Consider the following 53,597-nt stretch of genomic DNA (forward strand, 5'->3'; position numbering starts at 1 on the left):
GGCTCTCCGATCTTACGAATGACCGGATCAAACCCGCACCTAAGAAAGTAGGACAGAACATGCCTTCCATCACTCCCTGTTTGTGGTTCGACAACCAAGCAGAAGAAGCAGCGAACTTCTACATCTCGGTGTTCGGTTCCGGGCAGATCCTGGGAATCGAAAGATACGTCGAGGGATCGCCTTCCGGAATGCCGGCGGGATCGGTGATGACCGTCAGCTTCGAGCTCGGCGGTCAGCGATTCACCGGATTGAACGGCGGACCGATGTTCACGTTCTCGGAAGCAGTGTCATTCGAGATTCCGTGCGTCGATCAGGCTGAGGTCGATCACTACTGGTCCAGGCTGACCGAAGGTGGGGAAGAGGGCCCGTGCGGATGGGCCAAGGACAAGTTCGGATTGTCCTGGCAGGTAGTCCCGAATCGTCTTCTCGAACTGATGAAGGATCCGGATCGGGCCAAGGCACAACGCGCCACGGACGCGATGATGAAGATGAAGAAGATCGACATCGCGGAGCTCGAACGGGCCGCAGACGCATCCTGAATACGATCTGGCCGATGGGCGACAGTCTTCGTTAGCTGATGCTAGCCTTCCCTAATTCTCGCTGGAGCGTTGGAGGAGTGCTGGTAACCATGCGAATCAAAGTCTCTCGAATGAAGATTGCAGTCACCGCCTTGGCGGCCTCGCTCGCCGTCGCCGGGCTTGCCGGCTGCAGCAGCGACAGCGCTGACGCACCCGCGGAGGCGGGAGCAACCGTCTCGACCATGTTCGGCGACGTCGAGGTCCCGGCCAACCCGCAGCGCGTCGTCGCGCTCGGTTGGTCGGACGCCGAGACGGCACTTGCCCTCGGAACACAGCCGGTCGGTGTCGCGGACTGGATGGCGTTCGGTGGCAAGGGTGTCGGACCCTGGATTGCGGACGAGTTCACCACGGACCCGAAGATCCTCGGAACCATGGACCTGAGCATCGAGGACGTCATTGCTCTCGACCCGGACCTGATTTTGTGGACGAGAAGCGACAACACGCAGGCCACCTACGACAAGCTCAGCGCCATCGCGCCGACGGTCGGGCCGCCGCCGGGTCTGGCCACTGCGTACGGGACGACGGTCGAGCAGCAGACCGAACTCGTCGCGAAGGCTCTCGGCAAGGAAGCAGAAGGAAAGGCGCTACTGTCCGGCCTCGACGCCAAGTTCGACGCTGCAATTGCCGCCAATCCGAGCTTTGCGGGTAAGACAGCGGCCGTCGGCGCCTACAGTTCCGATGGTTACGGCGCGTACGTACCCGGCGACGCACGCGCAGACTTCATGACGCGCCTCGGCTTCACGATCCCGACGGCGATCACCGAAAAAGCCACCGGAAACTTCTACATCCCGGTCGCCAACGAGAACCTGAACTTGTTCGACGCGGATCTCACGGTTCTGTTTCCGATCTTCCTCGACAGCAGTGCGTTTGCGAACGATCCGCTGCTGCGCGCAATCCCGTCGGCCCAGGAGGGACATCTGTTGATCCTCGATGACCCGGCACTCGTCAATGCGTTCTCGAGTGGCTCGGTACCGGGGTTGACCTACGCAATCGACAACGCCGTTCCGAAGTTTGCGAGCACGCTCGGCGCCTGATCAGAGGTGTTTCGGGACCTGCCCGTCACTGTGAGCGTGTTCGCAAACAGTGGCGGGCAGTTCTCGTGCGTCAGTACACTGGAAAAAGTGAACTTTCAGCTAACGAGCGGCGGCCCAGTGGAGATCGCTCCAGTGGAGATCGAAGCGACCGCTCCTCGTTTTCCGCGGATGCATGCATACGTGGATATCGCTGTTGTGATCGTGGTGCTGGTGGGAACCAATCTGATCGCGCATTTCACCACCGCCTGGGCAAGCATCGCGACGGTACCCATCTCTGCTCTCGTCCTGTTGGCGCTCACCAAGCGCCGGGGAATGGGTTGGGCGGAATTGGGGCTGTCCCCTCGTGACCTGCGGCGAGGTTCGAAGTACGCGCTTGCTGCCGTCGGCCTGGTCCTGACCGTTGTCGCCGTCGGCGCTCTGCTTCCGCTCACACGTCCTTTCTTCATGGCGGATCGCTACGCCACTATTTCCGGCGCGATCATCGCGTCGATGATCGTGATCCCGCTGCAGACCGTCATTCCCGAAGAGTTGGCTTTCCGTGGCGTCCTGCACGGCACGTTGAACCGGGTCAGTGGATTCCGCGGCGTCGCCGCTGCCGGTTCTCTGATGTTCGGACTGTGGCATATCGCGTCGTCGATGGGTTTGACCAGTGGTAACGAAGGGCTGTCCGGCTTTCTCGGTACCGGAGTCGTCGGCCAGGTCGCCGGCATCCTCGGAGCTGTTCTCGCCACCGCTGCGGCCGGTCTCGTATTCACCTGGCTTCGTCATCGCAGCGGCAGCCTGATTGCGCCGATTGCTCTGCATTGGTCGTTGAATGGTGCAGGTGCACTGGCTGCGGCTCTTGTTTGGCATGCAACTCTTGCTTGATCCCAATATCTGACAAAAAGGACAGCATTCGCCGCGCGGCGCCGGGTAGTTTTGTGCTTTGCTCAGTAAGTGACGCACCTTCATCGAGGCCATGTCTTCCACATTTCCGGTCGTCCGACGGTTGAGGATGCGGCGCAGTCGCTCGTCTCGATCCCCGACGGCGTCTTGGCGATCGACGATGCCGGAACGATCGTCTACTGCGGAGAATTCGAATCGCTCCCCGGAGACCTCGCGGGCGGCGAAATTCACGATCATCGACCGGGTTTCCTGCTGCCCGGATTCGTCGATGCCCACATTCATTTCCCGCAGACCTACGCCGGCGATGCGTACGGCGGCGGCCAACTCCTCGAGTGGCTCGACCTGTGCGTCTTTCCCTCCGAATCGAGATTCGCTGATCCGGAGTTCGCCCAGCACGCTGCCGAGGCCTTCTGCGCTCGCCGAATCGCCACGGGAACGACGGCCGCGATGGTGTTCGGATCGGCCTTCCCGCACGCACAGGACGCATTGTTCAGTGAAACTCTGAATCGCGGCCTTCGAGTGGTCAGCGGCCGCGGGATTCAGACCACCGGCCCGGCGTCCGCTGCCGCGCTGATCACCTCGGAAGAGGACGCGATCAGACTCACCCGCGAGGAGATCGACAAGTGGCACGCGGCCGACACCGGCGACGTGAACACCGCACTCATTCACGTTGCAGTGGTTCCTCGCTTCTCCCTCGCGGTGACAACACGGACGCTGAAAGACTTGGGGGAGTTGTACGACTCGGTCCGTGACCGAGGCGTCTACTTCCACAGTCACCTCAATGAGAACAATCGGCCGGGAACCGGCGAGGTGGCAACCACACTCGCCGAGTACGAGGTCGAGACCTATCTCGACACGTACGACGGCAAGTTCCTCCCCGGCTCACAGGTCGGCGGAAAGAGCTTTCTGGGTCCGCGCGCGATACTCGCGCACTCGGTGCACTGCCAGGACTCCGAACTCGCACGCATGGCCGAGACCGGAACCTCGATCGCACATTGCCCGACGTCCCAGCAGTTTCTCGGCTCAGGCACCATGCCGTGGAAACGAACCGTTGCGTCAGGGGTCAACATCGCGATCGGATCGGACTTCGGCGGCGGCGACGAGTGCCTGCTCACCCGAGTCCTCGGCGACGCCTTCAAGGTTCATATCTCCGAAGCCGGCGACGACGGAGTGTCGATGCACCCCGCCGAACTGCTGTTCACCGGAACACTCGCCGGTGCTCGCGCGCTGGACATGGAGAACCGGATCGGCAACTTCGATGAGGGCAAAGAGGCCGACTTCCTGGTGATCGATCCCTCCGGGTGGCCGCCGCTCGCCGGGCTCGTCAACCACGGAACACGTTCGGATGATCCGATACTCGCCCGCGACCAGACGCTCTTCGGCCTCCTGATGGCGATGCGCGAGCCCGCGATTGCGCACGTATACGTGCAAGGGCGCCGGGTGTCGGGCTGACGTGTCCGCAACCGCCATCACCGGGTATCACCGAACGAGTTCGGGATTCCGGGCGTGGGTCGAGCGTGCGGCCGAGACCGCCGGTCGATTCGACGGCTACCTGAGCTGTGGCATCAGTGATCAACCGGAACCGGTGTCGCACGGCATGTCTGTCACATTCGACAGTGCCGACGATCTTCACCGTTGGCTGGAGTCGAGTGATCGCCGCGATCTCGAAAGAGCTGCTGCGGCAACGGGAATTCTGGCACAGACGAGTGATCTGGTCCTCGTCGACGGAGTTCTGCCGCCGCCCGGTATCGGCGTGTACGACCACGTCGTCGTCATGGGTAAGGAGAACGAGTTTCTGCGAACGCAACGCCATCTCATCGATCTCAGTTCGCGATTTTCCGGCTACGAGTCGGTGATGTTGTTGCGGTCGGTCACCGACTCCACCCAGTGGAAGTCCGTCCTTCGGTTTCGGACCGAGCAGCAATTGGCGGAGTGGATGGCGTCGCCCGAAAGGGCCGCGGCACTGCCGAAACTGCGAGCCGAGTTGGCCGAGGACTTCACCGAGACCACGCGGTCGACACCGTTCGGTACGATTCTGCGCACGGAGAACGGGCAGACCCGTGCGACGCCGAATTGGAAAACGGCGATGATCATCCTGCTCGTTCTCTATCCGACAGTGATGACGCTGTCACGATTTCTCGGTCCGCTGCTCGACGGGATCGGAGCGCCGCCGTGGCTGTCGATGTGGTTGAGCCAGATAGTCAGCGTCGGCGCCATGACGTGGTTCCTGATGCCGACGGTCACCAGGTGGTTCCGCCACTGGCTCGACCCGGTCGACGGCGCCGTTCCCCGCACCAACTGGCGCGGTGTCGCAGCGGTAATTGCGGTGTACGTCGTGACTCTGACGCTCTTCGCCTCCGTGAAGTGGCTGCAGTTCTGGGACTACTTCGACTGAATCCGGCCTCGGCGGAAGTAGGTGAGCGGCCCGAAGAAGTTGACGAAGATGATCGCCGCCCACTTCTTCTTGCTGCCGTTGACCGTATCGGCAGGGCGTCGCGCCAGGTCTGTCCACGCGGCGATCGCCAACAGGGACTGAATCGTTGCGAGCAGGGCGGCGACGCGGCGCTGCGCGGGTGACAGCTCACTCCAGGATTTCTTTTTTGTGAGGTTCATGAACTCCACTGTGCCCTCGAACGTCCGATTGGTGTCGAGATAGGGCTGCTATCGGTGCCTGGAGTTCCGCAAATCGGTGTGAATAGCGTCACCATGATGACCGCTAGGTACGGTCCCGCGGTCAGTCGGGATGGTCGTTTTCGGCGTAAAGATCTCGCTAACTCGAACTGTGGCTGAATGTTTGCGCCCGGACTAAGCTCGCGTGGCCACATTGCCGCGAGGGATTTGGCCAATCTGCTGGTACGCGCTCTAGCGGGAGCAACGCCCCCTCTGTTAAGTAAGGCTTGCCAATCTTGTGGTCCGCCTACAGGTTTGATGCTGAGAGATAGCTGTTATCGGGAACGATGTTCGGAATACGTCAATAAATCGTCCGTAGGTGACAGTTTGATCACTGCCGGTGGGCGTCACCTGTGTGTATGTCCGTGTCCCGAAGGGGTCGAAATGTAACGTCCCGGACACATTTGGTGTCGCGGAAGTAACGGAAGACCTCTACTCTTATCGCCAGCAGCCACTCACGTGGCGGCAATCCTCTGGACCGTATCTTCGACAGGAGCACATCGCATGAGCAGCGCAGAATTCTCGGATGCCTTCACCTTCCTCAACGACTTCTTCAGCAACGCGTCTGATCTCTTCAGCGCTCTGAGCTTCTTCACCTCGCTCAGCTGATAGCTTCCGGCCGCTAGGCCGACTCAGTGGCCCCCGAAGACGATGTCTTCGGGGGCCACTGTTGTCTGTCTGACTATCTGTCTAGCGTCCAATTTGGTGACAATGTGAGCATTGTTGGCCAAGTGCATGGCGGGGTTGATGTGACTGTGGTGGAATGCGAGCGAAAGAAGATAGCTTGCCTGCCCGCCACTTCCAGCGGGACACGCCGATGATCGGAGCTTTGTGCACGTCTCGCGAAGAAACCTCTTCAAGTACGCAGCGGCTGGATCGGCAGCTGCCGGACTCGCTGCATTGAGCGGTACGACGTCGGTGGCCAATGCCGGTTCGCTGGGGACCCTGCTCGATTACGCCGCCGGTGTGCCGTCCGCTCAGGCAATCAAGGCCGCCGGGTATGCAGGCGCCATTCGATATGTCTCGGATAGGCGCCCGGGAGCCGATTGGATGGTCGGCAAGCCCGTACTGGCGCGGGAAACCGACGCGTTGACGGCGGCCGGACTCCAAGTCGTTTCCTGCTATCAATTCGGCAAGGGCGGAACGGCGGACTGGCGCGGGGCTCGCGAGGCAGGCAAGCGTCATGCTTCCCGTGGCCTCGAACTACACGCTGCGGCTGGTGGGCCGTCCGGTCGGCCGATTTACGCGTCGATCGACGACAACCCGACCAGTACCGAAATCACTACACTGATCTCGCCGTACCTCGAGGGGTGGGCCTCGGTCGTCGGCAACGGAGCACTCGGTATCTACGGAAACACGCGCGTGATCGACGCAATGATCAGCGCCGGCGTCGGAACCTGGTTCTGGCAGCACAATTGGGGTTCACCCGCAGGATATGTGCACCCGAGGGCAAACCTGCACCAGTTCGAGATCGACAAGCGCAAGGTCGACGGCGTCGGCGTGGATCTGAACTCGATCCTCACTCGCGACTACGGGCAGTGGTCGTTGGCCGGCTCGGTCGGGCCGGCCCAACCGGTTGGTTCCTCGTTACCGACAGGATCTATCGCACCATAGCGCCGAATTTGGCGAGCCAGGCCTTGGCGTCATCGGGGAGGGTGCCCGCCGCTTCGGCGGCGAGGCACCATGCTTTTGCCATCGACAGGAAGTTCATCGGGTTGTAGGCGTCTTCTTCGCGAGACCACAATCCGTTGCCGGCGTAATGCAGGATCGTGATGTTGGCGGCTCCGTGCTTGGATCCGTCGCCCGGATCCTCCATCGGGTTGTCGATCTCGCACACGATCCATCCGCGCTGCTCGTCGACGACGAACCAGTTGGCCGGGAATTCGGTCATGCGGTGCCCCGGGAACTCTGTCATCGTGCGAGTGACCCACTTGCGTACAGCTTCTCGGCCATTGAGGGTTCCGAAAGCGTGTTCCACGTAGACGACGTCCTCGGTGAACATGTCCGCGAAGGCGTTCCAATCGCCGGAACGAGTGCACTCGACAACGGTGTTCTGGTACCCCGCGAAGGCGTCTTCGAGTTCGGTACGCGTCCAGGTCATGAAGGGCTCCTCGGTTTGTCGTCGCTTCAGATTAGAACACGTTGCAGAATTGATTGTCGGTGATTCGATGCAGAAGAGTTCTGCGGTACCGTCGTTGACGGGTCGGGGACCCATTATGTGAGAGGGCACCACGTGGAGATCATCATCAATTTCATCTACACACTTTTGTCGAAGTTGCAGACTGGCAGCATCGAAGGCTCTTCGGAGAAGTGAGTCCTCTGCCGGGTTGATTCCCTTACGTGACTTTCTGTTTGGGAATCAACCCGGCGAACACCATCGTCACAGCGGCGGCGGCGATGGAAATCAGGAACGTGGCACGAAACGCCTCGAACGAGGGGATCACTGCGGTGCCGACGGTGATGGTCATTCCGGCCAGAACGACGCTCACGATCGCGGCAGACGTCGACGTGCCGATCGATCGCATCAAAGAGTTCAGTCCGTTCGCGGCTGCAGATTCCGTGATGGGGACTGCTCCCATGATCAGGGCGGGCATGGCCGAGTAAGAGAGCCCGACGCCCGCGCCGATGAACATTCCGGCCACGGCGACCTGCCAGACGCTCGACACCGTGAAATATGCAAAGGCATAACCCAATCCGATGACGAGGGCGCCGAGCATCAGCGTGATTCGTGGGCCACGCCACGCCGAAATGCGAGCGGAGACGGGTGAGAGCGCCATCATGACGAGTCCACCGGGGGCCAGTGCGAGTCCCGCTGCGACCATGGACAGTCCGAGTCCGTAGCCGGTGGACGTCGGTGCCATGAGGAGTTGGGGGAGCGTCAAGGAATTGCCGTACATGGCAAAACCGACGGCGATCGAGGCGAAGTTGGTGAAGAGAACCTGAGGCCGGGCCGATACGCGGAGGTCTACCAGCGGTGCGCTGCGTCGAAGTTCCCACCATCCCCAGACGAGGAAACTGAGAGCGGAAACTGCCAGGAGGCCCAGGGTTTTCGGGTCGCCCCATCCCCAGGTTCCGCCTTTGGTGATGGGGAGTAACAGAGTTATCAGACCAACGGTGAGGCCGAACGCTCCGACGAAGTCGAAGCGTCCCGGGCGTCGTACCGTCGATTCGGGAATCACGAACGCAACCAGTGCGATGCAGATCAGCCCGAACGCTGCCGAAGTGACGAAGAGGAAGTGCCAGTTGGCATTCTGAGCGATCACCGCAGCGATCGGCAGTCCGATCGCACCGCCGACGCCGAGGGTGGCGCTCATGACCGCCATGGCTCCGGCCACTTTCTTCGGTGGAAGAACATCACGAATGATGGCTATGCCCAATGGAATTGCCCCGACCGATGCTCCTTGAAGAGCGCGGCCGACAACGAGCACGATCAGTGAAGGTGCGATCGCACAGATGGCCGAGCCCAAAACGACCATCCCGAGACTGACGAGCAGCATTCGTTTCTTGCCGAACATGTCGCCGAGGCGCCCGCTGATCGGCGTGATCACCGCGGCGGCGAGGAGCGTTGCGGTGACCGCCCACGAGGTGTCGGCGGGAGTGGAGTTCAGCAGGTGAGGCAACTGCGGAATGATGGGGACTACCAGCGTCTGCATCAAGGCGACGACGATTCCGCACAGCCCGAGGACAGTGAGTACGGGACCAGAAGGGGCGTAGTTCGTGGCCGTGGTTTTCTTGTCCGGGGATTTCTCGTCGACGCTCGACGAATCTGCGTGAACGGACATTCGGCTCCCGCCATGGCGTGTTCGGTTTCGGTGCGTTCGCCCCAGTGTGCACGCTACACATCGTGTGTAGTCTGCACAATATGAGGATGGACCGGGACCCTGATCTGGTGAATATCGAGTACGAGTTGACTCTGCTCTCGCGTTACCACGCGCTCGCACAACGGGCCGAACTTCATCTGGACCGGTCGGCGTATCTACTGCTCGGTCGACTGGAATTGCAACATCCCATGAGCCTCAAGGAACTCTCCTGCGCTTTCTCGCTCGACATCTCCACCATCAACCGGCAGATCGGCGCGCTGAGGCGTCAGGGCTTGGTGGAGCGAGTGGAGGATCCGGACGGAGGGCTCGCGCGAAAGGTCCGGCCGACGGCGCAGGGGCTGTCGAAACTTCGTGCTGATCGCGAACATTCGACAGCCGGTGTCGAAAAGGTCCTCCGCGAGTGGACGCCGGAGCAGCGTCTCGCGCTCGGTGACCTACTGCGGCAATTCAATACCTCGGTCGAAGCGCTGGAAGGCCGCGAATGGCCGCGACCGAATCAGGTCTGAGAGTGCGAGACGGATCGTAGTGAGCGGTCCGGATCGCTCGAATCCGATTCCGGCGCAATGACAACAAGTTTCGGGTGTTCTTCGGGGGCTGCATGATTTCCACGCCAGGAGAGCAGTGACCAACGTGAGAGACCGGACAGCGCGGACCCGAGACTGGCGAACGAGCCCGAACTCAGGACCGACGCCGTAGACCCGATGCTTCCGATCGAAAGAAAAGAGCCGACGCTACCGATCGACAGGATCGAGTACGCCGATCCGATCGAGAGAATGGACCCCTCGGATCGGATGGACAGTATCGATCGCGTCGACTTGTGTGACCGTATCGACTGGTCTGGGCCGGATTTCTTCTCTGGACGACCGTGCGTGATGTCCACTCGTAGATGTCCCATCTATCGGGTCTATCACGGTGATCGGAGATGCAAAAGGGACCCACCGAAATTCGGTGGGTCCCTTTCACAAGACTTCGATCAAGCTACCGCGAACATGCCCACGGTCGGAAGGAAGCTGCAGGTGATGCGATCTGCGCCTTCCGGCTGGGTGGTCAGCGAACCGCTGATCACCGAGAGAACGCGTCCGGGGCCGGTATCGGCGATAGCCGACAGAGTGGCTGGGCCGTCCGGGTTGATGCGTGCGGCGTTGGTCAAGTTCTGGGTGGCGCTGCGCTGGTTGTCGATGTTGACCCAGGTGACGGTCATCGGCACCGGCTGGTCGTCGACGGCGGGAGCCGTACCGAGAGCGGTGAAGACGAATCCGGCCTGACCGGCAGCGGGACCGGGAGGAGGCAGGTGAGCCGGGCCGGGAACGGCAAGTGCGGTTCCGACCGAATCGGCGGTGGCCGAGATGCAGCCCTTGCCAAGCGTCGGGTAGAGGAACTGCGCGATGACGGGGGCGTTCTCGTCCGGGATCGCCGGTCCGCCGCCGCCGCTGCCGTCGAGGAAGGTGATGACCTTCTCGAGGGTGGCCTTGATCTCGGGCGGAATGCCTGGGGAGTTCAGGATCGCGCGAGCCTGGTCGAGCAACGCTTGCTGCGGTCCGCCTGCAACATCGGCCGGACCTGCGGCGGCGCCGATGATGGCGGGCGCAAACGATGCGAGGAACTCGATCGGCACACTTTCGGGTGCGGGCGGTGCTGCCGGATCGGCCATTGCCTGTGCCGGCAATGCCAGTCCTGCTACTGCGGCAATAGCGACGGCGGTGAACGCCTTTCGCATACCTCGGGTTCGAAGCACTGTTTCCCCATCCTTAGTCATACCGCGCGGGCGCCTAGGCGAGCTCCGCGTTTGACGGCTCGAGGGGTCACTCTATGTACAGAGCCCCCGGGTTGTACAGCTGTTCAGTTGCTGAGCAGCTACGCACCGGGGGGAGTCTATGGCATGACCGGCCTCGATCGTGATTTACGGCGACCATACCTGTGACTGAAGTGATCTATGTGAAAGTTGATGCAACTGTTACGTCAGATTGCGAGGTTTGTTCACTCGAAGATCAGTCGAAACGGACCGAATCGTCGACGAGTACGTCAATTCGACGGGCAAGGTCGAAGTCCAGTTCCGTGAGACCGCCCGCCGAGTGTGTCGAAAGCGTGTACGTGACCTTTCGCCAGCGAACGTCGATGTCGGGATGATGATCCGCGGCCTCGGCGACTGCCGCGATGCGTTGAAGAAGCGCGATGGCGTCCGGGAATGTCGCGGAGTCGACCGTGCGAGTGATCGACCCGGGCGACAGTTGCCAGGCGGGCAGTTCGTCGAGAGCGTTTTGGATCGCGGAGTCGGACAACAAAGTGGCCATACTCCATCATGGTGCGATGAGTGATGCACCTGCAAGGGATCGGGAAGTTGTCGCCGGTGCGATCTTCCGCGAGGGAAGGCTGCTCCTCGCGCAGCGGACGAGTCCGCCGGCTTTGGCCGGTCGTTGGGAGCTGCCGGGCGGGAAGGTCGAAGAATTCGAATCGCCACAGAACGCGTTGGCGCGGGAGCTGCTCGAGGAACTGGCGGTCGAGGTGAGATGCGGCGCCAGAATCGGCGTCGACGTGCCACTGTCGCCTGGGTTGGTCCTGCGGGCCTACCGGGCGGAGTTGGTGTCGGGAGAACCGGTCGCGCTCGACCATGCTCAATTGACATGGGTCGACGCCGAAGAACTGTTGTCGATGGATCTGGTGGACAACGATCGAGCCTGGATCCCCGAGTTACTCGCGGAATTGAGCGCGCTTACGCCGCACGAGCCTTCTTGAGACCCGCTTTCAGTTCCTTCTTGGATGCGCCCTCGTTCTCGAGCTTCTTCATCCGCATGATGACGACGGGACACTTGATGCACCGCGTCTTCTTGCGGCAGCACTTCTTCTTCGGCTTGAGCTGCGAGACCTTGCTTGCCTTGACTTTTCCCATGTGACGCTGCGGCTTTCCTGTTTCACTACGGCGGAGAGCCCGCTCTTGGAACGAGGTTAGCGTACCCTTAAATGACCTGTTTCTCCAGGTCGTAATCCTACGCGCATCGGCGTGGTGCAGATCACTATTCGCTGGTGGGGGCGGTGATAGAGGCCGCACAATGCAGGAGTATCAGCCCGGAGCGAGTAGTATTTACTAGGCCGCGGTGCCTTCTCAGGCGATTCGTGCCCTGATTCGGATCACACACTCGTGCAGCGGCCACCAGAAGAGCCGTGCGACTTGACTTTCGCGTGGCCGAATCAACTCAGCCAGGAGAGCCATCGCGTGACCATCACCAGCTTCCGTAACGTTGCCATCGTCGCACACGTCGACCACGGCAAGACCACCCTCGTCGACGCCATGCTTCGTCAGTCCGGCGCGTTCGAGGAGCGCGCCGAGCTGGTCGATCGCGTTATGGACTCCGGCGACCTCGAACGCGAGAAGGGCATCACCATTCTCGCGAAGAACACCGCAGTACATAAGGTCAACGAAGACGGTTCCATCACCGTCATCAACGTCATCGACACCCCCGGCCACGCCGACTTCGGTGGCGAGGTCGAGCGCGGCCTGTCCATGGTCGACGGCGTCGTCCTGCTCGTCGATGCTTCCGAGGGACCCCTGCCGCAGACGCGTTTCGTGCTGCGCAAGGCACTCGCCGCTTCGCTGCCCGTCATCCTGGTCGTCAACAAGACGGACCGCCCCGACGCCCGCATCGAAGAGGTTGTCACCGAGGCTCAGGACCTGCTCCTCGACCTCGCATCGGACCTGTCCGACGAGGCCGCCGAAGCCGCTGAGCTCGCACTCGAACTTCCCGTCCTCTACGCGTCCGGTCGCGAAGGCAAGGCATCGACCGTGCAGCCCGAGAACGGCAAGGCTCCCGACGCCGAGGACCTCACCGCACTCTTCCAGGTGCTGATGGAGTACGTCCCCGCGCCGAAGGGCTCGGTCGACGCACCGCTGCAGGCTCACGTCACCAACCTCGACGCATCCGCATTCCTCGGTCGCCTCGCACTCGTTCGCATCCACAACGGCGAGCTGCGCAAGGGCCAGACCGTGTCCTGGTGCCGCGAGGTCGACGGCGAGCCCGTCGTCACGAAGACCAAGATCACCGAACTCCTCACGACCATCGGTGTCGAGCGCGTTCCCGGTGAGGTCGCCGTCGCCGGTGACATCTGCGCCGTCGCAGGATTCCCGGACATCATGATCGGCGACACCCTCGCCGATCTGGAGAACCCGGTCGCACTGCCCCGCATCACCGTCGACCAGCCGGCAATCTCGGTCACGATCGGCACCAACACGTCACCGCTCGTCGGTCGCGTCAAGGGTCACAAGCTGACTGCACGCATGGTCAAGTCCCGCCTGGACCAGGAGCTCGTCGGTAACGTCTCGCTCAAGGTCCTCGACATCGGTCGCCCCGATGCGTGGGAGGTCCAGGGTCGTGGAGAGCTCGCGCTCGCCATCCTCGTCGAGCAGATGCGTCGTGAGGGCTTCGAACTCACCGTCGGTAAGCCGCAGGTTGTCACGCAGCTCGTCGACGGCAAGGTTCACGAGCCTTTCGAAGAGCTGACCATCGACAGCCCCGAGGAGTACCTCGGCGCCATCACGCAGCTCCTGGCCAACCGCAAGGGCAAGATGGTCCAGATGTCGAACCACGGCGCAGGCTGGGTTCGCATGGAGTTCATCGTTCCTTCGCGTGGCCTCATCGGCTTCCGCACGGACTTCCTCACGGAAACCCGCGGAACCGGTATCGCCAACGCCGTGTTCGACGGATACGGTCCGTGGGCCGGCGAGATCCGTGCGCGCCACACCGGCTCGCTCGTCTCGGACCGCTCCGGCACGGTGACGCCGTTCGCCATGATCCAGTTGGCCGACCGTGGAACCTTCTTCGTCGAGCCCGGCGCAGACACCTACGAGGGACACGTCGTCGGTATCAACCCGCGTCAGGAAGACCTCGACATCAACGTCACTCGCGAGAAGAAGCTGACCAACATGCGTCAGTCGTCCGCAGACGTGATGGAGACCCTCGCAAAGCCGATCAAGCTCGAACTCGAAGCAGCGATGGAGTTCTGCTCCAGCGACGAGTGCGTCGAGGTCACCCCGGAGGACGTCCGCGTCCGCAAGGTGCACCTCAACGCAACCGAGCGCGCTCGCGAGCGTTCACGTAGCAAGGCACGCGACAAGGCTGCTCTGTAGTCTTTCGTCGGTTGCAACCTGACAGGCGGATGTGCCTTTCAGCCGAGTTTTCGGCGGAAAGGTACATTCGCCTTCATGGTTTCCAGGCGAAAGATCTGCCAGGGAATCGAGTGCAAAGGGGCGACGCGGCCCCGTACGGAAGGAATTGTCTGTGGCCTCAGGACGTCGCTACCTGGCGTTGGCAGTGGCAGTGACGGCGTTGTCACTGACTGCATGTACAGCCGATCCGCCGCCTCCGGTCGAGAGCACCGAAACCGTCAAGCCCACACCGACTCCGGTCGTTCCGGCGATGAAGCAGGTCACTGTGGCAATCGACGAGGTGGGAGGCGGATTCAACCCGCACCTGCTCGCGGATCAGTCGCCGGTCAACTCCGCAGTCGGCAACCTCGTACTGCCCAGTGCGTTTCGCCCGATCAATTCGCCCACACAACCTGGCGCGACGGAGTGGGCGATCGACGATTCTTTCCTCGTTTCCGCTGAAGTGACGTCGGAGGCCCCGTTCACGATTCGCTACCAACTGCGCAACGAAGCCCAATGGTCGGACGGCGCTCCCATTGCGGCAGAAGACTTTCGCTACCTGTGGCAGCAGATGATCTCGGTTCCCGGTGTGGTCAATCCCGCGGGCTATCAGATGATCGACGACGTGAACTCGTCCGGCGGCGGCAAAACGGTCAACGTCGTGATGCGTGCGCCGTATCCGGCATGGCGAGAGTTGTTCACCGATATTCTTCCGTCCCACCTGATCAAGGACACTCCCGGCGGTTTCAGCACCGGCCTGAGTGAGGGGATTCCGGTGTCGGGAGCCCACTTTCACGTGCGCTCGGTCGACCGCGGCCGGGACGAAATCGTGCTCGAACGCAACGACCGATTCTGGGGCAAGCCTTCAGACCCGGATCAGATAGTTCTGCGACGCGGAGGAACGGCTGCGCAGTTGGCGGATGCGCTGCGTACCGACGATGCCCAAGTGGCGCAGGTTCATTCGGGTAGTGCCACGGATATTCAGCTGTCTGCAATCCCGGGTGTCAGGACGGCATTCTCCTACGTTCCGCGCACTCTCGACATCAACGTGAACGGGCGAAGCAAGAACTTCGCGGATGTTCGGGTGCGTAAAGGTGTTCTGGGACTGCTCGATCCGGACCTGCTCGCCGTGGTGGCGGCAGGGAGTGAATCGGCGTCGGCCCCGGTGAAAGCTCAGATTCTCGCTCCGTCGGATCCGGGATATGCGCCCACCGCGCCGCCGAAACCGACCAGGGAGCAAGCACTGGGCGAGCTGACCGCAGCCGGCTACCTGACGGCACCGCCCACCGGAATCGTCACGGGCACTGGAACGGTCGGATCGATCGTCCGTGACGGCGCCCAGTTGACACTGCTGATCGGCGCTCCCGAAAACGACGACATCGCGATCGCCGTGGCAAACACCGCTGCCGACGAATTGCGTGACGTGGGAATCCTGGCGACCGTCGAATCGGTGGCGCCGGAGGAACTCTACGGCGAGGACCTGACGACAGGACGCGTCGACATGATCGTCGGTTGGAGCCGGGCAGGCGCCGACACGGCCACTTCGCTGGCCTCGCGGTTCAGTTGCCCGAGCGCACCTTCCACTCCGGCAACAAGTTCGGCAGTGCCCGCACCGACGCCGTCGCAGACACCGGAGCCCATCCGAACGACAAGCGTCGAGGCTCCGAGCAACCTGTCCGGGCTGTGTGATCCGGCGTTGCAAGGTCGGATCGACGAAGCGCTCAGTGGCATCGGGGATCTCGGGTCGTTGATCGCCGATGCGGAACCCAAGCTGTGGGATCTTGCGGCGGTTTTGCCGATCGTGCAGAGCCGAGCGCTGGTCGCGGTCGGGACCGGAGTCGAGGGCGTGGTCCTCGACGGGCCGGTGCAGGTGGGGATATTCGGAAACGCTACGGACTGGGTGAGGGTGGAAAAGTGACCGCGTCGGCGAAGCGACTTCTGTTGGTACACGCACATCCGGACGACGAAACGATCACCACCGGTGGCACCATCGCGCGATACGCGTCCGAAGGCGTCGAGGTCACAGTCCTCACCTGCACGTTGGGGGAGGAAGGCGAAGTGATCGGTGATGCGTGGGCCGGGCTCGTGGCTTCCGAGGCCGATCAACTCGGTGGCTACCGGATCGCGGAACTGAGCGCTGCTTTGTCGGCTTTGGGCAGTGCCGCTCCTCGCTTCCTCGCCGGTGCCGGTCGGTATCGCGACTCCGGAATGATCGGCACACCTTCGGCCGCCAATCCCCGTGCTTTTGTCAATGCTCGACTCGACGAAGCAGTCGGCGCGGTGGTCGCCGTCATTCGTGAGATTCGGCCGCACGTCGTGATCACGTACGACCCCAACGGCGGCTACGGGCACCCGGACCACATCCAGGCGCACGCGATCACGACAGCGGCCGTCGAAGCTGCAGGAACGACCGCGTATCCCGAGACCGGCGAGCCGTGGTCGACTCCGAAGTTCTACTGGACCGTGACCGAGCGCAGCGGACTCGAACGCGGCATCGCGGCGATTTCCGAGTTCCCGGAGAACTGGCGTCTGCCCGAGCCCGGGGAATTGCCGAGCGTCGAGGACACAGACGTGACGACGGCAATCGACGTTCGAGGCGTCATCGATGCGAAGGCGAGGGCATTGAGCGCCCACGCCACTCAGGTGACGGTAGCCCCGAGCCGAGCCGAGTTCGCATTGTCGAACAACGTGGTCCAACCGATCCTGACGGTCGAGCATTTCGTATTGGCCGCCGGCGCGCTCGGTCCGGTGGGTGAGGACGGCCGCGAGCGCGATCTGTTCGGCGGGCTGCACAGCTGACCTGGGCGTCGGCTCACAGGCATTGCGATCGACGCCGTAGTGGTGTGTGATGCGTGTCACCGGATGGGTGGTCCTTTCGGTAACAGCAAAGCCTGGGGGCTGAAGAAATGTACAACTGGGACCTGCAGAACCAGATCGTCGCCTTCGTCGATTCGTTGCGTCCGATGGCTGGTTATTACCACGACTTGTATTACGGGTCGCTATACGCATTCGCAGATCAGCAGAGTCATTTGCTGACTCTGCTCGGGTTCCCGCCGGTTCCCTGATCAGCTTCGTGCTTTTCGGGCGCGAGCCGGGGTGCTTGTCGGGAGGGACCCCGCGCTCGCGCGATGACGACCGATAGACCACTATCAAAACCATGACGACCGTCGAGAACAACACGGACGCCTCGACAGGAACGTCGCTGTCGTGGCTCGACCCTGTCATCCTCGGCGTCCTGATTTTCGACGGATTTCTGTGCGCGGTGTTGTCCGTCCTGTTCTTGCCGACTCATCTCGGTACGACGGCATTTCCCATCAGCATTCTCGTAGCCGCGACCGCGAACCTCGTATTGGTGATCGCCGCCCGCACGGTTACGACGCCGGGTAGGGCCGCATTGCCGCTCGCCGGTTGGATCGTCGGGTTCTTGGTGTGCATGGTGGGCGGCCCCGGCGGCGACGTGCTCGTGCTTTCGTCCCCTCTGACCTTCCTGCTGCTGGTCGGTGCGATCGCTCCGGCCGCCGTTTTCCTCTTCAAGGTGGCGATCAACAGACTCGCCACCCTCAGCTCGCAATAGTTCTCGGCGCGCGCGTAGGAAACTGACCCGTGCATAAGGGACACTCAGCCTGTGGCTGAACATGATTTGGCGGGTGCGACTATCGCCTTGACCGCAGAACGGCGTGTCGAAGAATTTGCGACGCTCCTCGAACGTCGAGGCGCGGAGATCGTGCGGACACCGGTGATCCATGTGCTGCCGTTGGTGGACGATCGAGACCTGAGGACTCAGACGTCCGCTTTGATTGCCGATCCTCCGGAATTGGTCGTGATCAGTACCGGGATCGGCTTCAGGGGTTGGCTCGACGCCGTCGCCTCGTGGGGTTTGACCGAGGAGTTCCTCGGGGCTCTCGCCCACACGCGCATCATCGCCCGCGGCCCCAAGGCGACGGGTGCCATCCGAGGCGCCGGACTGCGCGAGGAATGGTCGCCTTCGGGTGAGTCGTCCGAGGAAGTTCTGGCACATCTCGGAAGCGAGGGAGTGGCAGGCTTGCGCATCGCAGTCCAGTTGCACGGCACCATCACCGAATGGGAGCCGTTGACGGACCTGAGCGCCTCCCTCGCCGACATCGGCGCGGTTGTCACTCCGGTATCGGTCTATCGGTGGATCCGGCCGCCGGATCAGTCGCCGGTCCGCGCGTTGGTCGCTGCAGTTCGTTCCGGTGCGATCGACGCGCTGACCTTCACCAGTGCCCCCGCGGTCTCCTCGATGCTCAGCACGGCAAAAGAAATGGGCGAGCTGGAGCGGTTCGTCGCAGCGATGCGCGGACCGGTACCGACCTACTGCGTCGGACCGGTGACGGCCGCCCCGCTGGAACTCCTCGGTGTTCCGACCATCCAGCCGGAGCGATCGCGTCTCGGTTCGCTGGCGCGGCTCATCATCGACGACCTGCCCACACGTCGCCACCGCCCGGAGTGACGGCTTCGATCAATGCCCACGCGTTCTCGGCGGGGAGATCGATCACCTCGTAGCTTCCGGTGCCGGCGGGCGTCGCGGCGACGACGGTTGCCACTCCCGCGCGTCGTTGGAAGAACGTCTCGCGCACCGTCCATCCGATGACACCTTCGGATTCGAGACTGTGACGCTGGCGATCGAGCGAGCCGTTTCGGGTGATCAACCATCCGGGTAGTACTGCGTGGCCGAGGCCGTTGTATCGGTCGAAGGCGAGGGCAGTGCCACCGATGGCGAGTACGGCGACCCCGAACCACGCGTAGATCGGTACATCGAGTCCAGAAGCCGCGCACGCCACACAGACCAGGAACGCCACCGCGGCGAGGAACAGTGCTCGGGTGTACCGGCGACGCCGCGCGGCCGGGCCGTGCGGGATCAGCGGGGCGGACGCCTGGCGTGAGTCACCGATCACGGTGGCCATCACTCGCTCGGCTTCCCTGCGTGGTCCCTGTGGGAGTAGTAGCGAAGATTCCTTCTTCTCGGCGCTGACCCCGGTCATGATGGCGTCGAGACGCGCGCCGCGGGCCAATCGCAGCAGGAGCGGTTCCTTGAGCGTCGTGCCACGGAGGCGGGCGCGGTCGAGTGTGGTTTGCCGAGTCTTCAACAGGCCGTGACTGACATGCAGGATGCGGCCGTTGTCGGTGAGTTTCATGTTGCCGAACGCGATCAGGTACTGGACGCAGGCGAGTGCACTCGACAGCACCAGCAGCACGACGAGTGCGATGACGACCATCAGTGCGATGCCGAGGCTCTCGAGTGAGTCGAAGCTGTCGCTCACTGCCGAGGATTTCGCGACGGCAGTGCCGATGCCGTATTGGAACGAGATGCCGATGATCGCTGCGATGATGGCGATTCCGGTGAACGAAAAGGGGGCGTAGCGAACCCAACTCGGTTCCCAGTGACCGATTTCGGTGTCGACCGGTTCGGTGATGCTTTCGACCGGCGTGCCCGGGGTTTCCAGTCGCCGTGCTTGCTGGGCGCCGGCCAACAGTGCGGCGCGTAGGTCCGGAACCAGGGCGGTCGACAGGGCGTTGAGCTCGAACTTGTTCGAATCGTGGCCGCTCCCGGCGCGCTGGCCGGTACCGATGCGCACGATCGACAGTCCGAGCAACCGGTGCATGACCCCGGCCTCGACGTCGACGGATCGGATGCGGCTACGCGGGACGGAGAGCAGCTTTTTCTGGAAGACCCCGGTGCGCAGTTGAACGTGGACGGGTCCGATTCGGTACGTGGTGGTGAAATACCGCAACAAACCGAAGATGACGAGCAGAGTGACGACGCCGAGTCCCCACCAGTGGTTTCCGGATTGGCTGCCGAGAACTACGGAGACGAGTAGGACCGGGAGCAGTTTGACGACTTCGTTGACGGGGTGGACCAGAAGCATGCGTCGGTCGAGGCGGAGCCAGGGCTGTTCCTCTTCCGCGGCCTCGGCAGCTGCCGTTTCCGCCTCTACCGGGATCTCGATCGCGGTCGGGTCGCCCAACTGTTTCTCGTTCACGTCGCGTCTCCCACGTTGGTACCCGCGATCTCCGTCAGTTGAGCCACCGTGCGGTCGGCGACTTCCTGGTCGAGTGCGGAGATCTTCACGGCCCCGGCCGACGACGCTGTCGTGACCGTGACGGTTGCCAGACCCAACATGCGGTCGATCGGTCCGCGCTCGGTGTCCACGGTCTGCACGCGCGAGATCGGTGCGATGCGTCGCTCCTGGGTGAACCAGCCGGTGCGGGTGTACACCGCGGTGTCACTGATCTCCCATCGGTGGACGCGATACCGCCACGCCGGGACCATCAGAATGTAGGTGGCAGCGAAGAGCACGGTGACTGCGAATACGGTGCCGACCACCCAGGACGGGATTCCGGGTATCAAGACGGCACAGACGATTTCGGCGACGATGACGGGTACCCAGAACAGTGAGGCAGTGATTGCCCACAGCCTCGGGGCTTTGGTGCTGGGTCGCCATAAGGGGTCGGCCATGGTCAGCGGTTGCGGCGCAGTCATGGGCACTACTTTGGTCGAGTGAGGGGCGATCTGTCGACATCGGCCCTATCGTGGAGTGTGGCGACCGCGAAGGGAGCACGTGATGACCGAACAAGATGCGACATTCGACCCGGAGGCTCCGGAATCAGATGCGCTCGAACAATCGACACCCGTAGATCCGAACGCCCCTGAAGAACCCGATCTGACCGACATTCCGCTCGACGCGCCAGTGGCTGACGTGGTGGATCAACGAGTCGAGGTTGCGGTCGACGACGACTACCGGCCGTCGTGATCGAGGCGGTGTCGGGGCGGTGAGGCCGCCTACTTCTGGCACCGGGTGGCACTAGTCGTCCCACATGGCGCATGATCGCTAGGTGAACCGAACTGGTGATGACTCCGGCAAACCCACCATGCTTCCGATGCCAGGTATTTCCGCGTCCGCCTCGTCCAGTCCGTCGCCCGGCCCGTCAGCGTCGGCGATGCGGCGAGTTCTCCGTCGTGCACGCGACGGAGCGACCCTGAACGTCGACGAGGCGGCAACGCTGCTGCAGGCACGGGGAACCGATCTGACCGATCTGTGTTCTTCGGCGGCCAAGGTTCGCGATGCCGGTCTGCTGGCAGCGGGTCGGCCGAACACCGTGACGTATTCGCGGAAAGTTTTCATTCCGCTGACCCGTCTGTGCCAGGACAAGTGCCACTACTGCACATTCGTCACGGTGCCGGGGAAGCTGCGTGCCGCTGGGCACGGCATGTTCCTGGAACCGGACGAGGTTTTGGACATTGCCCGGGCAGGCGCCGAATTGGGCTGCAAGGAAGCGTTGTTCACGCTGGGGGATCGCCCCGAGGCTCGCTGGCCGGAAGCCAAGCAATGGCTGGACGAACGCGGCTACGACTCCACCCTCGACTACGTGCGAGCGATGTCGATCCGGGTACTCGAGGAGACAGGCCTGCTCCCACACCTCAATCCCGGTGTGATGAGCTGGCAGGAACTCTCGCGGCTCAAGCCCGTTGCGCCGTCGATGGGCATGATGCTCGAGACGACCGCTACCCGGCTGTTCACCGACAAGGGTGAGTGCCACTACGGCAGCCCGGACAAGGACCCGGCGGTTCGGCTACGCACCCTGACCGACGCAGGCCGACTGAACATCCCCTTCACCACGGGAATTCTTGTGGGCATCGGGGAGAACTTCCTCGAACGTGCCGAGTCGATCATGGCGATACGCAAGTCGCAGAAGGCGTTCGGCCACATCCAGGAAGTGATCATTCAGAATTTCCTGGCCAAGCCCGATACCGCGATGCGCAATACGCCTGATGCTGGACTCGACGAGTTTCTCGCGGCCATCGCCGTCGCACGCCTGCTGCTCGGGCCGACGATGCGGATTCAGAGTCCGCCGAATCTCGTCTCGAACAGCGAGTGCCTCGCGCTGCTCGGCGCAGGCGTGGACGACTGGGGCGGGGTATCACCGTTGACCCCCGATCACGTCAACCCCGAGCGTCCCTGGCCGAATCTCGAGACCTTGGCCGAGATCAGCGCCGAGGGCGGCTTCACGCTGACCGAACGCACTGCGGCTCAGCCGGCATATGTCCTGGCCGGGGCTCCGTGGATCGATCCGCGTATTGCGGGTCACGTGCAGGCGCTGGCGGATCCCAAGACCGGTCTCGCCTTGCCCGACACCAAGCCGGTGGGCCGGCCGTGGCAGGAACCGGACGAGTCGTGGGAATCGAGCGGACGCGTCGATCTCAATACCGAGATCGACACGGACGGGCGCAACACCGAGACCCGCAGTGACCTGGGCAGTGCGTTCGGCGACTGGGAGACCGTGCGCGAACAGGTCCTCGAACTCAGTGCTCCGATTCGCGTCGACACCGATCTGCTGGCTGCGCTCCGCAGTGCCGAACGCGACCCGGCCGGATGTTCCGACGACGAGTACCTGGCCCTTGCCACGGCGGAGGGCCCGGGCCTGGAAGCCGTTGTGGCACTGGCGGATGCGCTGCGCAAGGATGCCGTCGGCGAGGACGTCACCTACGTGGTGAACCGGAACATCAACTTCACCAACATCTGCTACACGGGCTGCCGATTCTGTGCGTTCGCGCAGCGCAAGGGTGACGCCGACGCGTTCACGCTGTCGGCAGAGCAGGTCGCCGACCGTGCGTGGGAAGCGCACGTCGCCGGCGCAACCGAGGTGTGCATGCAGGGCGGTATCGATCCGGAACTTCCCGTCACCGGTTACGCCGACCTGGTCCGGGCCGTCAAGAAGCGCGTGCCGTCGATGCACGTCCACGCGTTCTCTCCGATGGAGATCGTGAACGGTGCATCGCGCAGTGGTGAGAGCATCAGGGATTGGCTGACGGCCCTTCGTGAGGCGGGCCTGGACACCATTCCCGGTACGGCAGCGGAGATCCTCGACGACGAGGTGCGCTGGATCCTCACCAAGGGCAAACTGCCGACGGCGGAATGGATCGAAGTGGTCACCACGGCGCACGAGGTGGGGCTGCGGTCGAGTTCGACGATGATGTACGGGCATGTCGATCAGCCGCACCATTGGGTCGGGCACCTGAACGTTCTTCGCGGAATCCAGGACCGTACAGGCGGATTCACGGAGTTCGTGCTGCTGCCGTTCGTTCACCAGAGCGCGCCCCTGTACCTGGCGGGCGCTTCCCGGCCAGGGCCGACCAATCGGGACAACCGCGCTGCACACGCGTTGGCACGCATCATGCTGCACGGCCGCATACCCAATATCCAGACCAGCTGGGTCAAACTTGGCATCACCGGAACGCAGATGATGCTCAACGGCGGCGCCAACGACCTCGGCGGAACGCTGATGGAGGAGACGATCTCGCGGATGGCCGGCTCCGAACACGGTTCCGAGAAGACCGTCGCAGAACTGCGCACCATCGCCGAGGGAATCGGACGTCCGGCACGCGAACGAACCACCACACATGCACGACGCGAAGGAGCGATTGCCTGATGGCTGACGTACTGGGGGACCGCAAGGTCGTCGAGGTTCTCGATCGAGCGGTGTGGGGGATCAACCCGGTTCTCGACCTCGCCTACAGCGATCCGCTCGGTATCAAGCGTCGGACGTTCGAGCCGACCGATCCCGAGCGAAACGCTGCTGCGATGGTGTTGGACGCGGCCGCTTGGGTCCTCGACGTCGTCAAGTTCCCCGGGACGGCGGCGTGGTCGGTGATGACCGACGAGCAGCGCTCGAAGTGGTGGACGACCCGGTTGGGTGCACTCAACACCGTCGCCGTCGCGTTTCCCGGCATCTTCGGCGTCCTCCTCAATCGGTTGCCGATCCAGGACCTGCTGGCCTTCGCGAATCAGGCCGTTGTGCTCGTTGCGGTTGCCCGTGAACACGGAGTGACCGAACGGGATCAGCAGGTGGACCTCCTGGCGTCGGTGCTGTGCCGGCGTGAGACCAAGTCCCGAGATCTGCTCGCCGGTGAGGATTTCGCCGAAAAGTCGGTCAGCGGCACCGACGAGACCTGGCGCCCGTTCGCGCTCATCGGCACCTTGTGGCGCACGTCGAAGACTTTTCGTGCCATCACGGACGAGCTGCACAAGCGGCCGTCGCGGACGAAACCGTACGAGATTTTCGGCAAGATTCCGGTGGTCGGCGTCGTGGCGGATTATCTCGGTGAGCGCGGCGCTTTGGTCCGCGCTGCTGCTGCGGGGGAGAAGTGGATTGCGATTCGGTCGAGGAACATCACCGCAGTAGGCTGAAATGTGTTACCCCCGCCTGCTCAGAGTCGGTTGGCAGGGGGATAATAGGCTGTTCCCGCGGTACGTGAGAGTCGTATCGGATTTTCGGCCCCTTGCAACTGCGTGTTGCGGCGGCGATGCACGACAGGAAGGCAGGGAGATCGGCAGTGACCTACACGATTGCTGAACCGTGTGTAGATGTGATGGACAAGGCGTGCATCGAAGAATGCCCTGTCGACTGCATCTACGAGGGTGGACGCATGCTTTACATCCACCCCGACGAGTGTGTCGACTGCGGCGCGTGTGAGCCTGTCTGTCCCGTCGAAGCCATCTTCTACGAAGACGACGTCCCGGACCAGTGGAACGCGTACATCAGCACCAACGTCGATTTCTTCGACGATCTCGGTTCGCCGGGTGGAGCGGCCAAGCTCGGCAAGGTCGACTACGACACGCCGTTCATCAAGGCGCTGCCTCCCATGGGTGAGGAATAGAGATCTTGTCTCGTACTCCGGTGGCCGCTGGGCTTCCTGATTTTCCGTGGGATTCGCTCGCCGACGTCACGGCGAAGGCGCACTCTCATCCCGACGGCATCGTGAACCTGTCCGTGGGAACGCCGGTTGATCCCGTTGATCCGGTGATACAGGAGGCTTTGTCCTCTGTTGCCGAGATACCCGGATATCCGACGACGCACGGCACGCTCGCACTTCGCGAGGCCGTAGCGGAGTCACTCGATCGCCGTTACAACATTCCCGACGTCGATCCGGCAGCGGTCCTGTCGGCGATCGGCACGAAGGAAATGATCGCGTGGCTGCCGACATTGCTCGGTCTCGGAGCCGACGATCTCGTGGTCATTCCGGAGTTGGCATACCCGACGTACGAGGTCGCGGCGAAGCTGGCAGGCGCTCGCGTCCTGCGCGCCGACGGCTTGAACAAGCTCGGTCCCGAGTCGGCGGCGATGATCTTCGTGAACTCGCCGTCGAACCCCACCGGCAAAGTGCTCGGCCTCGAGCACTTGCAGAAGGTCGTGGCCTGGGCGCGCGAGCGGGGCGCGATCGTCGTCTCCGACGAGTGCTACCTCGGATTGACGTGGGAAGCGGATGCGCTCTCCATTCTCGATCCCCGGGTCAACGACGGCGATCTGACCGGTTTGCTTGCGGTCCACTCGCTTTCGAAGACGTCCAATCTCGCGAGCTATCGCGCCGGGTTCGTCACCGGTGATCCGGCTCTGGTGTCGGAACTGCTCGAGGTGCGAAAGCACGCGGGCATGATCCTGCCGTTGCCGATCCAGGCGGCGATGACCGCAGCTTTGGGCGACGACCAACACGAGAACATCCAGCGCGAGCGGTACCGCGAGCGTCGCAGCGTGTTGATCGAAGCTGTTCGAGGCGCCGGATTCACCGTCGACAATTCCGAGGCGGGTCTGTACCTCTGGGCGACGCGCGGCGAGGAATGTCGAGCGACGGTCAGTTGGTTCGCCGATCGTGGGATTCTCGTTGCCCCCGGTGAGTTCTACGGTCCGAGCGGGAGCAAGCACGTGCGGATCGCGCTCACTGCAACAGACGAACGAATCGCCGCGGCAGCAAAGCGCCTCTCCGCCTGAACCGTGTGCTTTCCCAGGTGTCAGGTTCCCTGATGTCGGTATCGGTCCGATGTAAGGTCGCGCTGTGACCACCTCAGGGACCGGCGGCTTGGACGCGGTACTGATTTTTGCTGTCGTTGTCGCCTCGGTTGCGCTGATGCTCGTGTGGTTGAAAAGTCGTCGAGTTTTCGGAGAGTTCCCACTCTCGGCAGCTCTCCTCTGGCTGATGGTTGCAGTGCCGTCCATCCTGCAGGCGCTGATACCAGGACTACTCGAGATGTTTCGTCGTGATCCCGCATTGATTCGCGACGGTCAATGGTGGCGCATTCTGACTTCCGTGCTCGTCCAGGACGGAGGGGTCGCAGGAACCGTCACCAATCTCGTGACCCTGGCTGTGGTTGCACCGCCTGCGTTCCGGCTCTGGGGCGCCGCACGTGGCTGGGCTCTCTTCCTGTTCGGTCAACTGTTGTTCGGTTTGCTGACCACCGCAGTCTTTCCGTCGACCGGCGCAGGAAACTCCGGTGCCACACTTGCTCTGGCAGCGGCGGCCGCGGGGATCGGTGTTCTGGTGCGCCCGCGAATGCCTGAGATTGTTCTGACGGCCGTGATTGTCGTCGGCGGCGCAACCCTGGTGACGGTCGATGACGCGCACGGATTCGCCGTTCTTTCCGGGGCGCTCTTGGGGGCGGCGCTGGTGACGCTGTTCCCTCCGCACTCGATAGATGCGCGTCGGGCAGGAGAAAGTTTGCGACCATCGGCGCTGTGAGATGCTGTCGTGGTGCTGCTGAGATCACTGAACCCCCTTGCTGTCGCCCGCGGTGACGACCTCGACGCCGCCGTGACGATCGGTGACACGGTTCTCTCGCGGAGTGCCATTCTCGGTGCCGCGACCTCGGTCGCGGAACGAGTGGCGCAGGCCGATCGGGTTGCCGTATTGGCAACTCCCACAGCAAAAACGATCCTCGCCGTCGTCGGGGCATTGATTGCCGGTGTCACCGTTGTGCCGGTCCCGCCGGACTCGGGGAAGGCTGAGCGGGAGCACATTCTGCGTGACTCGGGTGCTCAGGCGTGGCTCGGTGAAACGGACGACCACTGCGACACTCTGCCGGTAGTTCCCGTCCGGTTGCACGCTCGCTCGTGGCACAGCTATCCCGAACCGGCACCGCAGTCCACAGCATTCGTCCTGTACACGTCCGGAACCACTGGCCCACCGAAGGGCGTTCTGCTCAGTCGCTCGGCCATCGCAGCCGGGATCGACGCGCTTGCCGAGGCCTGGGACTGGACGTGGCGAGACACGCTCGTGCACGGGCTTCCGCTCTTCCACGTGCACGGACTGATCCTCGGAATCCTCGGCCCCCTCCGGATCGGCAGCCGGGTGATCCACACCGTCAAGCCGACGCCGGAAAATTACGCCCGGGCGAAAGGCTCCCTCTACTTCGGTGTTCCCACCGTCTGGTCGCGTATCGCCGAGGACGAAGAAGCTGCCCGCGCGTTGTCCGGTGCCCGACTTCTGGTTTCCGGTAGTGCGCCGCTTCCTGTGCCTGTCTTCGAAAAGCTACGGGACCGAACAGGATTGACGCCCATCGAGCGATACGGCATGAGTGAGACGATGCTGACTCTGAGCACACGTTTCGACGGCGAGCGACGCCCAGGGTGGGTCGGCGTGCCGCTGCGCGGAGTCGAGACTCGTCTTCGTGACGAGAAGGGCAACGACGTGCCACACGACGGCGAGAGTATCGGCGGTCTACAGGTACGTGGGCCGATGCTTTTCGACGGCTACTTGAACCGTCCAGACGCAACCGCCGAGTCCTGGACGGAGGACGGCTACTTCAAGACCGGTGATGTCGCCGTCATCGACGAGGGTGGGTTCCACCGAATCGTCGGCCGCGAATCCATCGACTTGATCAAAACCGGTGGATTCAGAGTCGGCGCCGGCGAGATCGAGACCGCCATCCTCGGGCACCCTTCGGTGTCCGAAGTTGCGGTGATCGGTGTCCCCGACGCCGATCTGGGTCAGCGGATCATCGCCGTCGTAGTCCGTAAGCCCGGGAGCCCCGAGGTCACCGAAGCTGAATTGGTCGAGTTGGTCGGGGCTGAGTTGTCGGCGCACAAGCGTCCCCGTGAGGTTCGCTTCGCCGAGACTCTGCCGCGTAACGCGATGGGCAAGGTCCAGAAGCGCGAGCTCTTCTGAGAAGAGTAGTTTGCTGAAAAGTCGCTGTGACGCTTGAAGGTTCGTGACTTCGGTCGGACTGTCCCGGAATATGGGCTCGTCGGTTCTCCGACGATTTAGCGCTAGTTGGAATTTCTGTGTTCTTGGCTACACTACCGCCCGGTAGGGATAGCTCCAGTCGCACGCATGCCGTCGGTATGTCCTAGTGCGAGTGGCCTCGGAAGGGCAGATTTCATGGCGGGCGGACGGCATTCGAGTCCTGACAGCGGGCGATCGATCGGGTTCTACGCAGTGGGTGGGTTGGTTGCCGTCGCGGTAGTCGCTACCGGGGTGGTGGTCTTCAAGGCAACACAGTCCGATTCCTGCGAGAGCGTCGACGAGTACTCGCTGGCAGCAGATCCTGCGATCGCGCCTGCAGTCACGGAGATCCTCGCAGAATCGTCGCCGGAGCAGACAGGCTGTTCGCGGATCACAGTCACCTCTGCGTTGCCAGGCGACGTAGCGGGAACCCTGGGTAAGGGCGTGGACGCACCGGACATGTGGATACCGGATTCGACAGCGTGGGTCGGCAAAGCTGCACTGACGGCCAAGGGACCGGTTGCTGCCGCCGGCGGTTCGATCGCCACCTCGCCTGTCGTCCTCGCCTCCGGCGGTGGCGAGCAGTTTGCCAGTTGGCTCACGGCGCTTCAGGTTCCCGATCTCGCGCTGGGCAATCCGTTGTTCACCGGGGTTGCGTCGGCGCCCATTCTCGGAGCCCTCGCGGAGACCGGGGCCACCTCCGAATCGGTTCGAGCGGCCCTGGTACCCCATGCCCAAGCAGAGAGCGTTCGTACCGAAGATCAGCCGGTAGGGCAGAAGATGCTCACCGAATTGGTCAGCTCCGGCAAGGTCGGTGTTTCGACCGAGCAACAGGTCGTCGAGTTCACGAAAGCCGAGTCGAAGATTTCCGCGACAGTACCGGCGACTGGAACCATGATCATGGATTACCCCCTGGTGGTCAGTGCCTCGGCGCCGGATCGGCACTACGCGGCAGCGAAGAAGAGTGACGCCATCGCCGACCTGCTGCACAGTGAATCTGCTCAGGAAGTGCTGACACGCAGCGGTTTCCGTACTTCCGGCGGTGGAGCTGTCGAAGGTGGAGTTGGTGACGTGACGGCCTTGACGGTCTCCGAACAGTCGGTGGCCGATCAAACGCTGGGCGCTTGGGCTCTGATGGCCAAGCCGATCCGGACACTCGTTGCGATCGACGTGTCTGCGTCGATGGACTACCCGGCAGCAGGCGGCAAGACGCGCATGCAGTTGACCACTGCTGCCGCTCTCGCCGGCAATCAGGTCTTCCCGGACAGTGTCGCTGCCGGTCTCTGGGCGTTCTCCCAAGGTATGAACGGAACCCAGGACTTTCAGGAATTAGTGCCGATCAGGCGCTACGACACCATCGTCGACGGCATGACTCAGCGAAAGTTGATGGCTGATCAGGCGAACCGTCTCACCGAACTCAAGCGTGGCGCCACCGGTTTGTATGACACGACTCTGGCCGCCTTCCGTAAGGTGCAGGAATCGTACGATCCGCGAGCGGTCAACAGCGTCATCATCTTGACCGACGGTGCCAACGAAGATCCCGACAGCATCAGCCGTGAACAGCTGCTCGATGTTCTTGCACGCGAGCAGGATCCGGCGCGTCCGGTCATCATCGTCACCATCGGCATCACCGATGACGCCGATGCGGCGGCACTCGCCGATATCTCCCGCGTGACGGGCGGTTCGACGTACATCGCTCGAGACCCCTCGGAGATTTCCGAGGTGTTTGTGAACGCACTGGCTCACCGAGGATCGTGAGCCACGCCGAGGACCTCAGGCCGCGTCGGGACCGGCCCAGGGGGTCGGAAGTGGCGGAGCCTCAGACGAATATCGGTGCCCGGTAGGCGTCGTCGTGGTGAAGGTGTGCCGGGTACCTGGTACAGGTTCGGCAGACCAGTCCGAGCCCTGTTTCGCGTAGTTGCATGCCGCGCACAACCCGGCACCGTTGGCTGCGCTGGTGAGGCCACCCCTCGAGTGATCGCGAATGTGGTCGCGGTGGCGAACCGGCGCGTCGCACCACGGAGTGCGGCAGCTTCGATCCCGGAGTTCGATCAATCGTGCCAACCCCTTCGGGAAGGTTCTCGCGGTGGATTCCATTGCGGTCAGTGCGCCCGTATCGGGGCGTGCGTAGAGCTTTCGAACCGTTGTCATGGTTTCGGAGTCCTCGCCGGACAAGGTGATCCATTCACGTGCGATGGCTGCTGGAACAGGTCCGTACCCGTGGACGTGGGCAGGGTCGGTACCGTCGCCCAGTAGCGACTGGTCGGAGACAACGAGATTTACGGTGACGGGTGTCGGTGTGGCGCGGCCGATTCCGGTGACCCGCTCGACCAGGAGATCAGCCATGATTTGAGCTCGCGTGCGCTTGTCCCCGCCGGCAAGTACGGAATCTGCATCGCGGCCGAGCGTGGCATATACGGCGGTACCCGCGGCAGCGGGAAGTAACACATTGAGCCAGCACATCGTGTCGGGCGCAGGCCGTGACGTCACGCGTCTGTCTCTTACGGCTTTGCGTGCTCGTCTGGCAACACTGTCTGCGTCTATTTCCGCAGTGCGTGCGCGGATTCTTTCTGTCAGTTGGTGGGTGCCACATCCGTCCAAGATTGCAGCGTCGCAGCAGAACTCGCGATCCAATGCAGCGCGATCCTGGACTGTGAGACACGCAGTTTCACGCATGAGAATTGTTGCTTGATGCTCACTGATGGAGCCACGGACAAGTAGTCGAAGTGTGTGCGGCATCTCGTCGTTCAGTGCGCGGGCCAGGTTGAGATGCTGAGTTCCGAACCATGCCGACTCTCGCCGTGCGAGGGCAATCTGCGCGTTGATTCCACGGCCCTGGTACGAGCGCGGAACTCCCCGTTCGCCGCGGTCCTTGCGGGTTACCGTGTCGAGATCGGCAGCCAGCAATGCCTGGGCCCCAGCGCAACTGGCCTTCAGCTCTTCCAGTGCGCGTAGTAGATCCACGCGAGCTGCGTTGTCGATGGAACGATCCATGCTGACGAGTGACGCTCGGAATTGTCCGATCGTCTCTTCGGATATCGTCTGTTTGGATATCGCCTGTTCAGATACTTTCGTCGTCACTTTTACCCCCCGGTAGTGTCGAACATACATTCGATACTAGCGCCGACAATGAACGCACGCAACGGCTTTCTCTGTTGGCGTCCGAAAGTTCCGACAGTTCGGTTTTTCATGGTTGACTGGTCCTCATGATCGAGTTGAGGGGATTGACCAAGGTTTACGGACCGACGAAAGCGGTGGACGATTTGTCGTTCACGGTCAAGCCGGGCATCGTGACGGGCTTTCTGGGCCCCAACGGTGCGGGTAAGTCGACGACGATGCGGATGATTCTGGGTTTGGATCAGCCGACGTCGGGTGCGGCGTTGATCGACGGCAAGCCGTACCGCGAGCTCAAGACACCGCTGCGGACGGTGGGCGCGTTGTTGGATGCGAAGTGGGTGCACCCGAACCGCAGTGCGCGGGCGCATCTGCAGTGGATGGCCGCTTCGAACGGGATCCCGAAGTCCCGCGTCGACGAGGTGCTCGGGTTGGTCGGGTTGTCCGAGGTGGCGGGCAAGAAGGCCGGCGGGTTCTCGTTGGGTATGTCGCAGCGTCTCGGGTTGGCGGGTGCGTTGTTGGGTGATCCGAAGGTGTTGTTGTTCGACGAGCCGGTCAACGGTCTCGATCCGGAGGGCATCGTCTGGATTCGTAAGTTCATGCAGCGGTTGGCGGCCGAGGGTCGCACGGTGCTGGTGTCGAGTCACCTTCTCTCGGAGATGGCGTTGACGGCGGAGCAGTTGGTGGTGATCGGCCGGGGTCGGTTGATTTCGGATTCGACGGTGGCGGAGTTCGTGGATCGTTCGTCGGAGTCGACGGTGCGCGTGCGTAGTCCTCAGCTCGATGCGTTGCGCAGTGTGTTGCTCTCGCAGGGGTTGACGGTGCGTGAGGACGGTTCCGGTGTTGCGCCGGCGTTGGTGGTCGTGGATTCGACGACTGATGTGATCGGTGGTTTGGCTGGTTCGCAGGGAATCGTGTTGTACGAGTTGGCGTCCCAGCAGGGTTCGCTCGAGGATGCGTTCATGAAGTTGACCGGAGACGATGTCCAGTACCACGCGTCCGGTATCGATCCGGGTGCTGGTGCACACCATGCAAATACGCAGCAGGCAAACACACAGCAGGCTATGGGAGGTGCACTGTAATGGCTGTTCTCAGTGCTGAACGTATCAAGATCACCACGACCAAATCACCGTTGTGGTGCACGATCATCATCATCGTGCTCGGGTTGGGACTCGCTACGGTTTTCGGACTGAGCGCCAAGTCGTCGCTCAGTAGCCCCAATGGTGCAATGATGCCGACAGTGTCGGGGGCGCTCAGTGGAGTGACCGGCTTCGGTGTGTTGGTTCTGATGATCATGGCGGCTCTCGCGATCACCAGCGAATATCGCTTCGGGACCATCCGCACCACCTTCCAGGCAGTTCCGAACCGCGCTTCGGTGCTCATCGCCAAAGCGGGCCTCATCGGTGGTTTCGGAGCGGTACTGACTCTCGTATTGTCTTTCGGCGCTTTCGCTCTCACGAAGGCCACATCAGGTGACGCCGGAAGATTCCTGACTCTGTCTGGCGACGATAACTGGCGGGTCGTCTACGGAACACCGATCTACGCGTTCTTCTGCGTAGTTCTAGCCGTAGGAGTGGGTGCGTTGCTCCGGCAGTCTGCGGGTGCTATCGCATTACTGCTGTTGTGGCCCTTGCTGATCGAGAATCTGTTCAACCTGTTCGGAAGTATCGGCGAGAAGATCATGCCGTTCCTGCCGTTCATGAACGCCAACAACTTTCTCGGTTCCGGCGGTAGCGTCGACTTCCACTGGGGACCCTGGGGCAGCCTGGTCTACTTCGCCCTCTTCGTGCTCGTCGTATTCGGCCTCAGCATCGTCGTCGTGAACAGGCGGGATGCATAGGCGAACGGATCAGGCGGGCTGATTCTGCTTACGCCAACGGGCGTTCAGGAAACCCAATGCCGCGATCACGAGGAACAACACGGTGGTCGAGATCAACTGTGCACGGGCATCGGCGTCGAAGAGCATGAGGACGACGAAGACGCCAAGCATCGCGAGAGTCGCGTAGCTCAGATACGGGAACAGCCACATACGAACTGTCAGCTTGCCCGACGCTTCGAGTTGTTTACGCAGTCGCAGATGCGAGACGACGATGAAGATCCAGATGACGAGCAGCGCGGCGCCGACTGCGTTGAGCAGGATGCCGAGCAGGTCGTCGGGGAGCAGCCAGTTGAGCAGGACGCTGACGAAGCCGAAGAACACCGACAGCAGAACGGCATTGGTCGGAACTCCGGTGCTCGACAGTTTCGCCATGAAAGCGGGTCCGTCGCCGCGGCGCGAAAGTGAGAACGCCATCCGAGAGGTGCCGTAGATGTTGGCGTTGAACGCGGACAGCAAAGCCACTACGACGACCAGTTCCATGAACCCGGCAACGCCCGGAATGTTCGCCTTGTTCAAGACGGCCACAAACGGGCCGCTCTCGAGTTCGGGGTCGTTCCAGGGCAGCACCAGAACCATGATGGAGATGGCACCGATGTAGAAGACGCTGATGCGCCACACGACGCTTCGCACAGCGACGGCGATGGAGCGTTCCGGATTCTCGGATTCGGCTGCGGCGATGGTGACGATCTCGATCCCACCGAAGGCGAACGCCACGACGAGCAGTCCTGCGGCAATGCCAGACAACCCATTGGGCATGAAGCCGCCCTGCCCGAACAGATTGCTAGTACCGACCGGATCGGTATCGGGGAGGATGCCGAACACCAGCAGGACGCCGATGACGAGGAAGGCGATGATGACGGTGACTTTGATTGCGGCGAACCAGAACTCGAACTCACCGAAGTTGCTGACCTTCGCCAGGTTCACCACGGCGAAGAACACCACGAAGACCAGGGCGACAACCCATTGCGGGATCGACGGCACCCAGTCGTTCACGATCGCCGAGGCTCCGGTGATCTCGGCGCCCAGCACCATGATCAGCATGAACCACTAAAGCCGCGCTAGGGATGGTGTACCTTCGGCTCGTGCGCACATTTATCTACTGCCGGATCTCCGCTGACCGCGAAGGCGCCGGCCTCGGCGTCGAGCGTCAACGCGAAGACTGTGAACGACTTGCCGAAGCCCTCGGGTGGGAAGTGATCGAAACCTACGCCGATAACGACATCTCGGCGTACTCGGGTAAGCGGCGCCCGGACTACGAGGCGATGCTCGACGCTCTGAAGGACGGTCGCGCGTCAGCCGTCATCGCGTGGCATACCGATCGAATGCACCGTTCGCCCGCCGAGCTCGAAACGTTCATCGGGATCTGCGAGAAGCATTCAGTGATCGTTCGGACGGTGCAGGCAGGCGAACTCGACCTGTCGACCCCGACCGGACAGATGACGGCCCGAATCGTCGGCGCCGTCGCCCGACATGAGATCGACCATGCCCGTAAGCGGATGACTGCAGCGCACGCGCAGAGCGCTGTCAACGGGAAGGCACACGGCCGTGTGCCGTACGGATACCGAGGCGTCCTCGACGAGTCCGGCAGCAAGATCGTCAAGCGCGAACCCGACGAGAAGCAAGCGCCGGTAGTCCTCGAAATCGCCGACCGGATACTCGCGGGTGAGTCGATGTGGTCGATCGCTCGGGATCTGAACGATCGCGGTGTGCCACCGGGCGGCAAGTCGAAGGCGTGGCGGGCATCGCTCATGGTCGAAATGATTCAGCGGCCGACGTACGCGGGAATCCGTACACACAAGGGGGAGAAGACTCCGGGGCAGTGGCAGCCGATCATCACCGTCGAGCAGCACGACCGGATCGTTTCGATCCTGTCTGACCCGCGACGGAAGACGCACCAAGGCTCGGCACCGAAACATCTTCTGTCCGGTATCGCCACGTGCGGCGAGTGTCAGGCGCCGGTCATTCGGCTGAAGAACCACGGCTATTCGGCGTACTCGTGCGACGGCCCGACACGATGCGTCTCGCGGCGCCTCGATTGGGTGAACGGACTCGTCGAGCAGGCGATCATCGAATGGTGCGAAGCGCAAGATCCCGCAGACCTCGAACCCGTCGAAGGTGCACCGGACTATCGCGCCGAGGAACGCGCGCTTCAGGCACGGCTCGACGAAGCGACCGACGGGTACGCGAATCAGGTGCTGACGCTCGCGATGCTGACACGGATCAAAGCGACGATCGAGCCGCAGATCGCCGAGGCGCAACGCCGAGCGCGTGAGTCGTCGAAGAACCCGCTCGTGTCGTTTCTCGTCGGCGCTGGCGCGGCTGAACGATGGTCCGGAATGACGATCGTCGATCAGAGATCGGTCGTGCGCTCGCTGTGTACCGTTTCGATCAGAAAGTCAGGCAGAGGCAAGCGCCGTGATCCTGACGACATTGTCCTAGCGTGGCTGTAAATTCGGACATGCCCGGTATTAAACCGGTCATTCTTTCCGGCAGAGAAACGAGAACAACGACATGCCCGACGCTATTGCTGCCGCTATCGAACGCGCGATGAGGGACCGATCTGTCACCGCCGTCGATGTGGGTGAGGCCATCAATCAACCTGTGCGCACAGTCTTCGACTGGCTCGCCGACGCTTCGTCGATGACGCTGCCGACACTCGTCGATATCGCGAATTTCCTTCAGGTACTGCCGTCTTCGTTCTTTTAGAGTCCGAGCCGACGTTCAGCGCTCTGCATGACCTGCACCGCACTCAGCCCTAGTGCGGTGCAGATCGCGCGCAGTTCGGATAGGTCGATCGGCTGACCACCGGCAAGAATCTTCGAGATCGTCGAGCGGGGAATACCTGAAGTCTCTGCAAGCTGCATCTGTGTCATGCCTTGTTCGATCCTCGCGGCCCGCAGTTCATCCGCGACTGCTGCCGTGTATTCGTCCGCGCTACGCGCTCCCTGTGCCATATGGAACAACTTACCTGAAAGTTAGGACGTTCTGCCCCATATGGAACAGAGGAACGCTCTTCTGTTACCGAATCGTTACTGACAACCTTGGAATTCCCCATATAGAACACGTATGGTGTCCTATATGGAACACACCAACGCCCACACAGTTGCCGAGTCCATTCAGGAATTACTTGACGCACAGAAGATCTCGCGTCGGGAACTCTCACGAAGGGCCGCAATCGCAAACACGACCCTCGATCGCCACATGATCGACGACGCCTTCACCGTCCCTCAGCTCTTCGAGATCGCACGGGTACTCGGCGTCCTGCCGTCCATGCTGATGTCGAAGGCAGAGGCATCGCTCGCGGCATGACCCGCGAATTCACCGAAGCCGAGCGCGCATGGCTCGACAAGGTGGCAGCAGCTAGAAAGCCTGCAACGGCCCAACAGCTCGATCTGATCCGAGGCGCATACGCCCGATCGGTACCTCAGCAGCACAAGCAATCGGCATAGCGCCAACACAATTCGATTACGCCCACGGACGGCACGCGGCGAAAGCCAGCAGTGAAACAGTGTCCCGACGGTTCTATATAGGTCATCACGGCGAAGATATTGGCGATCATCACACTCGATCTCGGGTGGTCGCTTACACCGCAGAGAGGCCCGCAGGTCGGCGGGAGGTGCACACCTTTGCGAGGGAACGAAAACCGGGGTGGCTCGAAACCATATGTTCAACAACAACTATGGGAGAACAGTCATGAAACTGACAAAGGAAGACTTGAACGCCGTCGCATTCGCGCTCGGCATTCCCGCGAAAGAACTGCCCGCCGTAGCGCAGGCAGCTGCACGCGCAAAGGCGCAGCCTAAGCCTCGGACACGCAAATGATCGGGGTCGGGTACCTATTCGTCATAGGTGCCTACGCGCTCGCCGCTTATCTGTTCTGGCCTATTAAGTTTGAAACCGCCGACACCGCATTCGACGACGTGAAGCGAATGAGGCTCGCATGAACGAATCAGAGCTACTTCAGCATCTCGACGCGAGTATCGAACTACGTTGCGACATACCTCAAGTCGCAGGGCACGAATGCCCGACTATCGCCGAGTTCACCGCCGAATACCACGACTGCACAAACGGTTTCAAGCACGTCCTGATCTCGCGGCGCTGCATCGAATACATCGTGTACACGGCGAACACGCGAATGACGCACTGCCGAGACTGCCAAACGGACTTACTCGGGTGGGCGGCCTGGCTTCGCAACATTCGACCAATCAAGGAGACGAAATGACAGAGCAACCCGCACCCGAAGTAATCGACGTCGAGCCAGTATCGGACATGGTTAATCGGGCGGTACTCGTCGCCGCACTCGTGAAGTCGATCATGGGAATCAAGTCGATCTCTTCAACCGGACTCGACGAAGTGATGAGCAAAGGCGCGAAGGAAACTGCGACCCGAATCTACATCGAAGACGGTGAGCAGAAAGAGGAAAAGCTCGGCACCGTATCGAAGTCATTCCCCGATCCGATCTCGACGATCGTCGACCCCGAAGCGCTCGACGCATACCTACGGGAAACGCGCGCAGATCAACTCGAATGCCGATACGTCCTCGGGAACCTCGAAGAGGTATATGCCGTACTCATCGAGCACGCCGAGCATCTACTGACGATCGACGAAGTTGTGCCGCAGTGGATGGTGGACCTCGCGAAGAAAGAGGCACTGATCGTCGGCCGAAAGATCCCCGGCATAAAGGTCACCCGGCCGCCCGGTGTTGTAACCATCCGGCCTAACACGGCCGCGCAAGCGCTCGCCGAATCTGTACTCGCACAGTCCCAGATCCCGCTATTCGCGATCGAGGCAAAGAAATGAATTTTCAGATCAAAGTCGATCTTCTGAACGCCGCAAACATTCTCGAGTCCGGAGGGTGGGGGCAAGGTGGCTACATCATCTCGGGCGACCCCGAAGACTCGACGTACTGCTATTGCGCTGCCGGTTCGATCCTGCGTGCCGTCGGCATCCCTCCCGAAAACATCGACGCCGACGACTACACAGGGACCATCGAGCAAGAGGACAGGTACGAAAAAGCGATGGATGCGCTCGGCACATCGCTCGGACTGTACGAATCGGCTAACCCGTTCAGTTGGGCCGACTGGAATCGAATTGTTCCGACCTGGAATGACAGCCCGGATCAAACCGCAGAGAACGTCATCGCGAGCATGCGCAAAGTAGCCGGAGAACTGAAATGACACTGAACACAAGACAACCCACAGGCGCAGTGCCCTACCCGCTAGTGCTGCTCGAAGGCGAAGAGTTCGCCGGTAAGTCGTGGATGCTCGCCGAGCTGTCGGCATCCGACAAGGTCGGTCGCACATTCTGGCTCGACCTCGCTGAAGGTGCGGGCGACGAGTACGGGTCAATCGACGGCGCCCGGTACGAACTGATCGAACACGACGGCCGGTGGTCGACGATCCTCGGTCAGGTGGCAGCAGCTCGGGACGAAGCGCAACGCGCAGCCGACGCCGGTGAGAAGCCCGTGGTGCTCGGAATCGACACCGTCACCGCCGAATGGGACATACATAAGGCGTACGTCGATATGCGCGCCCGCCGACGAGACCTGAAGTCAGGCAAGCTCGTCGACAACCCTGACGCCGAAGTGGTCATCGGTTCGGACCTGTGGACGATCGCCAACGATCGGCACCGGGAACTCATGCAGATTCTGAAGACGTTCCCCGGCATCGCCGTCATGACAGCGCAGGGCACCGAGGTCGCAGTGAACGACGCGAGCGGTAACCCGACGGGTGAGAAAAAGTGGCGTGTCGACGCACAGAAGAAAGTCGGCTTTGACGCGACAGTGTGGGTTCGCATGAAGCGCTCGGAACCGCCGACCATCATCGGCGCCCGGTCCCGGCACATTCACGTTCGACCGGGTAGCGACGATCCGATCGTCATTCCCGATCTGACACTCGAAGCGCTCGTGTTCGACATCTTGAAGTGCGAACCGGCGAAGGCTCACGTACGCGACCTACCGAGTCAGCTCGACATCGCCGACATGGCCGCGATTGCATCCGTTGCGACGACACGCGAACTCGTGAATGAAGCATGGGAACTCGCACAAGACATCGAAGTGTTGGACTGCGTCACTGACAGCGGCGAGACCATCCGAACGATCCTGCAGACGCAGGCAAGCGTTATCACTGCTGCCGAGATCGAAGCCGCGAAAGTTGGTGCGTAGTGGGCAAACAGAAGACGGATGACGGGAACCTCGCATTCGAGTTCGACATTCATCTCACCTATCGGGCGCACGCCGAGGATGCACTGAACCGTGTGATCCTTCGCGGTAAACCGTTTTCGGTCGACGATGTGCGTGCACTGATCCCGACATCGGTGAAGCCGGGACCGAAGGAAGTCAACATTCTGCCGTCTGTGATGGGTTCCGCGAAGAATGCGGGCCGAATCACGCGAGTCGATTCGAAGGTGTCGAATCGCAAGACGCGCAACGGTTCACGCGTCGGCGTATGGATCAGGAAGGCGACACCATGAACTATCCAGTCGGTAGGCCGATGACTCGATTAGCCCTCGCGGGCACGCAAATGGAACTCGTCGACAAGCAGTCAACAGTCGACCACGTGAGCCGATTGCTGGCTGTCGGACTGTCGTTCGCCATGATCGCCCGAGCAGCTGGCATAACTGAAACGACCATCACGAATATGCTCGACGGTTCGAGTGCGCAAATACGGCGCGGTGTCGCAGATGCCCTCGCAAGTGTCGACGGTAAACCGCATCGACAGCAGTCATTCGTTTCGAGCGCTGGGACGCGCAGAAGGATCGAAGGGCTAGCGGTTCTCGGCTTCTCCGTGAACTATGTCGCAACAGAACTCGGAGTCGATAAGTCGAACTTCGCGAAGATACGTAAGCGTCAAACAGTCACGTACGAAACCTATTCCGCTGTAAAGGAGTTGTTCGACGGCGTCGGTGCCGACGGCGGGTGCACTCGCACGAAACGGTGGGCAGCATCGAACGGATTCGTTCACCCATTGCTTTGGGACGACATCGACGACCCGTTCGCTGAACCGCTGAAGCTCGGCAGAGATACCGGCCCGCAGCTCGTCGACGATGTCGTGGTGCAGCGACTCGTATCAGGACGGGTCACCGACGCGACGATCACCGAACGTCGAGCGGCATTCGCACGGCTCGACGCACAAGGGCTGTCATGCCAACAGATCGCGTCGATCCTTCGCACCACCGTGCGCACCATCGACCGCTACCGCGCACAAACACGCGCAGCATAGGAGAGCACAGCAATGGAACTCAGAATTACGAAATCGGAACTCACGTCGGCGGTGCTCGATGTGTTGCGAGTGCTACCGGCGAAAGCTGTGACACCGATCCTCGGCGGCATCCTCATCGAAGCTGACTTCGCTTCAGTATCGTTCTCTGCCTTCGACTATGAACGATCCCTGACAGTGAGCGCGTCGGCTGATGTGTCGACCCCTGATCGGGTGCTCGTCTCCGGAAAACTACTTGCGGGCATCGCGAAGGTACTGCCCGCGAAACCTGTCACGCTGAAGGTCGACGGTCAGGCACTCGTCATAACCGCAGGCGCTACGCGGTTCACGCTGCCGCTGATGCCCGTCGAGGACTTTCCGCACCTGCCGAAGCCTGACGAGCCGTCGGGAACGATCGACGCTCGTGTGTTGATCGACGCAATCGAACGCGCAGCGTCAGCGGCCGGCAAAGACGAGACGCTGCCGATGCTGTCGGGAATCAAGATCGAAACCGTCGGCACTGCAATCACGTTCGCGTCAACTGACCGCTTTCGCATGTCCTGCCACACAACCGAATGGGCGCCCGGTGTCGCCGACTCGGAACTGTCGGTGCTGGTCGGCGCTGCCGAGATGAGCGACCTCGCGAAAGCGCTGACCGAAACGGATGAGGTGACACTGCACTTCGGTGACGGCACACTCAGCGTCACGACGGCCCGATCGACCGCAACGATTCGACTTCTCGACTGCGAGTTCCCGAAGTTCCGACAACTCTTTCCAGCCGAATACGGCACCGTCGTATCCGTCGAAACTTCGCAGCTATCGGATGCCCTAAATAGAACAACGGTCATGCAAGGGGGTGCGCCGCACGTCCTACTTGACATGTCTGAGAAAGGGATTCGCGTACACCTCGAATCGGAGGGCACGGGCACAGTAGCCGAGTGGATCGAAGCGAACGTCTACGGCGACGACGTTGAGATCAAGACGAATGCGCAGTACCTACGGCAAGCGCTCGCCGCGACCCGTGACGACATGGTGACGCTCGGCATCGTCAAAGACAACAGGCCCTTTCTCGTGCATCCCGGCACGCTCACATCGCCCGATATGCACATGCCGTTCTCGGCACCCGAATCGGAATACAGGCATCTCGTAATGCCAGTCAGGAAGTAGTGACATGAGCGAGTCAACTGCCCGCATCGTTTCGATCGGGCAAACCGAGGTAGTGCTCGAAGGCGACTTCGACGGCACCGACCAACTGCAGTTCCGGCCGGGACGCGAAATCAGATTCGTGTCAGCGCAAGAGTTCGAAGATCTGCAGGCGTCGGCAAATGAGGCGTATTTCTGTGGGTGTGAAGACGCCGGGGTGCACAAGGTCGCACGCAAGCGCGCCGAGGATGAACGCGACAAGGCACGCAAAGATCTGCAGGACGAAGAGGATTCGCACCGCGACACGATCCGGCAGCTGAACGAAGCGACACAGGAGATCCTGACGCTACGAGCACGTGCATCGTGAGATCGGACGAAAAGAACGGTCGGCGCATCGTCAGAGAACGATCGGGCGGCGACTGTGAGGCCCGTATCCAAGGCATCTGCACGGGTCGGGCCGAATCGGTACATCACCGTAAGAACCGCTCGCAGGGTGGCAGCTGGGCGCCGTCGAATCTGCTGCATCTGTGCGGCGACGGTGTACGCGGCTGTCACGGCTGGATCACCGAGCATCCGGCCGCGTCGTACGCGAACGGGTGGGCTGTCCGTGGCTGCTGGAATCCCGAATGGATCGACGTACACCTCGGTCGCGAAGTCGTCCGTCTGGACGATGCAGGCAACTACCAACGAAGACAAGAGGAGGGCTGACCGATGGCGTGGGGACTGACCGACGACAAGCTTCACAGTCATCGGAAAACGCTTCGGATTCCGAGAGCGAATCGGTGCGAAGCGATGGGTTTGTGGACGCTCGTCAACAGCTGGTGCAACGACCACGGGACAGACGGCAATGTCCCACGGGACATTTGGGACGAGTTCGGGACAACGCTCGGGACAGCCGAATTACTCGTCGCTGCAGGGTTCTGGGAGACCACCGAAGACGGTTACCAGGTCGTTAATTGGGCCGAATACAACAAGACTTCAGCGCAACTCGCCGAGAAGAGGCAAGCCGAAGCCGACCGCAAAGCGAAGTGGCGGGCAACGAAGAAAGGGCAAATGAGCAGCTCAGAGGATAGTCCCGCCGATGTCCCACGGGACAGTCACGTCAGTCCCGAGACTGTCACACCCGCGTCCGCTCTTACCCATACCCATACCCATACCCCTAAAGATGAAGAACTACTACGTAGTTCTTCTACGTCGGCAGAGCCGCCGAGGCCGGATATCGAAGAACTCTGCGAACGACTTCAGCAACGAATCACCGAGACCGGATCGAAGACGCCGACGATCACCGCGAAGTGGCGCACCGAGGCCCGATTACTGCTCGACCGCGACAAGCGAGATCTCGGCAAGGCACTCGCCCTCATCGACTGGGCACTCGCCGATGACTTCTGGCGAGGGAACATCGCGTCGATGCCGACGTTCCGAAAGCAGTACGACCGCCTCCGGATCAAAGCCAACGCCGAAGCCGGATACGGCCCCGCGTCGTCGACCTCGGCGAGCGCGAAGGTCGCCGGATGGGGAGAGATCGCGCAGCAAGCCGACGCGATCGAGGCTGCAGCGCTCACCGAGAAAGAAACCATCATCGAACTAGGAGAAGCCGACAATGACTGACGTCCAAGCCGCTGCACGCGTACTCGCCGAGGCAGCCGCGATCGACCCCACGATGCCGAAGCCCGATCCGGTCATCGCCGTCAACTGGGCAAAGGCGCTCTCGAAGTACGACCTGCCGCTGCCGCTCATGATCGAAGCCGTCATCGACCACTACGCCGACGAGACTCGGCGCATCATGCCCGCCGATGTGACTCGACTCGGTCGCAAGATTCGGGCCGACAGGTCAGCCCGCGAATCCTCGGTCGATCGTGACCGTCGGGCACTGCACAACGATCGGCGACTCGAACTGACATCGGGCCGTCGACCGGCGACCCCGCCCGGTCCCGCATCGCCGACCCGTCGAGCCGAGGTTATGGCCGCTATTCGATCGTTCGCCGACCGTAAGGCCGTTCGCGACTAGTCAGGCACCGAATGTTCCAAATAGGGAAGTGTGGTCGATCTGGACCGCAGCAACCGCTATCGCAAGTCATCCCCAACTCACAGAATCGAGCTACATCGTGAAGTTCTCACTCTCGACAATTGTGTTCATCGTCTTCGTGATCCTCAAACTGACCGACACGGTCGCTTGGTCGTGGTGGTGGGTCGCCTCGCCGCTCTGGATCTCATTCGGACTCTGGCTGCTGGCACTTTTCGCCGTCGGATTCATCGGCGCAGTGGTCAAGACTCTGCAGGAAAGCACGGGGCGCCGCGCAAGGGATGCGAAGCGTGCGCACCTCGCGAAGTTTCGTGCCGAGCAGCGCCGCGACTACCGATGAACGCAATCGCTGAAGGCGACGCCGTCAGTGTGTGCGCCGTGAACGGCATCTATCGCGTCGACCACATCAGGTCCGGGTGGGCGCAGACACATCGCATCGACGAGCCAAACACAACGCCTCGCGCGTTCTTCCTCTCACGACTTACGAAGGTGGACAACACATGACGAAGCACATTATCGACGCACTGCGAGAGCGCATCGAATTCCTGTCACCGCTGGCCCGCACTGAGTACGACCACGGCACAGTCGACGGACTGAAGGAAGCCCTGACGATGCTCGAGCAGGTGCACGCATGACGCAACGCGGTAAGCCTCGCGCCGAGATCGACCTGCAGAAGATCATGGATCAGCTGCCCGAACCGCCTCACCCGAAGCACACATCGGAAAGCGTGAAACCGCTCGCCGAATTCCTGTTCATGCCGATGTGCGAGACAGGTCGACCAATCCCGTTGCGTCAGTTCGCATCACTACTCGCACAGTCAATTCTGAATTGGCAGGCCGGATGGATCTTCGACCCGCAGAACCGGGCATGGGTGCAGGAAAGCGCCGGGACTGTCCTGCCGTCGCATGAGTACGTCGCACCGCTGAACGACCCGAAGTTCGACGCGCTCGACCAAGAGACGAAAGACAAAGCGCTGAACGCGATGCAGGCATTCATCGACGCGAGGAGAGCAGGGCAATGACTCGGCGTCAGGTGATGAACCTCGGTTTGATCTATCTGATCGTCGGCAACGGCCTCGGAATCCTCGGTTTCCGCAATGTCGAGGAAGTCTTTGTGTCGTGCGGATTCGCGATCGTCGTCGTCGGGTGGCACCTATGACGAACTGTGTACTGACACACCGTCGTATCGGCGACGACGGTGTGCCGGTGTGGGATCACGAAGTAGCTCGGGCTGGTGTCTTCGAGGGCGCATGCCTCTGCAAGGGGCACCTAGCTCGACTACGTGAAGTCATCGCCGGTACACCCGAGGCGATCTGCTGGATGCGGGAACAGCTCGAACCGGCAGCAGGGTTCGACGGGGACGGCAGCAAGCAAGCCAACAAGGCCGGTTCAAAGATGCCAATCTCGGCTGCCGCCGTCGACTCTGCCGACGAGACGATCGGCTTACTGTTTTCGTGGGCGCAGCTCGCCGCCGAAGAGCTGCGCACCAACCCGCCCGACATGACCGGCACGTGGAAGATTCTTGCGTCGAGATGGGCGACCGACGGCACGATGCAGGTGCAGGGGATACGCAGCGGCATGCTGCACGTCGTCGACCGCGTCACCCGGTGGCTGCTCAATCGACTCGACGAGATCATTCGGTTTCCGTGGATCGAAGAGATGGTCGCCGAGATCGTCAGCCAACGCGAAACAGCCCTCGCCCGTTGGCCGTACACCGATCGTGTGCGGCATGTCCCGACGATCGAGTGTGAAGGGTGCGGGAAGCGCACGGTCGTCATCTACCCGCCGTCGACACCGCCGATGTACGAAGTCGTCCCGGTGCTCGACGAGTACGGCGAACCGACGTACCTTGTCGAACCTGTCGGCTTCGGGATGCAGGGACCGGCGAAGGTACGGCGCTACACCGACGGTCGTCCCGCCGTCGCGACTGAACGGCTACTGATTCAGTCGATGCCGGTACTCGTGCAATGCTCCGACATCAATTGCGGGGAAGTGGTTCCCGAGTCGAAGTGGGGCACGCTCCGTCGGCTGTCGTTCATGGGAACACGAATCCGATGAGCGAGTGCACGTGTTCCGGCCCGGTCCCCGGCTGGCCGCAACACGAAGGGTTCTGCAGGACTCTGCTGGGATCTCGCCCCGACCCGGATAAGTGGCGATTCTGGCCCACCCCCAAACCAACAGGAGATAACTCGGATGAGCGCTGAAGTGTTCAACCCGGTTCAGATCGAGACCCGGATACATGCGATCTCGAACCGAATCGCAGAGGGCGTCAACATGTGCGACGAAAAGTACCTCGCATATCTCAATGCTGATCGCGAATACGACCAGGCATATGCCAAGGCGTACATGAACTATTCGGGAGCTGCACACGCAAAGAAATATCAGGCCGAACTCGACACGGCTACCGAACGTGCAGCCCGTGACGTTGCCGATGCGGCATACCGATACGTCGATCGGCGCACGAAGGCATATCAGGACGAACTGCGTGCATTCCAGTCGATCGGCGCATCAGTTCGTCAGGCGTACGGCGTAGCAGGAAGAGGCGAAGGCGCATGACTGAATCGAATTGGGCGCGAATCGGGTACGAGGCAGACACGGGCGCCGTCGTATACGCCCGGCCTGTCGCGTCGCCGATGCCGTCGAAGACAGTGAACGTGAAGATGACCGACGAAATGCTCGACGAGGCACGGCTCGAGTCGGCTCGGCGCGCGGCTGCCGAGATGCGAGGGATGAAGACTCACGTCGTCATCTTTGACGAGTGCTATCAACCGATCTGGGATAGCCGAAACCCGAACGGCGTAGCGCTCGCCGACGTAATCACCGTCGAGCCTCACCCGTGCACGGTCGAATTCAGAAATGGGTTCAGGTGGTCCGGTATCGTACGTCGTCGCGGCGACGGATTCGAGTATGAGAGCGACCTCGATCTTATCGAGAAGATGACAGCTTGGCCGGACCCCTTCGGTGATGTAAGTCAGACAATGACCGCGATCCGCGAAGGATACAAAGCGATCGGCGAAGCCGCTGAAAGTGTCTGGAATGCAATGCAACCCATCGTTAAAGCTGTCCACGCCGAGAAGCGAAAACGCCCGCCGTTCTGGGCTGTCGACGTGAACCGTGGGCACCGGCCGAAGCGGATCGGGAATCAACCGGCAAGGCAGGGGCGACGATGAGCGCGCTCGATTGGGAAGAGCTACGGCGAATCGCGTCATTCCTCGAGGAACGCTATCGGGAAGAGGAATCGTGGGCGCATGAGCGTCAGGCGCAGGACAAACGTGACGCTGAAGAGCATCCACTGAGAATCAAGGTGCATCTGTGGGCATCGGGGATTCCGGCAGGCGCCGAGCATCCCATCGTTCCGGCGTCACCTTGGCCGGCCATCGACGACCCGGCGCGCATTCTCGCCGAGGTCGCGGCGAAACGTGCCGCCGTCGCAGCACTCACACAAGGCGGCTGCTCGTGGTGCGACGTGAACGACAACCTGTTCGCCGACGAGCTGCGTGCGTTCGCTGCCGTCTACGTCGGGCATCGCCTGTATCGAGAGGAATGGAAATGATCTGGCCTATCAAGACGGTTCGCGAGCTGGAAACCCTGCAGCTTGTGCACTTGGTGAGTTCGGAAGTGCCCGCGCAATCCCTGCCGTATCACCTCAGTTGGGCGGCAAAGGAACTCGAAAAGGCAGCGAAGGAACGTCTCGGTGTCGACATCGACATTCGCAACTGCGAGCACAAACTGATCGAAGAGGACCACGACGATCACACCCGCAAGTACGTTTCACGGTGGCGCCCTCTGTGGATGAACACTGATGTCGAGTTCGTCGACGGCCCGCTCGACGGAAAGCTGTACGCCGTCCCCGACGTTCACCACCCGATCGTTGCGGCGATCGAATCGCCGCTTGACGCATTCCGCGACCTCGACGATGCAACCGGACCGTGTCAGTTCGATCTCGCGGTACCGAAGCGGATCACCTACAACCGTGCAGGGTGGAATGACCGCACCCGCAGATGGGTGTTCAGCCCTGAAGGGTCGGCGTCATGAAACTACTCGGCGTAACGGTATTCGGGGTCAGCACTGTCAAGTGGCATTCGCGGCATCACACGACCCGGCGAGAGTCAGCCGGTCTCGGTTCGCAGTGGTACATCATTTGCTCGTGCGGGAAGGCGTGGTTAGTCCGATGACGGGACTGATGGACATCGACGGGCCGGTGCCGGTGACCCTGAAAGAGGCTGCAGCGCTCGTCGGCATCTCGTACTCGGGTATCAAGCATTGGACTTCGAGAGGACTGCTGACGCCGATCGCCGTGGACGAAAGAGGTTATGTCGTGGATCGAAACGACGTGTTTGCGTTGGCTGAAAAGATGCGCCGACGACGCCGTTTGCGTTCGTGATCTCTATATGGAACCATGATTGCCAGCGGCACCCCTGTATCACTACAGCGGGTGCCGCTCGCATTTCCCCTGAATTGTCCCCGCTCTCAGTGGGGTACGCGGCGACTCGCAGATCAGCCTCGCCGCAACAACTGAATAACAACTGAATAGCGACCTCGGCAGCCAGCGCACGGCCCGAGGTGCACGGGTGTGAAGCTCAAAGACAGAGCGGCCGAGCGAAACCTCGGCAGGTGCGAGTTGGAATCTCGTCACACCCGCCCCAAACTTTTGCTATCCGCGACCTTCGGCGATGAGCTGATGTGCTCGCTGAAACGACACGTGAAGCAATTCGCCGATGTCGCGAATCGGTACACCTTGATCTGCGAGTTCCGTTGCAAGGCTTCGTGATTCGATCATTGCTTTCGCTTCAGCTTCAGCGGCCTTCGCACGGTACTCGGCGATCGACGTCACCTTTGCCGAGACATCGTCGATGTCGCCGACTCGACTGATGTCGATCGTCACGTCGATGTCCTCGAGTGCCTGATCGGTGTGCAATGCGATTACCTCGCGTGCCATTAGTTCCGCTTCGCCGAGGCGTCGAGCCTGCGTGAGTTCGTCGAGCTCGGGAATGGCGACCATCCACCACCGGCCCTCTCGGGTGACGGTGGCGGTGTAGTGGCTGCTCATCGGTTTGCCTCCTTGATTACTTTCTGGATCTTGCGGTAAACGCCGGGGGTGATGGTGCGGTGTCCGTCCGGGACTGACACCTGGTGCTTGCCGTCGGCCGTGATCCACATTGTGTGGCTGCCTTTGGTGCGGTCGGGGTGAAAGCCTGCATCTCGCAGTTCCTTCTGCACTTTGCGGGTGGGCTGCTCTGCGATCATGAGATTAGTCTATCCCGCTAGACATTCTCTAGTCAAGCCGACTAGACAACTTTATTAGGTGCTTACCCGACGGTGAGCGAACCTGCCTGACCTGCACATATTTTCAACCCTCGCACATTCGGGGGCGCGACCGAATCGGACCGAAAGACAGCTCAGAGCCGAAACCAACGCGCACACACACTTCCCAGCAGTCCCGAGGTCACAAACTGTCGCCCCGACATGGTGCAGAAGCGCGTCACCGATCCCGTCTGCTCTCCACGGGTGGACGCGCTGCCTCGGACTGCTGGGAATCACTACTTCCCGATGGGGGCGTCATGCGCATTCTCGGAACACTCGTCGTCGTCGCTGCCTGCGCAATCATCCCGATCGCTGCAGCGACCAACGCATCAGCCCGCAACGTCATCGTTGTCGACGGCACCGGCAATTCCGGCGCGATCTACCACGCCCCAGACATTCATCCCGGCGACACCGTCACCTATGTGACCTATCCGGCTACCGTCCTCTGGCCGTCCTACGACGAGTCGGTGCAAGCCGGTGAGCAAGCGCTTCGCGCCGATCTCGCTGCCGCACCGCCCGACTCACTCGTCATCGGTTATTCGCAGGGCGCCCGCATCGTCGGCGATGTCCTCACCGAACCGCAGCAACCGGGCGTCACCGGCGTCGTCTACGCCGATCCCCGTCAGGCCGGTTCCGGCGTCGAAACGCAGATCGAGCTGCCCGGTGTCCTCGGCGCAACGATGTCCGGTGAGCGTGCACCGTTCACTGTCCCCGTCGAATCTCATTGCATCCCCGGCGACGGTGTCTGCGATTGGCATGCAGGCGATCCCGTCGGCAGCATCGTCGGCTACCTCGAACTGCACACCCGATATTTCAACTGATCTAGGAGACGCAGCTATGCCCGAAGACACTGCCCCGCAGCTCACCGAATTCGAGGTTCTCGTCGAGGATCTGATTCTGACCGCCGTTCACAAGGTGTTCGACGCATCAGGCATCGACGACGACGTTCTCGCAACGGTCGAAGCAAACGCGGATCTCGCGCTCGACCTGACCGGCGAGATCCTGCAGCAACTCATCGGCGGGGCATACCTGGCGAAGCAGGCCGGTGTCGACGCTCTCGTGCCGATCCCCGGCAACCTGACCAACGTCGAGAAACTGATTTGCGACGAGATCGACGCCGACATACCGAAAGCCGAATACGCCGGAAAGCCAGTCTCTGCGAGGCTCGCTCGCCGGATCTCAAACAAGCTCATCGACTCGGGCATCGTCGACGCGATCGTGGCACCCGATGCGCCTAGTCCCGCTAATCAGCCGTTCTTTCGTGGGGGTGTGTTCCCGCCGCCGTCGCCGAAGCCGATCATGCGGCCGGTGCCGCCGACTGTCGGTCGGATCGTGCACTACACCGAGCATCCGAGTCGCCCACCGTTGGCGGCGATCATCACGGCTGTCGATCCTTACGTCGAAAGCACCTACCCCGACGAAGGCAGGGCATTCCTGCATCTCTTCGACCCCTCAGCGATACGCAATCCCGTCCCGCTGTCTCGTATCCCGTTCTCAGAGACCCCGAAGCCGTACCACTGGTCATGGCCTCCGAGAACGTAGGGACATCGCATGCATGACTGGAAGAACTGGGAGTCGTGCCAGTGCGGCGAACGTGGCTGCCGGTCGTATCGGCAGAGAGTGAGGCGACCTGATGGGAAGGTTCAGCAACCCGAAACCGGCCCCACTGACCCTCACTCAAATTGACGCATCACTGCGCATAGAGGCAGGCATATGGGGGAGTGCTACCGGGGGAGTACGTGACCGGTCCCTATCCCGCATCGACGCACTGCTCGATCGCCGGTATGCGCTGCAGCCTGTGGGACACATTGCGGGGACTCTTCCCCAGGGGTATTACCCCGGCCTCAATTTGCCCCCTATGCCGAGGCCCTGACACCGCCCCAATTTGCCCACCGTGCACCACCCACCCACATACACCCGAGGGGGCGTCATGGCCGCATACCGAGCGTTCAGGCCGTGCAGTAGACCAGGATGCGGCAAGGCAGCAGTAACCAGGCACAGCAACTGTGCACAGCATCTGCAGCAGGCACGTGCACACAGTGACCGTAAGCGTGAGCGTGAAGGCAGACGCTTCAACTACAGCGACAGTGGACACCGCACGTTCAGGCAGGCAGTGCTCGACCGTGACAGTGACTGCGTGCTGTGTGGTGCAGAGGCAACGATCGCCGACCATCACCCATTGAGTCGACGTGAACTCATCGTGCAAGGACTCGACCCCAACGACCCGCACCACGGTCGCGGCCTGTGCAAGAGATGCCATGACAGCCACACAGCGAAAGACGAGTCACAGCTAGGTCGACAAGGCCCCAGACACTGACCGTCATGAAACCCGCACGCCCTGAACCAGTCCCGTCACCATGACTTGACAAACCCGCCGACCCCACACTCACCGCCCCGACCGGGGTGGGGGGGTCGCAATCACGACAAAGTGCCTGGCGAAGCCGCTCTGTTCGGGGGGCGTACGCCTTGCCATATTTCAAAAAAATTCCCAAACCGGGGTGCGACCAGCATTTTCCCGGCACTTTCCGGTGTCCACACGCCGAAATCACACACTTTCTCGGATGAATCGAGGGCAACCATGTCGTTCATTTTCGCCTCCGCACGGTCGATTCTGGGTGCTGCCGCTGACGCGCTGTATGCCGTCGTCGGCGCAGTGCTTTTCAGGATCGTCATCGGCAGCTGGCGCGCATCATGAGAGACCTGAAATTTACGATCACGAGCGCCGACGACGCCACTCTGCAGCGGCTCTTCGAGGCGATCGAGAAGTGTGAGTGTCCCGGCAGCTGGACGGTGCACTTCTACCCAGAAGGTTCATCCCGTGTCCGGCAGATCGAGATATCGATTCAAGGCGCAGACGATGCCACTGTCGACCGATTCCAAAGTGCCCTGGATCTCGTCGACGAAGAGGCGTTCGATGCCGCCGATTGGACACTGACGCTCGGGCCACGCATCGCGGTTGCCGACCTCAAAGTCGATCTGACAAATCTGTTCGCGACTGCGTTCAACCTTCCGCTCGATCACGCCATATTCATGGGCAAGGACTTCGACGAAGCGTGTGCGCCGATCATCAATCGCGATTGGCTGAAGTCCCGATGAGCGCCGAGGCCGAATACCCGCTCGGCGCCGAGTGCGATGTCGACGCGATCGTTCAGAACGTGACCGTTCCGGCGCTCTGTATGCCGACGCTGCAGGCGCTTCTCGATCTACTCGTGCCCGGTGTGATCCCGGCGTCGAAGGTTCGCGAAATGCTCGGCATCCCCGGCGATATCGGTGCCGACATCGCGCACGGGTGGTTCAGCGCCTACGAGAGCGTGAGCCAACCGAAACCCGGACTCGGGTCGTACTCGTACGGCGAGCAGCTGCCGCAGGTCGATCAGATGGCCTTTCCGGTTCTGCCCGCAGTCGGCCGGTACGGGTACACCGAGACTTGGGGGCACCAACATGGCTAAGCGTGGCCCGAAGTCGCGGCCGAATCACCTCAAGATCGCCGAGGGCGTCCGAGAAGATCGCGTCAACCGTGACGAGCCGATACCGGCTGAGACGCCCGAGGTGCGATCGGGAATCCTCGAACCACCCATCGACCTCAGTGAGAACGCCCGCGAAGTCTGGGATCGTCTCGTGCCCGACCTGGTGGCACAGAAAGTCATGACGGCATGGGACATCGACCAGTTCGCGATGTTCTGCGTATCCGTGGCGACGTACTGGGATGCGCTCGACGCGATGGGCAGTTCGATGGTCACCGAGGGCGCCTCTGGCAGCCCGATCAAGTCCCCGTATTGGCAGATCATGCGAGACGCCGAGGCCGCTGCATCTCGCATCGGCGCCCGCTTCGGACTGTCCCCGTCCGACCGCGCAAGCCTGAAGGTCGGCGGCGACGAGGGCGACAAAAAGGCAGGCGCTGAAAGGCTTCTCGGATGAGATTTTTCGACATCGAACAGGCTGCCGAGTTCCTTGTAACCGGCTCTGTCCGAACACATCACGAACAGCCCGTACCTATCTGGGCGGGATTCATCATCGAACAACTAGCCGAAATCGCTCGGCAGAACAGGATCATCATGTCCAATCAGGATCATCTGAACGCTGACGTTGCACTGCTGATCGAAGCGAACACGCGCACCGTGGCTCTGCTCGCCGAGCAGGGCGCCGAAATCGCATCCCTGAAGGCGCAGGCGCCCGAGTCGCTGGACTTCGGCCCGCTCGACGAGGTGACCGCGAAGCTCACACAGCTCGCGTCGGCAGTGCCGAGCAACCCGGTTCCCGCCGTCGACCCATCGGCCGGCGTCGACACCGCGCCGGTCGTCTCCGAACCCGTCGACACCACGGCACCCGTCGAACCTGTCACCGCAGATCACGAAGTTCAGGCGCCGATCGTCTCCGAAACTCCGATCGCCGACCAGGTGTCGAGCGACGAGACCGACGGCACTCACAGCTTCTGATCTGTCCCGCACTTCGGAGGTGGCCGTAAATGACACCTCTGAAGTGCGGGCATGTCTTCATCGACTCGGACGGCGACAGTTTCGAGTGCGAAGAGGTCGGCGACCACTTCTGCGAGACTCGCGCCGATCGGGCGCAGGACTTCATCGAGACCTTGTGCGTGCACACCAAAGGCAAGTACGCACGTAAGCCGTTCATCCTCGAGGATTGGCAACGCGACGACATCGTGCGGCCGATCTTCGGCACTGTCGTGTGGTCCGACGAGCACGAAGACTACGTACGCAAATACGAGATCGTGTGGATCGAGCTAGCTCGAAAGAACGGTAAGACCGAGCTGCTGGCCGCGATCATGCTCGTGTTGCTGCT

70 protein-coding genes, 1 tRNA gene and 1 pseudogene (1 of these 72 running past the window's edge) are annotated in these 53,597 nt (G+C 61.8%); 58 read left to right on the forward strand and 14 right to left on the reverse strand.

Annotated elements, in window-relative coordinates; translation table 11 throughout:
* The first annotated feature begins 59 nt into the window (after positions 1–59).
* The 5 genes from ACKAMS_RS24460 to ACKAMS_RS24480 all read left to right on the forward strand — a co-directional run bounded on the left by ACKAMS_RS24460 (position 60) and on the right by ACKAMS_RS24480 (position 4,892).
* Positions 60–539, forward strand: coding sequence for a VOC family protein (locus ACKAMS_RS24460; RefSeq protein ID WP_007726307.1), 480 nt, complete (start codon positions 60–62; stop codon positions 537–539).
* Positions 540–649: 110 nt separating this feature from the next.
* Positions 650–1,612, forward strand: coding sequence for an iron-siderophore ABC transporter substrate-binding protein (locus ACKAMS_RS24465; protein WP_223257893.1), 963 nt, complete (start codon positions 650–652; stop codon positions 1,610–1,612).
* A gap of 168 nt (positions 1,613–1,780) precedes the next feature.
* Entirely contained in the window at positions 1,781–2,479 is a 699-nt protein-coding gene (locus ACKAMS_RS24470; protein ID WP_020908494.1) for a CPBP family intramembrane glutamic endopeptidase, read from the forward strand.
* Between the two features lie 69 nt (positions 2,480–2,548).
* Entirely contained in the window at positions 2,549–3,949 is a 1,401-nt protein-coding gene (locus ACKAMS_RS24475; protein WP_020908493.1) for an amidohydrolase family protein, read from the forward strand.
* 1 nt (position 3,950) lies between these two features.
* Positions 3,951–4,892, forward strand: coding sequence for an antibiotic biosynthesis monooxygenase (locus ACKAMS_RS24480; protein WP_047888871.1), 942 nt, complete (start codon positions 3,951–3,953; stop codon positions 4,890–4,892).
* On the opposite strand, the gene ACKAMS_RS24485 is transcribed toward ACKAMS_RS24480, so the two are convergent.
* Entirely contained in the window at positions 4,880–5,110 is a 231-nt protein-coding gene (locus tag ACKAMS_RS24485; RefSeq protein WP_029255832.1) for a PLD nuclease N-terminal domain-containing protein, read from the reverse strand. The genes ACKAMS_RS24480 and ACKAMS_RS24485 overlap by 13 nt on opposite strands.
* 888 nt (positions 5,111–5,998) lie before the next feature.
* On the opposite strand from ACKAMS_RS24485, the gene ACKAMS_RS24490 reads away from it, so the two are divergent.
* On the forward strand, positions 5,999–6,781 hold the full coding sequence (locus ACKAMS_RS24490; protein WP_069146332.1) for a DUF1906 domain-containing protein: 783 nt from the start codon (positions 5,999–6,001) through the stop codon (positions 6,779–6,781).
* Here the strand turns inward: ACKAMS_RS24490 and ACKAMS_RS24495 are convergent.
* A complete protein-coding gene (locus tag ACKAMS_RS24495) occupies positions 6,768–7,268 on the reverse strand; it encodes a nuclear transport factor 2 family protein (protein WP_007726289.1) in 501 nt (166 codons plus the stop codon). The genes ACKAMS_RS24490 and ACKAMS_RS24495 overlap by 14 nt on opposite strands.
* Before the next feature lie 235 nt (positions 7,269–7,503).
* Complete coding sequence (locus ACKAMS_RS24500; RefSeq protein WP_019744532.1) at positions 7,504–8,949, reverse strand: MFS transporter; 1,446 nt, start codon at positions 8,947–8,949, stop codon at positions 7,504–7,506.
* Positions 8,950–9,035: 86 nt separating this feature from the next.
* Between ACKAMS_RS24500 and ACKAMS_RS24505 the strand changes: the two genes are divergently transcribed.
* A complete protein-coding gene (locus ACKAMS_RS24505; RefSeq protein ID WP_003945257.1) occupies positions 9,036–9,494 on the forward strand; it encodes a MarR family winged helix-turn-helix transcriptional regulator in 459 nt (152 codons plus the stop codon).
* On the opposite strand, the gene ACKAMS_RS24510 is transcribed toward ACKAMS_RS24505, so the two are convergent.
* The 3 genes from ACKAMS_RS24510 to ACKAMS_RS24520 form a co-directional block, all read right to left on the reverse strand.
* Positions 9,485–9,883, reverse strand: coding sequence for a hypothetical protein (locus ACKAMS_RS24510; protein WP_042448789.1), 399 nt, complete (start codon positions 9,881–9,883; stop codon positions 9,485–9,487). The genes ACKAMS_RS24505 and ACKAMS_RS24510 overlap by 10 nt on opposite strands.
* A 78-nt stretch (positions 9,884–9,961) precedes the next feature.
* The gene (locus ACKAMS_RS24515) at positions 9,962–10,705 is read right to left on the reverse strand and encodes a hypothetical protein (RefSeq protein ID WP_003945233.1); all 744 of its coding nucleotides are present in this window, start codon (positions 10,703–10,705) and stop codon (positions 9,962–9,964) included.
* Positions 10,706–10,976: 271 nt separating this feature from the next.
* On the reverse strand, positions 10,977–11,279 hold the full coding sequence (locus ACKAMS_RS24520) for a 4a-hydroxytetrahydrobiopterin dehydratase (protein ID WP_003945236.1): 303 nt from the start codon (positions 11,277–11,279) through the stop codon (positions 10,977–10,979).
* Positions 11,280–11,295: 16 nt separating this feature from the next.
* On the opposite strand from ACKAMS_RS24520, the gene ACKAMS_RS24525 reads away from it, so the two are divergent.
* Entirely contained in the window at positions 11,296–11,721 is a 426-nt protein-coding gene (locus ACKAMS_RS24525; RefSeq protein WP_007726279.1) for a (deoxy)nucleoside triphosphate pyrophosphohydrolase, read from the forward strand.
* Here the strand turns inward: ACKAMS_RS24525 and ACKAMS_RS24530 are convergent.
* Positions 11,699–11,875 (reverse strand): hypothetical protein, encoded by a 177-nt coding sequence (locus ACKAMS_RS24530; RefSeq protein ID WP_003945207.1) that lies wholly within the window; start codon positions 11,873–11,875, stop codon positions 11,699–11,701. The genes ACKAMS_RS24525 and ACKAMS_RS24530 overlap by 23 nt on opposite strands.
* A gap of 324 nt (positions 11,876–12,199) precedes the next feature.
* On the opposite strand from ACKAMS_RS24530, the gene typA reads away from it, so the two are divergent.
* From typA to ACKAMS_RS24560, 6 genes are all read left to right on the forward strand, one after another.
* Positions 12,200–14,107: a translational GTPase TypA gene (gene typA / locus ACKAMS_RS24535; protein ID WP_007726276.1), complete on the forward strand. Its 1,908-nt coding sequence runs from the start codon at positions 12,200–12,202 to the stop codon at positions 14,105–14,107.
* Between the two features lie 151 nt (positions 14,108–14,258).
* Positions 14,259–16,043: an ABC transporter family substrate-binding protein gene (locus tag ACKAMS_RS24540; protein ID WP_030536226.1), complete on the forward strand. Its 1,785-nt coding sequence runs from the start codon at positions 14,259–14,261 to the stop codon at positions 16,041–16,043.
* Positions 16,040–16,924, forward strand: coding sequence for an N-acetyl-1-D-myo-inositol-2-amino-2-deoxy-alpha-D-glucopyranoside deacetylase (gene mshB, locus ACKAMS_RS24545; RefSeq protein ID WP_007726273.1), 885 nt, complete (start codon positions 16,040–16,042; stop codon positions 16,922–16,924). The genes ACKAMS_RS24540 and mshB overlap by 4 nt, the downstream gene beginning before the upstream one ends.
* A gap of 107 nt (positions 16,925–17,031) precedes the next feature.
* The gene (locus ACKAMS_RS24550; protein ID WP_003945210.1) at positions 17,032–17,190 is read left to right on the forward strand and encodes a hypothetical protein; all 159 of its coding nucleotides are present in this window, start codon (positions 17,032–17,034) and stop codon (positions 17,188–17,190) included.
* A gap of 92 nt (positions 17,191–17,282) precedes the next feature.
* Complete coding sequence (locus ACKAMS_RS24555; protein ID WP_030536224.1) at positions 17,283–17,699, forward strand: hypothetical protein; 417 nt, start codon at positions 17,283–17,285, stop codon at positions 17,697–17,699.
* 51 nt (positions 17,700–17,750) lie between these two features.
* On the forward strand, positions 17,751–18,596 hold the full coding sequence (locus ACKAMS_RS24560) for a uroporphyrinogen-III synthase (protein WP_003945251.1): 846 nt from the start codon (positions 17,751–17,753) through the stop codon (positions 18,594–18,596).
* On the opposite strand, the gene ACKAMS_RS24565 is transcribed toward ACKAMS_RS24560, so the two are convergent.
* Both ACKAMS_RS24565 and ACKAMS_RS24570 read right to left on the reverse strand, forming a co-directional pair.
* A complete protein-coding gene (locus ACKAMS_RS24565; RefSeq protein ID WP_081305368.1) occupies positions 18,556–20,127 on the reverse strand; it encodes a PH domain-containing protein in 1,572 nt (523 codons plus the stop codon). The genes ACKAMS_RS24560 and ACKAMS_RS24565 overlap by 41 nt on opposite strands.
* Entirely contained in the window at positions 20,124–20,627 is a 504-nt protein-coding gene (locus ACKAMS_RS24570) for a PH domain-containing protein (protein ID WP_007726268.1), read from the reverse strand. The genes ACKAMS_RS24565 and ACKAMS_RS24570 overlap by 4 nt, the downstream gene beginning before the upstream one ends.
* Positions 20,628–20,709: 82 nt before the next feature.
* Here ACKAMS_RS24570 and ACKAMS_RS24575 point away from each other — a divergent pair, with 82 nt between their 5' ends.
* The 8 genes from ACKAMS_RS24575 (at position 20,710) to ACKAMS_RS24610 (ending at position 29,897) form a co-directional block, all read left to right on the forward strand.
* Positions 20,710–20,898 carry a hypothetical protein gene (locus ACKAMS_RS24575; RefSeq protein ID WP_003945217.1) on the forward strand — a complete coding sequence of 63 codons (189 nt, stop codon included), beginning with the start codon at positions 20,710–20,712 and terminating at the stop codon, positions 20,896–20,898.
* A gap of 118 nt (positions 20,899–21,016) precedes the next feature.
* Complete coding sequence (locus ACKAMS_RS24580) at positions 21,017–23,575, forward strand: bifunctional FO biosynthesis protein CofGH (RefSeq protein WP_408989737.1); 2,559 nt, start codon at positions 21,017–21,019, stop codon at positions 23,573–23,575.
* Positions 23,575–24,333: a hypothetical protein gene (locus ACKAMS_RS24585; RefSeq protein ID WP_019744515.1), complete on the forward strand. Its 759-nt coding sequence runs from the start codon at positions 23,575–23,577 to the stop codon at positions 24,331–24,333. The genes ACKAMS_RS24580 and ACKAMS_RS24585 overlap by 1 nt, the downstream gene beginning before the upstream one ends.
* A 146-nt stretch (positions 24,334–24,479) precedes the next feature.
* Positions 24,480–24,803, forward strand: coding sequence for a ferredoxin (gene fdxA, locus ACKAMS_RS24590; RefSeq protein WP_003945248.1), 324 nt, complete (start codon positions 24,480–24,482; stop codon positions 24,801–24,803).
* A 5-nt stretch (positions 24,804–24,808) separates the two neighbouring features.
* On the forward strand, positions 24,809–25,912 hold the full coding sequence (gene dapC / locus ACKAMS_RS24595; protein ID WP_408989683.1) for a succinyldiaminopimelate transaminase: 1,104 nt from the start codon (positions 24,809–24,811) through the stop codon (positions 25,910–25,912).
* Between the two features lie 64 nt (positions 25,913–25,976).
* On the forward strand, positions 25,977–26,657 hold the full coding sequence (locus tag ACKAMS_RS24600; RefSeq protein ID WP_020908478.1) for a rhomboid family intramembrane serine protease: 681 nt from the start codon (positions 25,977–25,979) through the stop codon (positions 26,655–26,657).
* A gap of 12 nt (positions 26,658–26,669) precedes the next feature.
* Positions 26,670–28,082, forward strand: coding sequence for an acyl-CoA synthetase (locus ACKAMS_RS24605; RefSeq protein ID WP_283384330.1), 1,413 nt, complete (start codon positions 26,670–26,672; stop codon positions 28,080–28,082).
* A gap of 213 nt (positions 28,083–28,295) precedes the next feature.
* Positions 28,296–29,897, forward strand: a complete 1,602-nt coding sequence (locus ACKAMS_RS24610; RefSeq protein WP_070385335.1) for a substrate-binding and VWA domain-containing protein — start codon at positions 28,296–28,298, stop codon at positions 29,895–29,897.
* 15 nt (positions 29,898–29,912) lie between these two features.
* Here the strand turns inward: ACKAMS_RS24610 and ACKAMS_RS24615 are convergent, their stop codons facing one another.
* Positions 29,913–31,133, reverse strand: coding sequence for an HNH endonuclease signature motif containing protein (locus ACKAMS_RS24615; RefSeq protein ID WP_254664932.1), 1,221 nt, complete (start codon positions 31,131–31,133; stop codon positions 29,913–29,915).
* A gap of 212 nt (positions 31,134–31,345) precedes the next feature.
* On the opposite strand from ACKAMS_RS24615, the gene ACKAMS_RS24620 reads away from it, so the two are divergent.
* Both ACKAMS_RS24620 and ACKAMS_RS24625 read left to right on the forward strand, forming a co-directional pair.
* A complete protein-coding gene (locus tag ACKAMS_RS24620; protein ID WP_020968852.1) occupies positions 31,346–32,335 on the forward strand; it encodes an ABC transporter ATP-binding protein in 990 nt (329 codons plus the stop codon).
* On the forward strand, positions 32,335–33,093 hold the full coding sequence (locus ACKAMS_RS24625; protein ID WP_020908473.1) for an ABC transporter permease: 759 nt from the start codon (positions 32,335–32,337) through the stop codon (positions 33,091–33,093). Before ACKAMS_RS24620 ends, ACKAMS_RS24625 begins: the two co-directional genes overlap by 1 nt.
* 9 nt (positions 33,094–33,102) lie before the next feature.
* On the opposite strand, the pseudogene ACKAMS_RS24630 reads toward ACKAMS_RS24625, so the two are convergent.
* Positions 33,103–34,179: pseudogene (locus ACKAMS_RS24630) on the reverse strand (amino acid permease); the annotation flags it as partial.
* 35 nt (positions 34,180–34,214) lie between these two features.
* Here ACKAMS_RS24630 and ACKAMS_RS24635 point away from each other — a divergent pair.
* Complete coding sequence (locus ACKAMS_RS24635; protein ID WP_408989684.1) at positions 34,215–35,582, forward strand: recombinase family protein; 1,368 nt, start codon at positions 34,215–34,217, stop codon at positions 35,580–35,582.
* A gap of 61 nt (positions 35,583–35,643) precedes the next feature.
* A complete protein-coding gene (locus ACKAMS_RS24640) occupies positions 35,644–35,838 on the forward strand; it encodes a helix-turn-helix transcriptional regulator (protein ID WP_102999522.1) in 195 nt (64 codons plus the stop codon).
* Here the strand turns inward: ACKAMS_RS24640 and ACKAMS_RS24645 are convergent.
* Complete coding sequence (locus ACKAMS_RS24645) at positions 35,835–36,086, reverse strand: helix-turn-helix domain-containing protein (protein WP_102999521.1); 252 nt, start codon at positions 36,084–36,086, stop codon at positions 35,835–35,837. The two genes, ACKAMS_RS24640 and ACKAMS_RS24645, sit on opposite strands and share 4 nt — an antisense overlap.
* Positions 36,087–36,210: 124 nt before the next feature.
* On the opposite strand from ACKAMS_RS24645, the gene ACKAMS_RS24650 reads away from it, so the two are divergent.
* The 25 genes from ACKAMS_RS24650 (at position 36,211) to ACKAMS_RS24770 (ending at position 48,134) form a co-directional block, all read left to right on the forward strand.
* The gene (locus ACKAMS_RS24650; RefSeq protein ID WP_408989685.1) at positions 36,211–36,441 is read left to right on the forward strand and encodes a hypothetical protein; all 231 of its coding nucleotides are present in this window, start codon (positions 36,211–36,213) and stop codon (positions 36,439–36,441) included.
* On the forward strand, positions 36,438–36,581 hold the full coding sequence (locus ACKAMS_RS24655; protein WP_408989686.1) for a hypothetical protein: 144 nt from the start codon (positions 36,438–36,440) through the stop codon (positions 36,579–36,581). The genes ACKAMS_RS24650 and ACKAMS_RS24655 overlap by 4 nt, the downstream gene beginning before the upstream one ends.
* Before the next feature lie 244 nt (positions 36,582–36,825).
* On the forward strand, positions 36,826–36,954 hold the full coding sequence (locus tag ACKAMS_RS24660) for a hypothetical protein (RefSeq protein WP_408989687.1): 129 nt from the start codon (positions 36,826–36,828) through the stop codon (positions 36,952–36,954).
* Between the two features lie 118 nt (positions 36,955–37,072).
* Positions 37,073–37,354, forward strand: a complete 282-nt coding sequence (locus ACKAMS_RS24665) for a hypothetical protein (RefSeq protein ID WP_408989688.1) — start codon at positions 37,073–37,075, stop codon at positions 37,352–37,354.
* Entirely contained in the window at positions 37,351–37,932 is a 582-nt protein-coding gene (locus ACKAMS_RS24670) for a hypothetical protein (protein ID WP_102999518.1), read from the forward strand. Before ACKAMS_RS24665 ends, ACKAMS_RS24670 begins: the two co-directional genes overlap by 4 nt.
* Positions 37,929–38,309 carry a hypothetical protein gene (locus ACKAMS_RS24675; RefSeq protein WP_408989689.1) on the forward strand — a complete coding sequence of 127 codons (381 nt, stop codon included), beginning with the start codon at positions 37,929–37,931 and terminating at the stop codon, positions 38,307–38,309. The genes ACKAMS_RS24670 and ACKAMS_RS24675 overlap by 4 nt, the downstream gene beginning before the upstream one ends.
* Positions 38,306–39,295 (forward strand): hypothetical protein, encoded by a 990-nt coding sequence (locus ACKAMS_RS24680; RefSeq protein ID WP_408989690.1) that lies wholly within the window; start codon positions 38,306–38,308, stop codon positions 39,293–39,295. The genes ACKAMS_RS24675 and ACKAMS_RS24680 overlap by 4 nt, the downstream gene beginning before the upstream one ends.
* A complete protein-coding gene (locus ACKAMS_RS24685) occupies positions 39,295–39,603 on the forward strand; it encodes a hypothetical protein (RefSeq protein ID WP_408989691.1) in 309 nt (102 codons plus the stop codon). The genes ACKAMS_RS24680 and ACKAMS_RS24685 overlap by 1 nt, the downstream gene beginning before the upstream one ends.
* The gene (locus ACKAMS_RS24690) at positions 39,600–40,352 is read left to right on the forward strand and encodes a hypothetical protein (protein WP_408989692.1); all 753 of its coding nucleotides are present in this window, start codon (positions 39,600–39,602) and stop codon (positions 40,350–40,352) included. Before ACKAMS_RS24685 ends, ACKAMS_RS24690 begins: the two co-directional genes overlap by 4 nt.
* A 12-nt stretch (positions 40,353–40,364) precedes the next feature.
* A complete protein-coding gene (gene dnaN, locus ACKAMS_RS24695; protein ID WP_408989693.1) occupies positions 40,365–41,495 on the forward strand; it encodes a DNA polymerase III subunit beta in 1,131 nt (376 codons plus the stop codon).
* Positions 41,496–41,499: 4 nt separating this feature from the next.
* Positions 41,500–41,838 (forward strand): hypothetical protein, encoded by a 339-nt coding sequence (locus ACKAMS_RS24700; protein ID WP_408989694.1) that lies wholly within the window; start codon positions 41,500–41,502, stop codon positions 41,836–41,838.
* Positions 41,835–42,179, forward strand: coding sequence for an HNH endonuclease (locus ACKAMS_RS24705; RefSeq protein WP_408989695.1), 345 nt, complete (start codon positions 41,835–41,837; stop codon positions 42,177–42,179). Before ACKAMS_RS24700 ends, ACKAMS_RS24705 begins: the two co-directional genes overlap by 4 nt.
* A 3-nt stretch (positions 42,180–42,182) precedes the next feature.
* Positions 42,183–43,079 (forward strand): hypothetical protein, encoded by an 897-nt coding sequence (locus ACKAMS_RS24710; protein WP_408989696.1) that lies wholly within the window; start codon positions 42,183–42,185, stop codon positions 43,077–43,079.
* Positions 43,072–43,479, forward strand: coding sequence for a hypothetical protein (locus tag ACKAMS_RS24715; protein ID WP_102999509.1), 408 nt, complete (start codon positions 43,072–43,074; stop codon positions 43,477–43,479). The genes ACKAMS_RS24710 and ACKAMS_RS24715 overlap by 8 nt, the downstream gene beginning before the upstream one ends.
* Before the next feature lie 97 nt (positions 43,480–43,576).
* A complete protein-coding gene (locus ACKAMS_RS24720; protein ID WP_408989697.1) occupies positions 43,577–43,834 on the forward strand; it encodes a hypothetical protein in 258 nt (85 codons plus the stop codon).
* A gap of 160 nt (positions 43,835–43,994) precedes the next feature.
* Positions 43,995–44,129, forward strand: a complete 135-nt coding sequence (locus ACKAMS_RS24725) for a hypothetical protein (RefSeq protein WP_257216388.1) — start codon at positions 43,995–43,997, stop codon at positions 44,127–44,129.
* Positions 44,126–44,515 (forward strand): hypothetical protein, encoded by a 390-nt coding sequence (locus tag ACKAMS_RS24730; protein ID WP_102999507.1) that lies wholly within the window; start codon positions 44,126–44,128, stop codon positions 44,513–44,515. The genes ACKAMS_RS24725 and ACKAMS_RS24730 overlap by 4 nt, the downstream gene beginning before the upstream one ends.
* Positions 44,512–44,652 (forward strand): hypothetical protein, encoded by a 141-nt coding sequence (locus ACKAMS_RS24735; protein ID WP_158656623.1) that lies wholly within the window; start codon positions 44,512–44,514, stop codon positions 44,650–44,652. Before ACKAMS_RS24730 ends, ACKAMS_RS24735 begins: the two co-directional genes overlap by 4 nt.
* The gene (locus ACKAMS_RS24740; RefSeq protein ID WP_408989698.1) at positions 44,649–45,551 is read left to right on the forward strand and encodes a hypothetical protein; all 903 of its coding nucleotides are present in this window, start codon (positions 44,649–44,651) and stop codon (positions 45,549–45,551) included. The genes ACKAMS_RS24735 and ACKAMS_RS24740 overlap by 4 nt, the downstream gene beginning before the upstream one ends.
* A gap of 135 nt (positions 45,552–45,686) precedes the next feature.
* A complete protein-coding gene (locus ACKAMS_RS24745) occupies positions 45,687–46,049 on the forward strand; it encodes a hypothetical protein (protein ID WP_408989699.1) in 363 nt (120 codons plus the stop codon).
* A 98-nt stretch (positions 46,050–46,147) separates the two neighbouring features.
* Entirely contained in the window at positions 46,148–46,663 is a 516-nt protein-coding gene (locus ACKAMS_RS24750) for a hypothetical protein (RefSeq protein ID WP_408989700.1), read from the forward strand.
* On the forward strand, positions 46,660–47,046 hold the full coding sequence (locus ACKAMS_RS24755; RefSeq protein WP_408989701.1) for a DUF6221 family protein: 387 nt from the start codon (positions 46,660–46,662) through the stop codon (positions 47,044–47,046). Before ACKAMS_RS24750 ends, ACKAMS_RS24755 begins: the two co-directional genes overlap by 4 nt.
* Positions 47,043–47,528, forward strand: a complete 486-nt coding sequence (locus ACKAMS_RS24760) for a hypothetical protein (protein ID WP_408989702.1) — start codon at positions 47,043–47,045, stop codon at positions 47,526–47,528. The genes ACKAMS_RS24755 and ACKAMS_RS24760 overlap by 4 nt, the downstream gene beginning before the upstream one ends.
* Before the next feature lie 136 nt (positions 47,529–47,664).
* A complete protein-coding gene (locus tag ACKAMS_RS24765; RefSeq protein ID WP_158656622.1) occupies positions 47,665–47,877 on the forward strand; it encodes a MerR family transcriptional regulator in 213 nt (70 codons plus the stop codon).
* A gap of 185 nt (positions 47,878–48,062) precedes the next feature.
* Positions 48,063–48,134 (forward strand) — tRNA-Ser (locus tag ACKAMS_RS24770).
* Between the two features lie 13 nt (positions 48,135–48,147).
* On the opposite strand, the gene ACKAMS_RS24775 is transcribed toward ACKAMS_RS24770, so the two are convergent.
* Entirely contained in the window at positions 48,148–48,543 is a 396-nt protein-coding gene (locus ACKAMS_RS24775) for a type II toxin-antitoxin system HicB family antitoxin (RefSeq protein ID WP_408989703.1), read from the reverse strand.
* Positions 48,540–48,740, reverse strand: a complete 201-nt coding sequence (locus ACKAMS_RS24780; protein WP_408989704.1) for a type II toxin-antitoxin system HicA family toxin — start codon at positions 48,738–48,740, stop codon at positions 48,540–48,542. Before ACKAMS_RS24780 ends, ACKAMS_RS24775 begins: the two co-directional genes overlap by 4 nt.
* 314 nt (positions 48,741–49,054) lie before the next feature.
* Here ACKAMS_RS24780 and ACKAMS_RS24785 point away from each other — a divergent pair, with 314 nt between their 5' ends.
* The 7 genes from ACKAMS_RS24785 to ACKAMS_RS24815 all read left to right on the forward strand — a co-directional run.
* Positions 49,055–49,618, forward strand: a complete 564-nt coding sequence (locus ACKAMS_RS24785) for a cutinase family protein (RefSeq protein WP_408989705.1) — start codon at positions 49,055–49,057, stop codon at positions 49,616–49,618.
* A 16-nt stretch (positions 49,619–49,634) separates the two neighbouring features.
* Positions 49,635–50,339, forward strand: coding sequence for a hypothetical protein (locus ACKAMS_RS24790; protein WP_408989706.1), 705 nt, complete (start codon positions 49,635–49,637; stop codon positions 50,337–50,339).
* Positions 50,340–51,488: 1,149 nt separating this feature from the next.
* Positions 51,489–51,893, forward strand: coding sequence for a hypothetical protein (locus tag ACKAMS_RS24795; RefSeq protein ID WP_408989707.1), 405 nt, complete (start codon positions 51,489–51,491; stop codon positions 51,891–51,893).
* Positions 51,890–52,246 carry a hypothetical protein gene (locus ACKAMS_RS24800; RefSeq protein WP_408989708.1) on the forward strand — a complete coding sequence of 119 codons (357 nt, stop codon included), beginning with the start codon at positions 51,890–51,892 and terminating at the stop codon, positions 52,244–52,246. The genes ACKAMS_RS24795 and ACKAMS_RS24800 overlap by 4 nt, the downstream gene beginning before the upstream one ends.
* Positions 52,239–52,715 (forward strand): phage terminase small subunit P27 family, encoded by a 477-nt coding sequence (locus tag ACKAMS_RS24805; RefSeq protein ID WP_408989709.1) that lies wholly within the window; start codon positions 52,239–52,241, stop codon positions 52,713–52,715. Before ACKAMS_RS24800 ends, ACKAMS_RS24805 begins: the two co-directional genes overlap by 8 nt.
* The gene (locus tag ACKAMS_RS24810) at positions 52,712–53,233 is read left to right on the forward strand and encodes a hypothetical protein (RefSeq protein ID WP_408989710.1); all 522 of its coding nucleotides are present in this window, start codon (positions 52,712–52,714) and stop codon (positions 53,231–53,233) included. The genes ACKAMS_RS24805 and ACKAMS_RS24810 overlap by 4 nt, the downstream gene beginning before the upstream one ends.
* A 29-nt stretch (positions 53,234–53,262) precedes the next feature.
* Positions 53,263–53,597, forward strand: partial view of a terminase large subunit gene (locus tag ACKAMS_RS24815; RefSeq protein ID WP_408989711.1) — the 5' end (the start) only. The gene runs 1,345 nt beyond the window's last position; the window shows 335 of its 1,680 coding nt (coding positions 1–335); the start codon lies at positions 53,263–53,265; the stop codon falls past the right edge of the window.

This window comes from Rhodococcus sp. 5A-K4, assembly GCF_046097995.1.
GTDB lineage: Bacteria > Actinomycetota > Actinomycetes > Mycobacteriales > Mycobacteriaceae > Rhodococcus_F > Rhodococcus_F erythropolis.

Coding starts and splice junctions, on each gene's coding strand:
- ACKAMS_RS24460 (WP_007726307.1), top strand. CDS start 60: ATGCCTTCCATCACTCCCTGTTTGTGGTTCGACAACCAAGCAGAAGAA.
- ACKAMS_RS24465 (WP_223257893.1), top strand. CDS start 650: ATGAAGATTGCAGTCACCGCCTTGGCGGCCTCGCTCGCCGTCGCCGGG.
- ACKAMS_RS24470 (WP_020908494.1), top strand. CDS start 1,781: ATGCATGCATACGTGGATATCGCTGTTGTGATCGTGGTGCTGGTGGGA.
- ACKAMS_RS24485 (WP_029255832.1), bottom strand. CDS start 5,110: ATGAACCTCACAAAAAAGAAATCCTGGAGTGAGCTGTCACCCGCGCAG.
- ACKAMS_RS24495 (WP_007726289.1), bottom strand. CDS start 7,268: ATGACCTGGACGCGTACCGAACTCGAAGACGCCTTCGCGGGGTACCAG.
- ACKAMS_RS24500 (WP_019744532.1), bottom strand. CDS start 8,949: ATGTCCGTTCACGCAGATTCGTCGAGCGTCGACGAGAAATCCCCGGAC.
- ACKAMS_RS24505 (WP_003945257.1), top strand. CDS start 9,036: ATGGACCGGGACCCTGATCTGGTGAATATCGAGTACGAGTTGACTCTG.
- ACKAMS_RS24510 (WP_042448789.1), bottom strand. CDS start 9,883: ATGGGACATCTACGAGTGGACATCACGCACGGTCGTCCAGAGAAGAAA.
- ACKAMS_RS24515 (WP_003945233.1), bottom strand. CDS start 10,705: ATGCGAAAGGCGTTCACCGCCGTCGCTATTGCCGCAGTAGCAGGACTG.
- ACKAMS_RS24520 (WP_003945236.1), bottom strand. CDS start 11,279: ATGGCCACTTTGTTGTCCGACTCCGCGATCCAAAACGCTCTCGACGAA.
- ACKAMS_RS24525 (WP_007726279.1), top strand. CDS start 11,296: ATGAGTGATGCACCTGCAAGGGATCGGGAAGTTGTCGCCGGTGCGATC.
- ACKAMS_RS24530 (WP_003945207.1), bottom strand. CDS start 11,875: ATGGGAAAAGTCAAGGCAAGCAAGGTCTCGCAGCTCAAGCCGAAGAAG.
- ACKAMS_RS24550 (WP_003945210.1), top strand. CDS start 17,032: ATGTACAACTGGGACCTGCAGAACCAGATCGTCGCCTTCGTCGATTCG.
- ACKAMS_RS24555 (WP_030536224.1), top strand. CDS start 17,283: ATGACGACCGTCGAGAACAACACGGACGCCTCGACAGGAACGTCGCTG.
- ACKAMS_RS24570 (WP_007726268.1), bottom strand. CDS start 20,627: ATGACTGCGCCGCAACCGCTGACCATGGCCGACCCCTTATGGCGACCC.
- ACKAMS_RS24575 (WP_003945217.1), top strand. CDS start 20,710: ATGACCGAACAAGATGCGACATTCGACCCGGAGGCTCCGGAATCAGAT.
- ACKAMS_RS24580 (WP_408989737.1), top strand. CDS start 21,017: ATGCTTCCGATGCCAGGTATTTCCGCGTCCGCCTCGTCCAGTCCGTCG.
- ACKAMS_RS24585 (WP_019744515.1), top strand. CDS start 23,575: ATGGCTGACGTACTGGGGGACCGCAAGGTCGTCGAGGTTCTCGATCGA.
- ACKAMS_RS24610 (WP_070385335.1), top strand. CDS start 28,296: ATGGCGGGCGGACGGCATTCGAGTCCTGACAGCGGGCGATCGATCGGG.
- ACKAMS_RS24615 (WP_254664932.1), bottom strand. CDS start 31,133: ATGGATCGTTCCATCGACAACGCAGCTCGCGTGGATCTACTACGCGCA.
- ACKAMS_RS24620 (WP_020968852.1), top strand. CDS start 31,346: ATGATCGAGTTGAGGGGATTGACCAAGGTTTACGGACCGACGAAAGCG.
- ACKAMS_RS24625 (WP_020908473.1), top strand. CDS start 32,335: ATGGCTGTTCTCAGTGCTGAACGTATCAAGATCACCACGACCAAATCA.
- ACKAMS_RS24640 (WP_102999522.1), top strand. CDS start 35,644: ATGCCCGACGCTATTGCTGCCGCTATCGAACGCGCGATGAGGGACCGA.
- ACKAMS_RS24645 (WP_102999521.1), bottom strand. CDS start 36,086: ATGGCACAGGGAGCGCGTAGCGCGGACGAATACACGGCAGCAGTCGCG.
- ACKAMS_RS24650 (WP_408989685.1), top strand. CDS start 36,211: ATGGAACACACCAACGCCCACACAGTTGCCGAGTCCATTCAGGAATTA.
- ACKAMS_RS24655 (WP_408989686.1), top strand. CDS start 36,438: ATGACCCGCGAATTCACCGAAGCCGAGCGCGCATGGCTCGACAAGGTG.
- ACKAMS_RS24660 (WP_408989687.1), top strand. CDS start 36,826: ATGAAACTGACAAAGGAAGACTTGAACGCCGTCGCATTCGCGCTCGGC.
- ACKAMS_RS24665 (WP_408989688.1), top strand. CDS start 37,073: ATGAACGAATCAGAGCTACTTCAGCATCTCGACGCGAGTATCGAACTA.
- ACKAMS_RS24670 (WP_102999518.1), top strand. CDS start 37,351: ATGACAGAGCAACCCGCACCCGAAGTAATCGACGTCGAGCCAGTATCG.
- ACKAMS_RS24675 (WP_408989689.1), top strand. CDS start 37,929: ATGAATTTTCAGATCAAAGTCGATCTTCTGAACGCCGCAAACATTCTC.
- ACKAMS_RS24680 (WP_408989690.1), top strand. CDS start 38,306: ATGACACTGAACACAAGACAACCCACAGGCGCAGTGCCCTACCCGCTA.
- ACKAMS_RS24690 (WP_408989692.1), top strand. CDS start 39,600: ATGAACTATCCAGTCGGTAGGCCGATGACTCGATTAGCCCTCGCGGGC.
- dnaN (WP_408989693.1), top strand. CDS start 40,365: ATGGAACTCAGAATTACGAAATCGGAACTCACGTCGGCGGTGCTCGAT.
- ACKAMS_RS24700 (WP_408989694.1), top strand. CDS start 41,500: ATGAGCGAGTCAACTGCCCGCATCGTTTCGATCGGGCAAACCGAGGTA.
- ACKAMS_RS24710 (WP_408989696.1), top strand. CDS start 42,183: ATGGCGTGGGGACTGACCGACGACAAGCTTCACAGTCATCGGAAAACG.
- ACKAMS_RS24715 (WP_102999509.1), top strand. CDS start 43,072: ATGACTGACGTCCAAGCCGCTGCACGCGTACTCGCCGAGGCAGCCGCG.
- ACKAMS_RS24725 (WP_257216388.1), top strand. CDS start 43,995: ATGACGAAGCACATTATCGACGCACTGCGAGAGCGCATCGAATTCCTG.
- ACKAMS_RS24730 (WP_102999507.1), top strand. CDS start 44,126: ATGACGCAACGCGGTAAGCCTCGCGCCGAGATCGACCTGCAGAAGATC.
- ACKAMS_RS24735 (WP_158656623.1), top strand. CDS start 44,512: ATGACTCGGCGTCAGGTGATGAACCTCGGTTTGATCTATCTGATCGTC.
- ACKAMS_RS24740 (WP_408989698.1), top strand. CDS start 44,649: ATGACGAACTGTGTACTGACACACCGTCGTATCGGCGACGACGGTGTG.
- ACKAMS_RS24745 (WP_408989699.1), top strand. CDS start 45,687: ATGAGCGCTGAAGTGTTCAACCCGGTTCAGATCGAGACCCGGATACAT.
- ACKAMS_RS24755 (WP_408989701.1), top strand. CDS start 46,660: ATGAGCGCGCTCGATTGGGAAGAGCTACGGCGAATCGCGTCATTCCTC.
- ACKAMS_RS24760 (WP_408989702.1), top strand. CDS start 47,043: ATGATCTGGCCTATCAAGACGGTTCGCGAGCTGGAAACCCTGCAGCTT.
- ACKAMS_RS24765 (WP_158656622.1), top strand. CDS start 47,665: ATGACGGGACTGATGGACATCGACGGGCCGGTGCCGGTGACCCTGAAA.
- ACKAMS_RS24775 (WP_408989703.1), bottom strand. CDS start 48,543: ATGAGCAGCCACTACACCGCCACCGTCACCCGAGAGGGCCGGTGGTGG.
- ACKAMS_RS24780 (WP_408989704.1), bottom strand. CDS start 48,740: ATGATCGCAGAGCAGCCCACCCGCAAAGTGCAGAAGGAACTGCGAGAT.
- ACKAMS_RS24785 (WP_408989705.1), top strand. CDS start 49,055: ATGCGCATTCTCGGAACACTCGTCGTCGTCGCTGCCTGCGCAATCATC.
- ACKAMS_RS24790 (WP_408989706.1), top strand. CDS start 49,635: ATGCCCGAAGACACTGCCCCGCAGCTCACCGAATTCGAGGTTCTCGTC.
- ACKAMS_RS24795 (WP_408989707.1), top strand. CDS start 51,489: ATGAGAGACCTGAAATTTACGATCACGAGCGCCGACGACGCCACTCTG.
- ACKAMS_RS24800 (WP_408989708.1), top strand. CDS start 51,890: ATGAGCGCCGAGGCCGAATACCCGCTCGGCGCCGAGTGCGATGTCGAC.
- ACKAMS_RS24805 (WP_408989709.1), top strand. CDS start 52,239: ATGGCTAAGCGTGGCCCGAAGTCGCGGCCGAATCACCTCAAGATCGCC.
- ACKAMS_RS24810 (WP_408989710.1), top strand. CDS start 52,712: ATGAGATTTTTCGACATCGAACAGGCTGCCGAGTTCCTTGTAACCGGC.